This is a genomic window from Cytobacillus massiliigabonensis, assembly GCF_900199725.1.
Taxonomy (GTDB): Bacteria; Bacillota; Bacilli; order Bacillales; family Cytobacillaceae; genus Cytobacillus; species Cytobacillus massiliigabonensis.
The window spans coordinates 1,934,618-1,981,673 of sequence record NZ_LT904904.1 but is presented as its reverse complement, the minus strand read 5'-3'; the positions used below and the strand labels follow the sequence as shown (position 1 = coordinate 1,981,673).

Annotated in this window: 55 protein-coding genes (1 of these 55 only partly in view); 14 read left to right on the top strand and 41 right to left on the bottom strand. The window is 36.7% G+C overall.

Annotated elements, in window-relative coordinates; all coding sequences use genetic code 11:
* Positions 1-625: IS256 family transposase (locus tag C1726_RS20940; protein ID WP_180968101.1), on the top strand; the 625-nt coding region annotated here is incomplete at its 5' end.
* A gap of 568 nt (positions 626-1,193) precedes the next feature.
* On the opposite strand, the gene C1726_RS20935 is transcribed toward C1726_RS20940, so the two are convergent.
* From C1726_RS20935 to C1726_RS20920, 5 genes are all read right to left on the bottom strand, one after another.
* Positions 1,194-1,763 (bottom strand): TlpA disulfide reductase family protein, encoded by a 570-nt coding sequence (locus C1726_RS20935; RefSeq protein ID WP_102274923.1) that lies wholly within the window; start codon positions 1,761-1,763, stop codon positions 1,194-1,196.
* Positions 1,764-1,970: 207 nt separating this feature from the next.
* On the bottom strand, positions 1,971-2,609 hold the full coding sequence (locus C1726_RS20930; RefSeq protein WP_102274922.1) for a nuclear transport factor 2 family protein: 639 nt from the start codon (positions 2,607-2,609) through the stop codon (positions 1,971-1,973).
* Positions 2,596-2,817 carry an RNA polymerase sigma factor gene (locus C1726_RS26655; protein WP_235822815.1) on the bottom strand — a complete coding sequence of 74 codons (222 nt, stop codon included), beginning with the start codon at positions 2,815-2,817 and terminating at the stop codon, positions 2,596-2,598. The genes C1726_RS20930 and C1726_RS26655 overlap by 14 nt, the downstream gene beginning before the upstream one ends.
* Positions 2,814-3,068, bottom strand: coding sequence for an RNA polymerase sigma factor (locus C1726_RS26650; protein WP_235822814.1), 255 nt, complete (start codon positions 3,066-3,068; stop codon positions 2,814-2,816). Before C1726_RS26650 ends, C1726_RS26655 begins: the two co-directional genes overlap by 4 nt.
* A 393-nt stretch (positions 3,069-3,461) precedes the next feature.
* Positions 3,462-4,238 (bottom strand): hypothetical protein, encoded by a 777-nt coding sequence (locus tag C1726_RS20920; RefSeq protein WP_102274921.1) that lies wholly within the window; start codon positions 4,236-4,238, stop codon positions 3,462-3,464.
* 127 nt (positions 4,239-4,365) lie between these two features.
* Between C1726_RS20920 and C1726_RS20915 the strand changes: the two genes are divergently transcribed.
* Positions 4,366-4,926, top strand: a complete 561-nt coding sequence (locus tag C1726_RS20915) for a YdcF family protein (protein WP_102274920.1) — start codon at positions 4,366-4,368, stop codon at positions 4,924-4,926.
* Positions 4,927-4,986: 60 nt separating this feature from the next.
* Here the strand turns inward: C1726_RS20915 and C1726_RS20910 are convergent, their stop codons facing one another.
* From C1726_RS20910 to C1726_RS20890, 5 genes are all read right to left on the bottom strand, one after another.
* Positions 4,987-5,829 carry a patatin-like phospholipase family protein gene (locus tag C1726_RS20910; RefSeq protein ID WP_180968322.1) on the bottom strand — a complete coding sequence of 281 codons (843 nt, stop codon included), beginning with the start codon at positions 5,827-5,829 and terminating at the stop codon, positions 4,987-4,989.
* 95 nt (positions 5,830-5,924) lie between these two features.
* Positions 5,925-6,701: an ABC transporter permease gene (locus C1726_RS20905; RefSeq protein ID WP_102274918.1), complete on the bottom strand. Its 777-nt coding sequence runs from the start codon at positions 6,699-6,701 to the stop codon at positions 5,925-5,927.
* Entirely contained in the window at positions 6,698-7,606 is a 909-nt protein-coding gene (locus C1726_RS20900; RefSeq protein WP_102274917.1) for an ABC transporter ATP-binding protein, read from the bottom strand. The genes C1726_RS20905 and C1726_RS20900 overlap by 4 nt, the downstream gene beginning before the upstream one ends.
* Positions 7,606-7,815 (bottom strand): PLD nuclease N-terminal domain-containing protein, encoded by a 210-nt coding sequence (locus C1726_RS20895; RefSeq protein WP_102274916.1) that lies wholly within the window; start codon positions 7,813-7,815, stop codon positions 7,606-7,608. Before C1726_RS20895 ends, C1726_RS20900 begins: the two co-directional genes overlap by 1 nt.
* A gap of 110 nt (positions 7,816-7,925) precedes the next feature.
* Positions 7,926-8,249 carry a DUF4870 domain-containing protein gene (locus tag C1726_RS20890; RefSeq protein WP_407642050.1) on the bottom strand — a complete coding sequence of 108 codons (324 nt, stop codon included), beginning with the start codon at positions 8,247-8,249 and terminating at the stop codon, positions 7,926-7,928.
* A gap of 239 nt (positions 8,250-8,488) precedes the next feature.
* Here C1726_RS20890 and C1726_RS20885 point away from each other — a divergent pair, with 239 nt between their 5' ends.
* The 4 genes from C1726_RS20885 to C1726_RS20870 all read left to right on the top strand — a co-directional run bounded on the left by C1726_RS20885 (position 8,489) and on the right by C1726_RS20870 (position 11,952).
* A complete protein-coding gene (locus C1726_RS20885) occupies positions 8,489-9,268 on the top strand; it encodes an undecaprenyl-diphosphate phosphatase (RefSeq protein WP_102274914.1) in 780 nt (259 codons plus the stop codon).
* 25 nt (positions 9,269-9,293) lie between these two features.
* Positions 9,294-9,881 (top strand): DedA family protein, encoded by a 588-nt coding sequence (locus C1726_RS20880; protein ID WP_102274913.1) that lies wholly within the window; start codon positions 9,294-9,296, stop codon positions 9,879-9,881.
* Between the two features lie 75 nt (positions 9,882-9,956).
* Entirely contained in the window at positions 9,957-11,081 is a 1,125-nt protein-coding gene (locus C1726_RS20875) for an amidohydrolase (RefSeq protein WP_102274912.1), read from the top strand.
* 307 nt (positions 11,082-11,388) lie between these two features.
* Entirely contained in the window at positions 11,389-11,952 is a 564-nt protein-coding gene (locus C1726_RS20870; RefSeq protein WP_102274911.1) for a GNAT family N-acetyltransferase, read from the top strand.
* A gap of 79 nt (positions 11,953-12,031) precedes the next feature.
* On the opposite strand, the gene C1726_RS26320 is transcribed toward C1726_RS20870, so the two are convergent.
* The gene (locus C1726_RS26320; RefSeq protein ID WP_216629096.1) at positions 12,032-12,196 is read right to left on the bottom strand and encodes a hypothetical protein; all 165 of its coding nucleotides are present in this window, start codon (positions 12,194-12,196) and stop codon (positions 12,032-12,034) included.
* A 215-nt stretch (positions 12,197-12,411) separates the two neighbouring features.
* Between C1726_RS26320 and C1726_RS20865 the strand changes: the two genes are divergently transcribed.
* The gene (locus tag C1726_RS20865; protein ID WP_102274910.1) at positions 12,412-13,773 is read left to right on the top strand and encodes an MATE family efflux transporter; all 1,362 of its coding nucleotides are present in this window, start codon (positions 12,412-12,414) and stop codon (positions 13,771-13,773) included.
* A 51-nt stretch (positions 13,774-13,824) separates the two neighbouring features.
* Here C1726_RS20865 and C1726_RS20860 read toward each other — a convergent pair whose 3' ends face one another.
* A complete protein-coding gene (locus C1726_RS20860; protein WP_102274909.1) occupies positions 13,825-14,598 on the bottom strand; it encodes an SDR family oxidoreductase in 774 nt (257 codons plus the stop codon).
* A 186-nt stretch (positions 14,599-14,784) separates the two neighbouring features.
* On the opposite strand from C1726_RS20860, the gene C1726_RS20855 reads away from it, so the two are divergent.
* Positions 14,785-15,258, top strand: coding sequence for an Hsp20/alpha crystallin family protein (locus tag C1726_RS20855; protein ID WP_102274908.1), 474 nt, complete (start codon positions 14,785-14,787; stop codon positions 15,256-15,258).
* A 46-nt stretch (positions 15,259-15,304) separates the two neighbouring features.
* Here C1726_RS20855 and C1726_RS20850 read toward each other — a convergent pair whose 3' ends face one another.
* The 6 genes from C1726_RS20850 to C1726_RS20825 all read right to left on the bottom strand — a co-directional run bounded on the left by C1726_RS20850 (position 15,305) and on the right by C1726_RS20825 (position 20,472).
* Complete coding sequence (locus tag C1726_RS20850; RefSeq protein ID WP_102274907.1) at positions 15,305-16,078, bottom strand: CAP domain-containing protein; 774 nt, start codon at positions 16,076-16,078, stop codon at positions 15,305-15,307.
* 431 nt (positions 16,079-16,509) lie between these two features.
* A complete protein-coding gene (locus C1726_RS20845) occupies positions 16,510-16,983 on the bottom strand; it encodes a FixH family protein (RefSeq protein ID WP_102274906.1) in 474 nt (157 codons plus the stop codon).
* Between the two features lie 75 nt (positions 16,984-17,058).
* Entirely contained in the window at positions 17,059-18,456 is a 1,398-nt protein-coding gene (locus C1726_RS20840) for a sensor histidine kinase (protein ID WP_102274905.1), read from the bottom strand.
* A complete protein-coding gene (locus C1726_RS20835; protein WP_102274904.1) occupies positions 18,453-19,136 on the bottom strand; it encodes a response regulator transcription factor in 684 nt (227 codons plus the stop codon). The genes C1726_RS20840 and C1726_RS20835 overlap by 4 nt, the downstream gene beginning before the upstream one ends.
* Positions 19,136-20,116, bottom strand: coding sequence for a YncE family protein (locus C1726_RS20830; RefSeq protein ID WP_102274903.1), 981 nt, complete (start codon positions 20,114-20,116; stop codon positions 19,136-19,138). The genes C1726_RS20835 and C1726_RS20830 overlap by 1 nt, the downstream gene beginning before the upstream one ends.
* A gap of 83 nt (positions 20,117-20,199) precedes the next feature.
* Positions 20,200-20,472 (bottom strand): hypothetical protein, encoded by a 273-nt coding sequence (locus C1726_RS20825; RefSeq protein ID WP_235822813.1) that lies wholly within the window; start codon positions 20,470-20,472, stop codon positions 20,200-20,202.
* A 106-nt stretch (positions 20,473-20,578) separates the two neighbouring features.
* On the opposite strand from C1726_RS20825, the gene C1726_RS20820 reads away from it, so the two are divergent.
* Positions 20,579-20,821 carry a DNA alkylation repair protein gene (locus C1726_RS20820; RefSeq protein ID WP_102274902.1) on the top strand — a complete coding sequence of 81 codons (243 nt, stop codon included), beginning with the start codon at positions 20,579-20,581 and terminating at the stop codon, positions 20,819-20,821.
* An 11-nt stretch (positions 20,822-20,832) separates the two neighbouring features.
* Here C1726_RS20820 and C1726_RS20815 read toward each other — a convergent pair whose 3' ends face one another.
* The 6 genes from C1726_RS20815 to deoD all read right to left on the bottom strand — a co-directional run bounded on the left by C1726_RS20815 (position 20,833) and on the right by deoD (position 26,536).
* Entirely contained in the window at positions 20,833-21,687 is an 855-nt protein-coding gene (locus tag C1726_RS20815; protein ID WP_102274901.1) for a hypothetical protein, read from the bottom strand.
* Between the two features lie 125 nt (positions 21,688-21,812).
* A complete protein-coding gene (locus tag C1726_RS20810; protein WP_102274900.1) occupies positions 21,813-22,730 on the bottom strand; it encodes a CobW family GTP-binding protein in 918 nt (305 codons plus the stop codon).
* Complete coding sequence (locus C1726_RS20805; RefSeq protein ID WP_102274899.1) at positions 22,727-23,128, bottom strand: hypothetical protein; 402 nt, start codon at positions 23,126-23,128, stop codon at positions 22,727-22,729. Before C1726_RS20805 ends, C1726_RS20810 begins: the two co-directional genes overlap by 4 nt.
* A gap of 97 nt (positions 23,129-23,225) precedes the next feature.
* Complete coding sequence (locus C1726_RS20800; protein WP_102275882.1) at positions 23,226-24,635, bottom strand: lmo1851 family serine protease; 1,410 nt, start codon at positions 24,633-24,635, stop codon at positions 23,226-23,228.
* Positions 24,636-24,802: 167 nt separating this feature from the next.
* On the bottom strand, positions 24,803-25,654 hold the full coding sequence (locus tag C1726_RS20795; RefSeq protein ID WP_102274898.1) for a M15 family metallopeptidase: 852 nt from the start codon (positions 25,652-25,654) through the stop codon (positions 24,803-24,805).
* Between the two features lie 174 nt (positions 25,655-25,828).
* Positions 25,829-26,536 carry a purine-nucleoside phosphorylase gene (gene deoD / locus C1726_RS20790; RefSeq protein ID WP_102274897.1) on the bottom strand — a complete coding sequence of 236 codons (708 nt, stop codon included), beginning with the start codon at positions 26,534-26,536 and terminating at the stop codon, positions 25,829-25,831.
* Positions 26,537-26,730: 194 nt separating this feature from the next.
* Here deoD and C1726_RS26790 point away from each other — a divergent pair, with 194 nt between their 5' ends.
* Positions 26,731-26,859, top strand: a complete 129-nt coding sequence (locus tag C1726_RS26790; protein ID WP_268877033.1) for a hypothetical protein — start codon at positions 26,731-26,733, stop codon at positions 26,857-26,859.
* Positions 26,860-26,871: 12 nt separating this feature from the next.
* Entirely contained in the window at positions 26,872-27,021 is a 150-nt protein-coding gene (locus C1726_RS26315; RefSeq protein ID WP_162840486.1) for a hypothetical protein, read from the top strand.
* A 22-nt stretch (positions 27,022-27,043) separates the two neighbouring features.
* On the opposite strand, the gene C1726_RS20785 is transcribed toward C1726_RS26315, so the two are convergent.
* Positions 27,044-27,352: a YodL domain-containing protein gene (locus C1726_RS20785; RefSeq protein ID WP_102274896.1), complete on the bottom strand. Its 309-nt coding sequence runs from the start codon at positions 27,350-27,352 to the stop codon at positions 27,044-27,046.
* A gap of 205 nt (positions 27,353-27,557) precedes the next feature.
* On the opposite strand from C1726_RS20785, the gene C1726_RS20780 reads away from it, so the two are divergent.
* Entirely contained in the window at positions 27,558-28,400 is an 843-nt protein-coding gene (locus C1726_RS20780) for a glycerophosphodiester phosphodiesterase (protein WP_235822812.1), read from the top strand.
* A gap of 34 nt (positions 28,401-28,434) precedes the next feature.
* On the opposite strand, the gene C1726_RS20775 is transcribed toward C1726_RS20780, so the two are convergent.
* Together C1726_RS20775 and C1726_RS20770 are read right to left on the bottom strand one after the other, a co-directional pair.
* Positions 28,435-29,205, bottom strand: a complete 771-nt coding sequence (locus C1726_RS20775; RefSeq protein WP_102274894.1) for a sporulation protein — start codon at positions 29,203-29,205, stop codon at positions 28,435-28,437.
* Positions 29,206-29,338: 133 nt separating this feature from the next.
* Positions 29,339-29,512 (bottom strand): YozD family protein, encoded by a 174-nt coding sequence (locus tag C1726_RS20770; RefSeq protein ID WP_075209169.1) that lies wholly within the window; start codon positions 29,510-29,512, stop codon positions 29,339-29,341.
* A 175-nt stretch (positions 29,513-29,687) separates the two neighbouring features.
* Between C1726_RS20770 and C1726_RS26310 the strand changes: the two genes are divergently transcribed.
* Positions 29,688-29,858 (top strand): hypothetical protein, encoded by a 171-nt coding sequence (locus C1726_RS26310; RefSeq protein ID WP_180968256.1) that lies wholly within the window; start codon positions 29,688-29,690, stop codon positions 29,856-29,858.
* Here the strand turns inward: C1726_RS26310 and C1726_RS20765 are convergent.
* The 11 genes from C1726_RS20765 to C1726_RS20715 form a co-directional block, all read right to left on the bottom strand.
* Entirely contained in the window at positions 29,855-30,553 is a 699-nt protein-coding gene (locus tag C1726_RS20765) for a hypothetical protein (RefSeq protein ID WP_102274893.1), read from the bottom strand. The two genes, C1726_RS26310 and C1726_RS20765, sit on opposite strands and share 4 nt — an antisense overlap.
* 163 nt (positions 30,554-30,716) lie before the next feature.
* The gene (locus C1726_RS20760) at positions 30,717-30,938 is read right to left on the bottom strand and encodes a YozE family protein (protein ID WP_102274892.1); all 222 of its coding nucleotides are present in this window, start codon (positions 30,936-30,938) and stop codon (positions 30,717-30,719) included.
* Between the two features lie 149 nt (positions 30,939-31,087).
* Positions 31,088-31,279: a hypothetical protein gene (locus C1726_RS20755; protein WP_102274891.1), complete on the bottom strand. Its 192-nt coding sequence runs from the start codon at positions 31,277-31,279 to the stop codon at positions 31,088-31,090.
* Between the two features lie 148 nt (positions 31,280-31,427).
* Complete coding sequence (locus tag C1726_RS20750; RefSeq protein WP_102274890.1) at positions 31,428-31,712, bottom strand: YokU family protein; 285 nt, start codon at positions 31,710-31,712, stop codon at positions 31,428-31,430.
* A 13-nt stretch (positions 31,713-31,725) separates the two neighbouring features.
* Positions 31,726-33,150, bottom strand: coding sequence for a lysine 2,3-aminomutase (gene kamA / locus C1726_RS20745; RefSeq protein WP_102274889.1), 1,425 nt, complete (start codon positions 33,148-33,150; stop codon positions 31,726-31,728).
* 277 nt (positions 33,151-33,427) lie between these two features.
* Positions 33,428-37,180, bottom strand: coding sequence for a cobaltochelatase subunit CobN (locus C1726_RS20740; RefSeq protein ID WP_102274888.1), 3,753 nt, complete (start codon positions 37,178-37,180; stop codon positions 33,428-33,430).
* A gap of 16 nt (positions 37,181-37,196) precedes the next feature.
* Complete coding sequence (locus tag C1726_RS20735; RefSeq protein WP_102274887.1) at positions 37,197-39,044, bottom strand: AAA family ATPase; 1,848 nt, start codon at positions 39,042-39,044, stop codon at positions 37,197-37,199.
* An 11-nt stretch (positions 39,045-39,055) separates the two neighbouring features.
* Positions 39,056-40,012: an ATP-binding protein gene (locus tag C1726_RS20730; RefSeq protein ID WP_102274886.1), complete on the bottom strand. Its 957-nt coding sequence runs from the start codon at positions 40,010-40,012 to the stop codon at positions 39,056-39,058.
* A gap of 19 nt (positions 40,013-40,031) precedes the next feature.
* Positions 40,032-40,820 carry an ABC transporter ATP-binding protein gene (locus C1726_RS20725; protein WP_102274885.1) on the bottom strand — a complete coding sequence of 263 codons (789 nt, stop codon included), beginning with the start codon at positions 40,818-40,820 and terminating at the stop codon, positions 40,032-40,034.
* 12 nt (positions 40,821-40,832) lie between these two features.
* Positions 40,833-41,852 (bottom strand): ABC transporter substrate-binding protein, encoded by a 1,020-nt coding sequence (locus C1726_RS20720; RefSeq protein WP_102274884.1) that lies wholly within the window; start codon positions 41,850-41,852, stop codon positions 40,833-40,835.
* A 40-nt stretch (positions 41,853-41,892) separates the two neighbouring features.
* On the bottom strand, positions 41,893-42,927 hold the full coding sequence (locus C1726_RS20715; protein WP_102274883.1) for a FecCD family ABC transporter permease: 1,035 nt from the start codon (positions 42,925-42,927) through the stop codon (positions 41,893-41,895).
* A gap of 190 nt (positions 42,928-43,117) precedes the next feature.
* On the opposite strand from C1726_RS20715, the gene C1726_RS20710 reads away from it, so the two are divergent.
* Positions 43,118-43,825 carry a Crp/Fnr family transcriptional regulator gene (locus C1726_RS20710; protein WP_142385103.1) on the top strand — a complete coding sequence of 236 codons (708 nt, stop codon included), beginning with the start codon at positions 43,118-43,120 and terminating at the stop codon, positions 43,823-43,825.
* A 59-nt stretch (positions 43,826-43,884) separates the two neighbouring features.
* Here C1726_RS20710 and C1726_RS20705 read toward each other — a convergent pair whose 3' ends face one another.
* The 3 genes from C1726_RS20705 to C1726_RS20695 form a co-directional block, all read right to left on the bottom strand.
* Positions 43,885-45,276: a sigma-54 interaction domain-containing protein gene (locus C1726_RS20705; protein WP_322091009.1), complete on the bottom strand. Its 1,392-nt coding sequence runs from the start codon at positions 45,274-45,276 to the stop codon at positions 43,885-43,887.
* A 21-nt stretch (positions 45,277-45,297) separates the two neighbouring features.
* A complete protein-coding gene (gene ablB, locus C1726_RS20700; RefSeq protein WP_102274880.1) occupies positions 45,298-46,143 on the bottom strand; it encodes a putative beta-lysine N-acetyltransferase in 846 nt (281 codons plus the stop codon).
* Positions 46,144-46,242: 99 nt separating this feature from the next.
* On the bottom strand, positions 46,243-47,056 hold the 3' portion of the coding sequence (locus C1726_RS20695) for a peptidase (protein WP_102274879.1). The gene runs 452 nt beyond the window's last position; the window shows 814 of its 1,266 coding nt (coding positions 453-1,266); its start codon lies beyond the right edge, outside the window; it ends in the stop codon at positions 46,243-46,245.

The following is a 47,056-nucleotide window of genomic DNA, read 5'->3' as shown; positions in this document are numbered from 1 at the left end:
AACCGCCATTAATGAACAAAATGGTCGAGAAATCCTGGGTTTAAAAGTAGATCACGCTGAGAGCTATGAGGCTTGGCAAAGATTTTTTCAGTACTTACAATCTCGTGGTCTTCAATCACCTAAACTAATCATATCTGACGCACATAAGGGCTTAAAAAAGGCTATTACCGAAGAATTTGTGGGGACTACTTGGCAACGCTGCTCCGTGCATTTTAAACGTAATATCTTTAATCATTTGCCAAAAAAAGACATGGATGACGTAAAAATTGGCTTAAAGAGAATATTTGACGCTGTAACAATTGAGGATGCTAGAGAATTTAAAGAGGAATTTGTGAAGCATTTTGCAGAAAATCCAAAACTAGATAAGGCAATATCGACGTTAGAAGATGGCTTCGAAGATGCCATTCAATACTTAAACGAACCTTCGAAATATCACCTTTATATTCACTGTACAAATTCATTGGAACGATTAAATCAAGAGGTTAGGAGAAGGGAACAAGTTATAAGGATTTTTCCCAATACACAGTCAGCGTTTAGATTAATAGGGGCACTTTTAATGGATATTGCAGAACAACAAGCAAACAAAAAAATAAAGGTAGGGAATACTCCATACCAAAGAAATTAGATGATAAGTTGTTTTAGGTATGTTGGACGGCCTAATTTCGAATTGACATTGAGCCTCCGCGGGCATGATGTAAAGCCAGGAAGCCAGGAGTTTAACAACCCCTGGCTTGCCCTCCAGGCTATCATGCCCGCCACTCAATGTAAATTCGAAATAGTGTAGTCCACTTATTATAGTTTTGATTATGTCGAAGTTTATTGTTGACACTTTTTACACAAAATTCAGGACTTGACTCATGCTTTGTCCTTCATTTCCTTGATGAAGGACTTTTTTATCGTAGTCCAACCATGTTTTGTCCTTCATTCCCTTGATGAAGGACTTTTTTATCGTTTTCCAACTATGTTTCGTCCTTCATTCCCTTGATGAAGGACTTTTTTATCGTTTTCCAACTATGTTTCGTCCTTCATTCCCTTGATGAAAGACTTTTCAATCGTTTTTCAAACATGTTTTATCCTTCATTCCCTTGATGAAGGACTTTTCAGTCTTTTTTCAAACATGTTTTGTCCTTCATACCCTTGATGAAAGGGAATTCCTATTTTCACCAACTGGATATTGTAACTCATCCCCATTTTCACAGCAATTTCAGGATTTCCTTTTCTAATTCGTCTTCCTCTACTGGTCCCATTACTTTTCTTCTAATCACACCATCTGAATCTATGAAAAAGCTTGTTGGATAGCCAATAATTGCATAATCATGAAAGACAGCTCCATTTTTATCTAGGGGGATTGGAAACGTCAGTTTGTATTCATCTACAAACTGACCCACATGTTTTGGGTCTTTTTCTGAAGTTGTCACATTGACAGCAAGGATTTCAAACCCATCTTTTTTATATTTCTTATAAAGCTTCTCCATATGTGGCATTTCATCCTTACACGGCGGACACCAAGTTGCCCAGAAATTTAGAAGGACTGGCTTCCCCATAAACTCGCTTAGCTTGACTGGCTTCCCATTTAAATCAATTAGTTCGAAATCTGGTGCCCGTTTTCCTTCATTTAATCCAATTGGCAGCTCGCTAGCATTTTCTAGCTTCTCATATTTTTCTATTTTCTCAAGCTCATAATTGTTGTCGTTAAAAATAAATCGATCAGCAATGATTAACAGTACAATGACAATTGCAGCTCCCGCAATCCATTTCTTCATGCACACACCTCTTTAAGATGAATCCTATATGATCTATCATACATGACCATTCATCTAAAGACTAATATCATGCACCCGCATCTACTACTGTCCCCACTACAAATTATAAACAACCTATTTTCTACGACTGGTGAGTAGCATCAAGCCATTTCTATTAAAAAGTTACCCTTCCCAGAATAATATCTTTTTTCGAGTCATTTGAATTTATCATTCAATAATTTCTTTACTAATAAATTTTGCAATTTTCCATTCCCCATTTTCTTTGATTAGCTTATAGGTCTCAATGATTGTGTGTTCAGGATCAGAGCCCCGTGCAGGATAATGAAGCGTAGCACTTACAATCGTACCTTGTTCGGTTCCGCCGCTTTTTTCTTCAATCTTGATAACCTCCACTGGTTTCCAAGCCTTTTCAAACACTGTTATTATTTCTTCTCTGTCCCTTTTAAGGGAAGTGACCTTGTTATTTTCACTTGAATCACTATAAATTTCGACTTTTTCAAGTTTCTCTTTTTCTAGTGTGCTCAACATATCATAATAGGCATCAAAATCTTTGGTGGTATAAGCTTCAAAAAACTTTTCAACCCTTTCTTTAGCGGTGATTTCCATACTTTCTCCTGGTACATTATTCAATACTGGCAGGGTCAATATAGATATTACTAGGAGCGTGGCAATTAACACAAAATAATAGCTCCAATTTATTGGTGTTCTCCTCTTTGTTTGCCAATCATTTTCTATCTTTGTATTTATTTTATCAATCATCTGATTTTGTTCTTCTTGAGTAATGTTAATCCGATTCCCCAAAGATTTAAGTCCTTGATCATACTTGTCTGAATCAATTTGTTTCATTATTATATCCCTCCTTCTCTAACTCTTTTCTTAATGCTTTCATCCCTCTAAACAAATAAACCTTCACTTTGCTTTCTGTCCATCCTAAAATTTGTGCGGTTTCACTAATTGAAAACTCTTTAATCTTTCTAAGGATAATTACATCTTTATATTGACGTTTAATATTATTTAATGAATGATACAAGTCTTTTTCATATTCATTGGTCACCGCAATTTGCTCAGGTGTTTTTTCCTTCTTATTAAATCAATGGTTAAGTTTCTAGCTATTCTAAAAAGCCAACTCTTTACATTTTTTCCATCAAAGGAATCGTAATTATTGTATGCTCGTAAAAAAGTTTCCTGTAAAATATCTTTTGACTGTTCTCGGTCACCAATCATTAAAAAGACATACCTGAAAATGTCATTACTAAACTGGTAGTACCAATTATTAATTTCTTGCTTAATAATATTTGGGTCCAAAAACTTCCCTCCTTTCATTACACTTTAATAACGGATTGAAGTATCAGAAAGTTACAACATTTTTCATTTTCGAAAAATTCATTATCTACTTATAAAATGACTATAGAAAAATAAAGGTTTCCTATTCCTAATACAATATTTATTCACTAAACTGCATTGTAAGTTTAATTGAATCACTTCACACAGACCCTTTAATCAATATTCCTGATTCATTAATTCGCTCCACAATCTTACAGATATCAATAAGAAAGACGCATTTCCTGCTTCAGAAATGCGCCTTTTATAGAAAATCCGCTAATTATTTTGAGGAACGTTACCCATCCTCCTATTCACTTAACTTTATCTTCTTTTAACTTCCCCCTGGCTCTGAATCTTGATGAAACTACAATTTTCTTAGTGGAGAATTTTTGAGAGGATAGCAAGAATATTAATTTTTTCTTCTTCACATAAATTTTGTTCAAAGGATAGGACAGGTGTATTTGGGTCTTTTATATAATATTCCCATTCTAAAGGCATCAAGCCCTTTTGCAGCCTGCAGACCATTATTTGATTTTGGAAGAATTGATAATCCATATAAAGAAGTGTTCGTGTGACCACAATTGCTTCTCCACTGCTTGCAAATTCAAATTTCATATGTCTGTCATTACTCACATAGTGAATGATGTTAAGCAATTTTCCATCCTTATCCCTAATTTCTATCTTCCTTTTTTTATAATGAAAGATAGCGATTATATTATTTAATTCATCATAAAGACCATACCTTTTTTCAAAAAGCCTGTCCAAAAAACTAGGAAAAAACCATCTAATTAATTGAAGTTTTCTCTCTTTAAGCTCCCCTATTAATTTCCCTGTACTACTAAAAAACAGAATTCTTACAGAGGATGCGGGCAAAAAGTGAACAAGTATTTGTTCTGTATTTAAAAGTGATTGATTCATATATATAGCATCCAATGGTTTTTCAGTAAATCCCTTCGATCTCCGATCACAAACCAAATAATATTGATAACAAAAAAAGCTATACACAAGAAAGGGGAGAACAATCAAGACAAATCTTCCATCTTTGGCAATCATGATTCCATAAATGATTAAGAAAAAAGACGGAATCAGTGCAGCTAGGCTAACATTTAATGAAATGGATGCTGTTTTTCGGTAATATTGCTGTATATTCATAAGTAAAACTCCTAACTATGTAAGAAGGAAAACCCTTCCTGTTTAACTAAGAATATGCTATTAATTATTTAAATCTCTTCTATTCTATTAATAAACTTCCCCAAACATGATTTTTAGGAGGAAAAACATGAAAAAATTCATATATTTTTGCGGATTGCTGATCATCCCTCTAGTTATTATTTCAATTATTCATATCCAAATCGTTAAAACCGCGAACCAGACACCTCCTTCAAATATTCCGTACCTTATCGTTCTCGGTGCAAAAGTGAATGGGGAAGAAATGTCATTAAGTCTGCAGAATCGGGCAAAAACGGCACTTTCCTATTTAGAAGACAATCCAAACACCGTTGTTATTGTTACTGGAGGCAAAGGAAATGGAGAAGATATTACCGAGGCAGAAGCACTCCGTCGATTTTTCGCTGACCATAATATTAATGAGAAACGCATCCTGCTTGAAGATCGCTCCACTTCCACATATGAAAATTTAAAATACACAAAGGAACTTTATGATATTGATGAAGCTGTCATTGTAAGTAATGATTTTCATCTATTTCGAGCAGCCACATTCGCAAAAAAGGTGGATATCAAAGGATACCCTTTAGCTGCTGAAACCCCAAAAGTTGTGAGGGCAACACTTTATATCCGTGAATATGCAGCAGTCATTAAGATGATGCTATTTGGTTCATAAAATCCAAAAAAGCTATCGCGAAATAACGATAGCTTTACATTTTATTTTAGATATAATTGCTTACCAATTGAGGATTCTATCTTTATACTTTTTAGCATCTTCAAATCCCTGAAGATATAATTTTTCCAGCTTTCTAGGATCTCTTTCCATTCTCCCTACTTCTAAAGGTTCTTGAGGCTGAATGATTAAAACTCTTCCATTTCTTTCTTCTTCTTCAAGATAGCTAATCGTATCATTGTACTTTTGATAACGGCTAGCCAACGCTTGCTGTAATCCGTTATATTGCGGGTATTTTCTTTTAACAAGAAAATGGAATCTCGAAGGCTTCTTTCTATATCCTTTGTTTCTTGTTAATATAACTACGGAACGTTTGTAGCCATCACACTGAGCTTTTTTGATAGGGATCGGATCACTAATTCCTCCATCAAGCAAAATACGATTTTTAAAATACACTTCAGGGGCAATAAATGGCAAGGAGCTTGAAGCTCTGACAATTTTCAGCAGATCCTTTCCGTAATCCTTTCTTCCGAAATAAACCGGTTCCCCTGTTTGACAATCTGTCGTTCCTATCACAAATTCTGCATGATTATCGTAAAACTCATTAAAATGGTAGGGAACATACTTGTTAGGAATCTCATCAAAAATAAAATCCATCCCAAAAAATTGCCGGGACTTTATGAAGTTTCGCCATGAAATATAGCGAGGATCTGACACATACTCTATATTTACAATTTTGTTTCGGCCCTTTTGTTTTGATAGATAGGAAGCAGCAACACCAGCACCGGCGGATACACCGATCACATAAGGGAAATGTATTTCCTGCTCCATGAAATATTCAAGAACCCCAGCTGTATAGACACCACGCATCCCTCCTCCTTCCAAAACAAGTCCAATATTATTCATCACCGATCGTCTTCCTCTCATTCATCATTTTCGATTATTATCTTACCAAAACTTCTCAGTGAGAGGATAAGAATATGCTTAAACTTTCCGTGGACTTAAGCAAGTTCTCTTCGACGAAATATGGCAATGCTCCCCCCTATTAAAAGACACATTCCGAATGCGGATAAAATAATCGCTGACCAAGCCTCTGAAGAGATTGAACCAGTCATTATACAGGTACTTGCATAGGAAAGTAATTGAGCTGGACTCCATTCAAACCATTTCGAAAATGTCCCGCTTATCACGATTAATAAGATAACAGCTGCGAACGAAAGAAATCCGACTGCACCTGGTGATTTAAGAAATGAGTTAAAGAAAACCGTAATCGTAAGAACAAAAGAGAGCCATAATCCGTATATGAAAAACGATTGGATAAAATCTAAAAAAGGAATCGTGTCAAAAAGGATGCTAACATAATACCAGGATACAAAATACCCGATGAAATATGATATCCAAAGTAATAGCATGGCCCCAGCCCATTTTGCAGTTACAAATGCCATATAGGAAACAGGCTTTACTAATATTAACCCTGCTACACCGCTTTTTCTTTCGCCAGCAATCATCCCCATGGAGGTTAAGATAATAACAAGCAATCCTAATGTATTATATTGACTTAATGAAGCAACTAATACCTCTTCTGCAGATGGTACGGGCAATTCAATTACTGCACCTTCAGGCAAATTACCAAGAGAATCAATAATTTGCGGCATATAATAAGCAGTAATCGGTTCTGTTACTGCAATTAAAATAAATACGATGGGAACCCATACCCATTTAAAATTTCTTATCATTTCAAGCAGTTCTTTATTAAGCAAGGTCATCCATTGATTCATTTCTCCACCACCCTCATGAATACTTCTTCCAAACTGGTACGGCTAATTTCAAACTTCAAAAGCGGAAGGTTTTTTTCAGCAATAACCTTCAGAAAGCCAGTTTTAGCAAGCTCTATATCTTTGACAAAAAAACTAATTTTATTCCCCACAATGGCATGTGATTGAACGTTTACAAAAGCAGTGAGCAGTTCCGCATAACTGGCTGCATCCCCCTTAAACTCAAGGTCTATTTTTGCCTGCTGATGCTTATCACGCAGCTGTTCCATCGACCCTGCCTCTACTAATCTTCCATTATGAAGAAAAAGGATTTCATCGCATACCTCTTCGGCATCATTTAAAATATGTGTTGAAAAAAGAATCGCAGTTTCCTTTTTCAGCCTTCCCATCAATTCAAGTACTTCCCTTCGGCCAAATGGATCAAGTGCCGAGACAGGTTCATCTAGAATTACTAATTTAGGGCGGTGAATAATCGCTTGAGCAATCCCTAATCTTTGCTTCATCCCACCAGAATATTTCCCAATTCGGCGATTTTTTGCTTCTTCAATACCAACTAATTTCAATAATTCCTGTGCTCTCATTTTTGATTCTTTTTTTGATAAACCTGACAGCTTCCCAGCATATTCTAAAAACTCTCTTCCAGTCATCCATTCATAAAAAACCGGGTGTTGAGGAAGATAGCCAATTAAATGCCGAAAATCCTCTCCTTTCTGAGAACCTGAGAAGAAGATTTCCCCAGCTGTTGGTTTTATTAGTCCTGAAAGCATTTGTAATGTGGTCGTTTTACCTGCCCCATTTGCCCCTAGCAATGCAATACATTTATTATCCATTAGTTGGAAGTCCAGCCCTTTAATTACCTCATGCTTTTGAAAACTTTTCTTTAAGTTCTTTACTTGAACAACTGACATCAATTATTCCTCCTTCCTATTACAAAATAAATGATGGGACCGATAATATTTACTAACAAGATGACTAGAACCCAAATCCACTTTGGTCCATTTACTTTTTCAATACGGATTAAATCAATAATGGCAATAGCCATTAGGATTAACTGAATCAAAATAATTGGTGCAACAATTGGTATAATAACCTCCCAATTTACCTGTGAAAGTTCCATTTCAAGAATCCTCCTTTGCTTTTTTCCTGTGTAATTACCTATTAGACGCACAAGTTTCAATTTCGTTCAAAAAAAAAATCCCAGAGATAAATTCTCTAGGATTTTTCTAATTATCGAATAAGTCTGAAGACGAGAGGAAATCGATATTCCTTCCCTTCATAAGCTTTTACAGCCGCAATAATCGTAAACACAAATGCTGCCACACCAACTGCCCAGATGGTAATAAAACCGATTAGAATAAACATCAGAAATACACTAATGATGGAGTATACACTATAAGAAATAATAAAGTTAAAATACTCTTTTCCATGATAGTTAATATACTCTGACTCATCCTTCTTTAACAGCCAGATGACTAGTGGTCCAATAATGGTTGTAAAGAAACTTGTAACGTAAATAGCTGTAGCCAGCAACCTTTCATCATTTGATGGCATGTTCATTCCCCCTTTTCATTCGAAAACTTCCTTAAGTATTTCCAACATATATATGAATCTAGGATGAGTTCTCTTATGATATTATGTACGCTCTAACTTGAAGAAAGTTTCATACATTTTGGGAATTTAAAAATTCCTTTCTCTTTTTGCTTACCTAATTTCAGTTCTTGTTTAGGACAACTTGAATAAAATTGGTAAAGACAACCTATATTCAAATATGAAGAGGATGATGGAATTTGATGTCTAAATTAGAAGCTTTAATTCTTGGGATCATTCAAGGACTGACAGAATTTCTGCCAATATCAAGTACTGGCCATTTATATTTAGGCCGGCATTTATTTGGTCTGGATAATGCAGGTTTATTTCTTGATACGATGCTTCATGTTGGAACCCTGCTCGCCGTTCTTGTCGTTTATAAAAACGAACTCTTTCAAATATTAAAGAATCCTTTTGGGAAACTTTCCATGCTTCTTATTATTGGAACAATTCCAGCTGTTATTGTTGGCTTTCTATTTAGTGACCTATTCGATTCCATTTCAAAAACAGGCGTTACCATTGGGTGGGAATTTTTAATTACAGGTTTCATTTTATGGTTTGCGGACAGCATCAAAAACGGAAGAAAGAAGATGGAGACAATTAGTTATGGGGATGCTTTATTTATTGGAACCTTTCAAGCAGCAGCTATTTTTCCTGCTATTTCAAGATCGGGTCTTACAATTGCGGCAGGATTAATCCGAAAATTAGACAGAGAGACGGCAGCATATTTTTCCTTTCTGCTTTCCATCCCAGCAATCGCAGGGGGAATTATCCTCCAATTTGGAGAAATGGCAGCTGGACATATCGAGGCTATCTCAATTGGCAGCTTGTTTGTGGCAACACTTGCCTCTGCGATATTTGGCTACATAGCCGTTGTGTATATGATTAATTTTCTTAAACGGAAGTCTTTGAAAATATTTGCTGTTTATGTTTGGTTCTTAGGTTTTTCCATACTCATTTTACAGATGACAGGCATTTTTTAATTTTTATGGTAAAGGGGATAGGAAGTTGAAAGAGTTTTTCTTTTCTATATTCGAGATTTTGTCCCAGCTTGGTTACATCGGAATCGCACTTGGATTAATGATTGAGGTCATTCCTAGTGAAATTGTTCTCAGCTATGGAGGCTATTTAATCAGCTCAGGGAAAATTCACTTTTGGGGGGCACTCATCTCAGGTGTAATCGGAGGAACCATTGCCCAGCTTTTCCTTTATTGGATAGGTTTATATGGAGGGAGGCCATTTCTTGATAAATATGGTAAATTTTTATTAATCAAAAAATCACATTTAGACGCATCTGAGCAATGGTTTCAAAAATATGGAACCGGTGTCATTTTTACCGCACGCTTTGTTCCTGTCATCCGCCATGCAATTTCTATCCCAGCAGGAATTTCAAAAATGCCGCTGTCAACTTTCAGCATATATACGATGGCAGCCATGATCCCATGGACTGTATTATTCCTATTATTAGGAATTCAGCTGGGAGATCATTGGCGAGAAATTAAAGAATATGCAAAACCAGTAATCCTCCCTATTATTATCCTTGCTTTTACATCTATTGCCATTTACTTTCTTTATAAAAAAAAGACAGTAATTTAAATTTTTATTTCCTATCAATATAAGTCCTGTTAAAATAGTAAAAACAAATGATTACTGAGTAAGAAAGGGAAATCCATGACCAAAATCTTATTAAAAAATGCTTTTGTTCATCCAATAACAGCTCCAGCATTTCATGGAGATGTTTTAATAGAGACAGGGAAAATTTCGATGGTAAAGCATTTTATCAAGACTGATTCGGATGTTAAAATCATTGATTGTAATAATAGCTACCTGTTCCCTGGTTTCATTGATGTCCATACACATTTAGGCTTGTATGATGAAGGGACAGGCTGGGCTGGCAATGATGCAAATGAAACAGCCGAAGCTATGAGTCCTCATGTTCGTGCTATGGATGGCGTTTACCCTCTAGATCCTGCCTTTTCCGATGCAGTTAAGCATGGAATTACAACTGTTCATATCATGCCTGGAAGCGCCAATGTAATCGGAGGTACTACATCTGTTATAAAAACCGCTGGAAAGAATATTAAAAAAATGATTGTACAAGAAACGGCAGGATTAAAAATTGCTCTTGGCGAAAATCCAAAACGTATACATAGCCAAGGAAACAAGGATTCAATCACTCGAATGGGCATCATGGGAATGCTTAGAGAAGCTTTCTATGAGGCTAGTCAATTATATCACCCCGATTCTCTTAGAACCGCCCCCATTATGCAGGCATTAAATAGAGAAATCCCTGTACGTATCCATGCTCATCGTGCGGACGATATCATTTCAGCACTCCGTTTTGCAGAGGAATTTGATTTAGATTTGCGGATTGAGCATTGTACGGAAGGCCACCTCATAGCTGAAGAGCTCGCTGGGCTTAATTTAATGGTATCTGTCGGTCCGACATTAACAAGGCGTTCAAAAGTTGAGCTGAAAAATAAGACATGGAAAACGTATCAGGAGCTTACAAATAATGGTGTCGAAGTATCCATTACAACCGATCATCCTTATACACCTATTCAGTATTTAAATGTGTGCGCATCCATTGCAGTAAGGGAAGGGCTTTCTGAACAAAAAGCATTGGAAGGAATTACGATTCTGCCAGCAAAAAATTTGCGGATTGATCACCAGCTCGGAAGTATAGAGGAAGGAAAGGACGCGGATTTAGTCCTTTGGAGTCATCACCCGTTTCATTATCTTGCAAAACCAAAATGGACGATGATAAGCGGTATTTTTGAATATGAAAAAGCCTGAATTTTGTAGAAATTCGCTGTTGATTTTTGCCACAAAATCGCAATAAAAATAAGTAAAAAAACTATTTCCTTTTTTATTGTTTTTTAGTATTATACGATAGTGAAATCGTTTTTTAGCAAAATGAAGAAAACATAATATCGGTAACGATAGAATAGGGAAGGCAAATGGTGCGCCACCAGTCATACTGGTTCTAGTGGGTTCGATTCCCACCCCGAAATTTTTTAGCAACATACAAAAAATTTCGAGGGTGGACCGTATGCTCTATTTGGCATGGAGTAGGAACGTCCTCATAATGGAGGGATAACCTATGCTCAAGAAACGTGATTTCCAAGAATGCCATGAACTATATGATTTAATGACGCACCCTGATGTCTTTCCTTTTGTGCGCCAAAAAGCCTATTCCTATGATGAATTTGTTTTTATGACAAAACAAACGATAGAAGCAGAAGAACGTGGAGAACTTATTTCACGCACGATTCTTGATGAATGGGGATCTCCGATTGGGACGATCAATCTGTTTGATATTCAAGAAAATGCAGGCTTTTTAGGCACTTGGCTTGGAAAGCCATACCATGGAAAAGGTTATAATAAAATAGCTAAAGATGCCTTTTTTAATGAACTATTCTATGAAATTGGAATTGAAACTATTTTTATGCGGATTAGAAAAGAGAATATTCGTTCTCAAAAGGCTGCTGAAAAGCTCCCATATGTTATTTTTGCCAATGCAACAAGAAAAGCAATTTATGATCAGCTTAATGCAAATGGATCGATATATAATTTATATGAAATTCCAAAGGATTTATACACACTGGATGTTTTACGAAACGGCACTGCCGATGTTCAAGAAGCTTCACATTTATTAGAAGCATAATTTAAACATGAACCAAGCCAATTTTTTAATTAAAATTGGCTTTTTTTATTTAAAAGGCTGCACATAAATATGAGCAGCCTTAATCAGTAACATTCGATTCTAATTCATCTGCCCTATCACTAATTCCCATCTGTGACATTAAATCTTCCAGCTCTTCGTTTGTGAGTGTTTCAAAGCGCCCGTCGTGAAATAACACTTGGGTCTGGTTTGGATTAATTCTGTTTAAATGAAAGTTCATGCCCATCTCTCCTTTATTCATTCAATTTCCGGTGTTTTAAAAAGGACTATTTCGTTTATTAAATATATTTCACATATGAATATCATTTCATTCGTGATTTTTAAAAGTTCACATAATTGCAAAATTGTTTGTCTTTTCTCTGACATAATAGATAATAAAACTGATTTGAATAAAATATGCTATAATTTCATTTTGTAATGAATTAGAAAGAGGATAATAAAATGAATCAAACATTTACTAAAAAAGAAAAAATAAAGCAGCTGCTGATTATCTTGATTCCCATTCTCATTACTCAGCTTGCTATGTATTCAATGAGTTTCTTTGACACTACCATGTCTGGCCATTACAGTTCAAACGATTTAGCTGGAGTTGCCATTGGTTCTTCACTTTGGATGCCAGTGTTTACAGGTCTAAGCGGGATTCTCCTTTCCATTACTCCGATTGTTGCCCAGTTAATAGGCGGAAAAAGACGGGAGGAAGTCGCAAACTCTGTTATCCAAGGGATCTATCTTGCGGTGACAATGGCTATTATCGTCATTATTGTGGGTGGTTTTGTTCTAAAACCGGTCTTAAATGGAATGAGTCTCGAGACTAGGGTTTACGATACAGCACGTGATTATTTAATTGCATTAAGCTTTGGAATGATTCCTTTATTTATTTATAATGTTCTTCGGTCATTCATTGATGCACTTGGGAAAACACGAGTTACTATGATGATCACCCTGCTCACCTTACCGATCAATGTTATTTTTAATTATTTGCTCATCTATGGAAAGTTAGGATTTCCGGAACTAGGAGGAGTTGGTGCAGGCTATGCGACAGCAATTACATATTGGGTCATCACGGCTATTTCAATATTTATTATTCATAAGCAAATTCCGTTTTCCAGATTTGGGATATTTCAAACGTTTTATCGAATTTCTTTTACTAAATGGAAGGAAATTTTGGTCATTGGCATACCTATAGGGTTTTCTATTTTTTTTGAAACAAGCATTTTTGCTGCGGTTACATTGTTTATGAGTGAATATGACACAGCGACGATTGCTGCGCATCAGGCTGCATTAAACTTTTCATCTTTTCTTTATATGGTTCCACTAAGCATCTCTATGGCACTGACAATTGTCGTTGGGTTTGAGGTTGGTGCCAATCGATTAAAGCATGCGAAAGAATATAGCTGGATCGGCGTGTCTATCGCCGTCTTCATGGCTTTCGTCTGTGGAGTGATTCTCCTTTTCTTCCGCCCAGAAGTTGCGGGCATATACACGAAAGACCCTGTTGTCATTAAGTTGACTGCACAGTTTTTAATTTTCGCAATCTTTTTCCAGCTATCAGACGCCATTCAAGCCTCTGTTCAAGGAGCTTTACGGGGATATAAGGATGTCAACATCACTTTTATCATGTCACTGATTTCCTATTGGATTATTGGACTCCCAGTTGGCTATTATCTCGCAAACTATACAAGCTGGGGAGCATTTGGCTACTGGGTTGGATTAATTATTGGGCTGGCAGCAGGAGCTATCTGTTTATCAAGCAGGCTCATATTTATTCAGAGAAAAAGATTTAACGCAAAATCTGCTGTATAAAAAAGACTGGGGAAGAAAGAATAAATCTTTCATCCCCAGTCTTTTTTTATCTTAGTCCCTGAATACCTTCCCTAAAACATCTTTTCCTCCGGTTACAGAAATCACGCTTCCAGTTATAAAATCGGATTTTTCATCAATCAGAAATCGAATGACCCTAGCAATATCTTCACCTGTCCCTGGTCTGCCAACTGGAGAATTTGTATCAATCCCTTCAAGGGCCTTAAGAATCCCTGTTTCCTTCCATTCTCCAGTTATATCGCCAGGACAAACCATATTGGCTGTGATCCCGTTTTCAGCTTCTTCAATAGCGATTGTTTTTGTTAACGAGACAGCTCCACTTTTTGCCGCAGCAAAGGCCGAACGGTAAATCCAGCCCGGGGCTGATTCCACCCGATCAAAGCCAATCGTGATGATACGGCCCCACCGTTCTTCTCTCATCTTAGGAAGCAATAATTTGGATAAATAGAAAACAGCATTTAAGTTGCCATTAATAATGTAATTCCAATTTTCAAAAGTATAGTCGATCATCATTTTTCTTTCATGCAGGTAAGGGCCAGCATTATGTACAAGGATGTCAATCACTTCAAAAGCTGATAGTGCTTCCGCAGCAACTTTTTGGCAATCTTCTAATTCACAAATATCACCGCTTACAGCAATATTTCGTGTCCCATACCTTTCAGACAACTCACATGCGAGCGACTCAGCCCTTTCCTTGCTTTTTCGGTAATTAATCACTAAATGAATCCCGTTTTCAGCAAGGATAAAAGCTGTTTGCCTTCCGATTCCAGTAGCCCCTCCAGTTATTAATGCTGCTTTTTCTCTCACAAGCATACCCCACAATAATATAGCTTTTTATCTAATATATTATTCATAACCATTGGGATATGCAAATGAAATGTATTTACCTAATAACGTTTAACTTTCCTTAACGATTAGGTCATTATTAGCATAATATGAAAAGAATCCATCTATTTAAAAAGATTTTTCCTGTATTTGAAAGGATGATACCCCATGTTTCCTTGGAATCTCTTCCCATTTCATAAAGATGTAAAAAAAGAGATGCAGCAAATGAACCCCGAAGATATCAATAAGTATATCCAAAACATGATGGGACAAATGATCCCCGAACAAATGCAGGGGATGATGAATCCGCAAGATTTCATGAATGGCTTTAGTAAGCAGCAGCAACAGCCAGCCAGTTCTTCTACCTTGCCATCATCAGTATTTGAAACCCATGATTTTGTATATGTAAGAATTCCGCTGAAAGAAGATGAGTGGCGGAAGAACTTAAGACTGTTTCATACATCTAACCAAATGATTATTGAACACATCCCAGAATATGAAGATAAGCACGTTATTACTCTGCCAGTCCTTGTCAAAAAAAAAGGAACAACTGCACTTATTAAAGATGGCATACTTGAAGTGAAAATTCCTAAAAATATAGATATGCAGTTTTCTGAAGTCGATGTTACAGATATTTTATAAAAAAAGAACAGTCCCAATTGGAACTGCTCTTTTTGTTGTTATTTGATTATTTTCCAATAAACATTTGTGTCCAGTAATTTCCATCAGCTACATAGCCTACTCCAAGATGCGTATAGCTAGCATTTAAGATATTTTTACGGTGTCCTGCACTGTTCATCCATGCATTTACTACTTCTTCAGGAGTACGCTGACCCATGGCAATGTTTTCACCAGCTGACTTATATGTGATTCCGAATTGCTTCATCATATCAAATGGTGACCCGTAAGTTGGGCTGTTATGATCAAAATATCCTTTTGCCTTCATATCAGCTGATTTTGCACGTGCAACCTTGCTTAATTCTACATCAAGCTTTAAAGCAGGTACGCCATTTTTCGCACGTTCTTGGTTTGTTAAATCTAACACCTTTTTCTCATAAGCACTTACAGATGATGATGCAGGTGTTGATGGCTGTGTTTGTGCTGGTTTTTGAGTTTGTGTTTGTGCCGGCTTTTGTGTTTGTGTTTGTGCTGGCTTTTGTGTTTGTGTTTGTGCTGGCTTTTGTGTTTGTGTTTGTGCTGGCTGCTTTGCTGCTGGCTTTTCAGCAGGTTGTTTTACTACTACTTGTTTATTTGCTTGGTTCCAAGTAATATTGTATTCTTTCATTAATTTTTGAATTTCGCTATTAATTTGATCCTTATTAAGGATAGTAGATTGATTTAATTTAACAACTTTCACTTGTGGAGTTGGGCAATTTGATGCCGCGTCCGCCTTGTTCACTACTGGATTAGAAACTAATAATGCTGCTGCAGCTGCTACTGAAAAAATTACTTTTTTATTCATTATATAAATCCTCCCTGATGTGTTTGGTTATTTTTTGTAGTGCTGTGTAACTTGCACAATCATCATAACACACGGTTTCTAGTAATATTTTAGGAAGGAATTTACATTCGTCTATTTCGCTAGCAATTATTAGATAATTGAAAGTTTGAGAAAAAGCTAGAATAAGAGAAAACCCTTTGTTTAACTAGTTTCTAGTATAAATGCTCTGAGTATTTTTCCCTTGGTTAGAATTTACATATTTGGCGTGTTCCTTATGAGACTTCCAAATTAAAACTAGAAAAATAGTATTGACAGTTTTTTTGAGGACGTTTTACTTTTACTTATATTACGCAAATGTTACATTTGTGAATATCCGATGATGGATAGAGTGGATGAATTAGGAAAAATTTTTAACCCAAGAATAAACAAGAGCAGCCTTTAGGCTGCTCCCATTAATGATCACCGCTATGTTCTCCCTCTTCCCCCTCGTTTTCCATATCCATTTTCATATCGGAGGAATCCTTCTCTGGTTCACTAGGCTGACCGATAACAAACTCTTTTTTAGGCATACTATGCATATTCTCAGCTGTAACATGTGAATAAATATAATAAGTTCCTTCCTCAGTAAAGCTTTTTTCTAAACGATAGATACCATTTTCAGCATGCTCAACTGCCACTTTTTCATGATTTTCGTCATTTGCCCGCCAAATTTCGAATTTGACATCTTCCGCATCTGTTACTTCTTTCTCTCCATATGTAACTTTTGCTTCAAAGACAACTGGTTCATTCACTTCAGCTTTTTCAGGATTAATTGTTAGTTCCACATCAAGAATGGCTAGCTCCTCTTCTTCTTTACTCTCTGATGAACATGCTGCTGTAAAAACAGCTGCCGCTAATAATACGAGCAGTAATAACATTTTTCTCATTGTATAATCTCCTTTATCTTTTCATGCTTTCATGACATATTAACGTGAAGATGTGTGAAATATGTGAAAAAACATTTAAATATCTAGAACAGGTAAATTGATTTGTACCATTGTCCCTTTTCCTAGCTGGCTATTAATGATTAAGGTGCCACCATGAAGAGAAATGATCTTCTCAGCAATAGCAAGCCCTAACCCAGTGCCGCCATCCTTTCTTGTTCTCGCCCGATTCACTCGAAAGAACCGCTGTTTGATTTTATCCATATCATCTGCGGGGATCCCAACCCCAGTATCAGTTATTTCTATTGAGCAGCCGGCATTGGTTTTAAACATTTTCAGTGTAATCCTTCCATTATCTGTATAACGCATCGAATTGTCGAGTATATTTTGAAGCACTTGCTCTATTCTGCCAGCATCTCCATTAATGATAATGTCGGGATCTGCTTCATATATGAATTCAATCTCTTTTTCTTTCATCTTTAGAATGTATTTCTGAACAGCATCCTCAATTAACTGCCCAAGCGGAAGAGGCGTTCGTTCAATGTTAAATTCATTTGAATCGAGCTTTGACAAATCAAGAAGATCTCCAACAAGCCTCTCCATTCTTCCTGCTTCCCGATGAATTAAGCTTAAATATTTGCTTCGATCTTCTTCTTTTACTATACCAGTATGCAAAGCATCACTATACCCTTTTATGTAGCTTATCGGGGTTCTTAATTCATGAGACACATTCGCTAGAAACTCTTTCTTGCGTTCATCCTCTTTTTGAATGGATGATGCCATATGATTAAATGCCCGAGCAAGCTGCCCAATCTCATCCATCGAATCATTCGTAATTTTCACAGAATAGTCACCTATTGAGACTTTTCCGGCTGCATCCTTCATATCAATCAACGGTTTTGTCAGCTTTCTAACGAGTATCGTTCCAGTGAAAATCGCAATGACTAGAAATAAAATTGCTGCAATCATCCACAAATATGCAAAGTCTGTCGTTACCTCTGAAATCTTTGCCAATGGGATATATAGATAAATGATGCCTTCCAATCGATTTTCGTCCAAAAGAGGAATGACGACAGCCATTATTTTTCTATCAAACCGTTCTTCAAAGCCTATTTTCTGGACTGGCCTCCCTTTAAGCAGTTTTTCTCTTTCCGTTCCGCTGATTAATGTTTCATAATCGATATCAAAAGGAAGACATGCACTTAGTTCTCTTGGATTACTGACAATAAATATTTCTGTTTCAGATTTTGAACTATACCAATCAATCTTATCTTTCAGTTCATCTGTTAATGGACCCCCTTCATATTCAGCAGCAAGACGCCGACCTTCTTCAAGTAAATTTTCTTCTACATTTTCAACATAAAGCTTTTCATAAAAAAGATAAGATAAAAAGTAGGAGTAAATAATCGTGACAACGATGGCAGCTGTGATTGTCAGCCATAGCTTTTTTGCAATGCTGTCCATACTGAATGTCATTTTACGTGTACCTCAAATTTGTAGCCAATTCCCCACACAGTTTGAATATAATCTGCCATCCCAAGCTTCATTCGAAGTGTCTTGATATGTGTATCTACAGTACGCAAACTCCCTATGTAATCCATTCCCCAAATATGTTCCAAAAGCTGTTCCCTGCTTAATGCTTGTGCATAATGATCAGCAAAAAAGGCTAATAGCTCGAACTCCTTTAATGTGAGAGCAACGATTGTATCAGCTACCATCACTGTTCTGGCCATACGATCAATCATTATATCTCCTAATTGTATCCGTGTCTGAGAGTCAGCAGATGTTAACCCTGATCTTCTTAAAACTGCCTGTATTCTAGCAATCATTTCTCCTGGACTAAATGGCTTTACGATATAGTCATCCCCTCCAAGCTGTAATCCCTTAACCTTATCCCATTCTTCACCTTTTGCTGATAAAAAAATAATCGGAACGCTGTACTTCTCCCTAATTCGTGCACAAACTTGAAAGCCATTTTCATCAGGCATCATAATGTCGAGAATAATTAAATCGATCTTTTTATTTTTTAATATTTCGTATCCTTCCTGCCCACTAGCTGCAAGATAGCAATAATAACCAGAGTTTTCGAGATACATTTCTGCAAGATGCCGCATATCTTCCTCATCATCGATTATTAAGATATTTGTTTGCACCATTACTTTCTCTCCCTTATTACAATTTGAAATGGTCCATCACCGACGGAAATCGTTTTGATTATTTTTAGATTTTCAGAATCGACAATATGAACATCATTGCTATCATACCCGGCAATAATCAGCTGATTTTCAACAATGAGCATCTCAAATGGATTCGCACCAACTACAATAGAATCAATCACATTTCCCTCATCATCTAATTGATAAAGCTTACTTGTGCCATGGCTTAGGACATATACATGATTGTGATTGCCTATAAAGTTAATAGGCATAGATGGAGCTGGAATCTTTCGTTTAAACTTACCCGAAACGGAGTCGTAAACATGGATATCCTTCTCAATTTCCGCCCCCGACCCATGTCCGCCAATCCATATCTCTCCCTTTTCATCATTTAGCCACGCCCCAGCAGCAGATGGATGAATCGGGTAGCCATTCATTTTTTTCTTTTTCACTAAGTCAACAACTGTTAACTGTTCTTTATTAAAACTAAGAACAAATAGCTTCTTCTCCTTCTCCGCCTCTAAAATCGTAAGAGGATTTAACTCTGTGTTCACTTTCCATTGCTCTTCTCCATCCAGATTAAAAAATCTGATTTGGTTTAAGTCCTGATCAACTAAGGCAATCTCTGAACCCATATGCAGCAGCTTTCCATTAACAATCCCTTTGCCTGTTTTCCAGCTATCGATCTTCTGTCCTCTTTTCAGTGAATAAAGATCAACCGTTTCCATCTGCTTGCCATACAAAAGCAGAGTATCCCCATCAGGTAGAATAATTGCACCAGTATATGGTTTGTCCAATTCCCAGTCTAGCATTTTCTCCATTTTGTCCAGATCTATAAATGAAATGGATTGGTCTTTAATATTCACAGTTGCAGCGATCGAACGGTCCTCCTGGATTGGCGGATATCCTTTATTTGAACAAGATGATAGAAGAAAAACGACAGCTAGGAAAATCACAACTCTATGTATACTCCTCAACATTTTCAGGTATCTCCTTCACCAATACTATCCTTCATCTTACACATAGTTTGTGATAAAAATGTGAAATGGGTTTGTGGATATTGTTATTTTATTTTCTCCATCATTTCTAGATGGACTAGAATGAGTAATTGTTTATCGCTCTCCGCTAAATGAGAGTCCATCACTCTTTTTACAGCAAAATAAAATTTTTCATGGATAGATTTTCTCACTCTTGGGTGAGCATTTTCATCCTTTAGTTCTCTTTCTATTGCTGTTTTAAGAATTTGTTCGGCTTCCTCATCAGCCGAAAGTAAACGGTTATTCCATAATGTTCTATATTCGATCAATAAATGATTGAAATTTATTTCCTTTTTCAAAGTGGATTCCTCCTAATCATTCACTAGCTTCTCTCCCATTTTTACATAAATAAAAACTATTGTGCAAAAAATAAGTGTAAATAATTGCGAAAGGAGAGGATTTTTCATGAGTTCACCGTACTGCTGCCCCAATTGTAAAACAAATAAAAGCCGATTTAACATTATTAAACAAGTTCCGCAGTCGGTTAAAATGGATCCACGGTCTGGCGTTGTACTTGAAGAATACAGCAGTGAGAATTTAAGCCCTTTCCATATGGCATATAGAGGACCTGAATTTCGGGTTCAATGCGGTGCCTGCGGATTAGTGGAGGATGAAAGAACGTTTATCAAATTCGGTGAAAAAAATTAAAGCTTGAGAGATTATCCTCTCAAGCTTTTCTTATTATCTTTGAATAATAACTTGTTTTCCTCTAAAAATTTTATGCTGTCAACTTTCCAGGCACCATAAGGAGAAAATCTGACTAAATTAACTTTGCCTTTAAAAGACCTTCTTCCAGCGTTTTTTACGACCATATCAATCTCTACAGGAATTTCTAGACTTAATTCTTCTGTAAGATCTTCCTTTGGCATCACGAGCATGCGCGATAAATTTATGTTTTCTATATTTTGCAGAAGCTTTTTCCATTTTATTTTCTGCAAAGAGGCAGCGGTGACAATTCGAGTATCCTGCTGTTTCAATCCAGCAATATATGCACGAACCACTTCATATGGCTCAGCATGGTTTAAATATTCTTGAAGAGATCCGGCAGATTTTAAGATCATTAATTTATGCGATAAATCCATAAAATTTGTCCGATGGGTTGTGCTCCCATAAAAATGTATACAAAAATGCCCTGGAAAATTATTCTTTAGTGCACCTGCCCCATGCGGCATTCCGTGCATGGAGGCCGCTATCCATTGGTTCCCATTAATAACAATAATCGCCCTGCGCTTCCAGCTCCATTTTCCATTATATATTTTCTTCATGATTTTGGTATCTTTCGGGGTTAATGGCTGTACATCTGCATGATTACTCCCAGCACGTCTTTGTACTTGAAATTTCTCTCCAGTCTCCACATCCATAACAATAAACTTACTATATTTCGGCAGAATTTTATTTACCTTTTCCCATGTGAGCATCTCAATCCGTATGCTCACATTGTCCTTGTCTGCATATATAATTGAACCATTTAATAAAACAGCAATCACTAATATAACCGCAATACGGAACTTCATATTTCCCACTCAATTTCATTATTTATTTTCGAGAACCCTCTATTCAAAAAGTTTTCCATATAGGGAGAAATTGTATTCATTAAAAAACATGTTCAGCTTAAACTGAACACGTTTTCTCAATGAACTTATTTATTTTCTAATGAATGCAATTCTTCCTCAATTTGCTTCCAGTTAATATTTTCACCGATAAAAACCATATTAAGCGGCATATTCATATTTTCCTTCATATATAAAGGCATGCCGTAGGAATATTGAAACAGACTAGGAAACCCCGAAGACTGAAATTTTACATATCCTTTTATTCGGTATATCGTATCTGGAAGCTTTCTTAAAAAGGATTCAAATTCCATTTGATCAATGGAATTCTTAAACTGGTACACGAATGTGCTTAATTTTAAGTCCGTACTTGCATGTGTGTGGACATTATCTGTTTTCATACTTGGAGATAATTTTCTAATTTGCTGGATCGGAACTTTCGCAAAAGTTGTTAAAATGGAAAGTGCATGAGAATTAAGAGCTTGTATCTCCATCGTTAGTTTAGATTGTTCTCCGTCCGTCAGTTCATCGGTTTTATTTAGTAAAATTAAATCAGCATGCCGAATTTGTTCAATGAGAAGCTGCTGGACTTGAGGACTGAGTGATTGCCGTTCTAGCCAGCGCATTCCATCGACAACGGAGATGATCCCCTTTACATCTATTCGATCTGCAAAAAGCGGGGACAAAACAGCATCCAAAACCTCAACTGGGTGAGCCGCTCCTGTTGCTTCAATGTATATTGCATCTGGTTTATCAAGCACAAGCAGCCCTTGCAATTGCGACTCAAGTTTATCTTGAATGGTGCAGCAAATACAGCCATCTAGTAATTCTTTGAGAGGGATATCATCATCAACAGCATCCGAATCAATCGATACTTTTCCAAGCTCATTCATCATGACAGCAACTTTTCGACTTTGTTTCTTTTCCTCCATTAATAGCTGTTTCAGTAAAGTTGTTTTTCCGCTCCCCAAAAAACCCGATAAAATATATATTTCTGTTTTATTCATATAGAACCCCTTTCTTTCATATGATCTTCATGCATCTCCGTAATAATTTTGCTTAATTTCTTTTCAAGAAAATTTAAATCATCGCTCATTAATAATCCAATCGTATGAAAAATCTCTCTTTTACATTTCCAGACGGGAATATAAGCATTTGGAAAATACACATCTTCCTTTTCAACACCAACCTCAAGATAAGACTCATAGTTTTCTTCAAAGATATCATCCCTTGTTGCTGGTCTCCCTTTTACCTCGCGAATCAATTCAATGACAATATTTTCCTTTAACTCTTTAAAATCTTCTTTATTAGCTGATTGCAGCTTTTGACCTAATCGTTCACATTCCAATTCAATATTTATAATTTCCTGTTTTATTTGTTCATTAAGATGTGAAATTTGTTTCAAAGTAACACCTCATTGCTTTGCTCATTGTTAGACCTTTAATATCCGTGCATAAAAGAAAGCACTCACCAAAAATTAGGAGAGCGCTTTTTTATAAAGACTATGAACTCATTTCCTGCTTCAGAATTTCAGCGGCTTTTTTGATTTGTGTATCGTCTTTATCAAGCTTTTCTCGTAACTTTTCCATAAGTACGAGAGTGGATTGACCCGTTAGCACTCCATCTGCTTTAAGCTTTTCAGCCGATTGGAACTTTTCAACAGCCGATTTTGTGTGCTCATCGAAGAAACCATCCTCCCTGCCAGGATTATAGCCAAGAGCAATGAGCATCTGCTGAGCTGCCTTCACTTCTTTCGAAGACATTGAAAGCTTTAATTCCAAATCTGGATTAATGAAAGGCAATGTCGCATACTCAGGCAATGCTACTTCATAGTCAGGTGTAATCCCTTTCTTATGAATCCAGTTGCCTTTCGGAGTTAACCATTTTTCTGTTGTAAATTTCATGTTAGAACCATCAGAAAAGTCTTGTGCTCTTTGGACCGTTCCCTTACCAAATGACTTCTCCCCTACAAGAGGAATATTCGCAGATTCCTTCACAGCCCCGGCAAGAATCTCTGATGCACTTGCACTTCCTTTATCAATAACGACTACAAGTGGAATTTTTGGATTTTTGGATCCTCTTGATTTTTCTTCTACACGATTTCCATTGCGGTCCTCTATTTGAAAAATAATTTCACCCTCTGGGACAAATAAACTTGAGATTTCAACTGCTCGTTCTAATAACCCGCCTGGATTTTGCCTCAAATCAAGAATGAGGCCTTTCATTCCTTGACCTTGGAGTTCATTTAGTTTTGTAACTAGCTCTTTTGTCGTGTTATCTGAAAAAGAGGTAATTTGAACCTTGGCAATGCCATCTTCCAGCATCTCTCCATAGACTGTCTCAATAGGAATCGTATCGCGGACAATCGGAACGGTAATTGCATCTTCTACTCCTGGTCGCATGATGGATAGCTCCACCTTCGTTCCTTTTTCCCCTCTAATTAAAAGTACAGCCTCGGATGAACTCATGCCTTGCAGGCTTTTTCCATCTACTGAAACCACCTTGTCATTTGGCTTAAGTCCTGCTTTTTCAGCCGGTGAACCTTTTATAGGAGAAACTATGACAATTGAACCTTCCTTTTCTTGAATTTCAGCTCCAATGCCTTCAAATGATGAGGAAATACTTTGATGAAAGTTTTTTGCTTCATCTTCACTCATATAATCGGAATATGGATCTTCAAGGGCATCAACCATCCCGTTAATTGCTCCATTAATTAACTTATCCTCGTCCACTTCCTGAAAATAGGATGTTTTAAGTGAATCAAAGGCAGCATATAGCTTTTGAAATTCATTTCGCTCTCCTCCGCTGCTCGTAATTGCCTTTTGACTGCCAATCAAAAATGCAACAGTTGTAATCCCAGCAGAAATAATTACAACTAATAAAAGCATAATCACAAATTGAAACTTCTTCATTCGGATAAAGCCAGATGGTTTTTCTGGTTTATCCTGGTTTAAATCCTCTGTTTGCAAAACCTTCACCACTTTCGTATTCCATAAAGAACTCCTAAAATCCTTAATGAATAGAATACCATTTTTTTGATAGAATTAACAAAGTTAAGTAATCAAATAAATGCGATCTCTTATATTTTCTTTACCGTTCCGAAATATTCCTCTAAAGTCCAGCCATTCTTATAAATGATTGCTGCTGCTTCTTTTCCTACAAATCTGAAATGCCACGGTTCATATTTATAGCCAGTTATTCCTTCTTTACCTTTTGGATAACGCAGAATAAAGCCGTAATGATGGGCATTGGCTGCAATCCATTTCCCTTCAGCAGTCTCCCCGAATTGTTCAGAAAGTTCGAATTTCGCACTTTGACTGGATAAGTCCATTGTCAAGCCAGTTTGGTGTTCACTTGTCCCCGGAACAGCTACCGCTTTCGCAGCTTTCTCTGCACCATATTTATTTATCTCTGCGCTATATACTTGTGTTTGCCTGTCATAAGACCGGTAACCGGAAACAGCAAATAAGTGAATCCCTTGTTTTTTTGCTTCTGCAAACATTGTTTCAAGTGCCTTAGCTGCCTCTTTTCGCATATAAGCTTTTTCAATATCCTGATTCCCGAATGAAAATAACACATTTGGACGCACTAAGTCTTCTGGTGTATAGCCGTCTGGAAGACTGAATTCCTTATTAACCAAAACCATAGAGTTTGTTGGGTTTTGAATAACATTTTTCCCATTAACAACTTTCACATCATTAAAAAATGCTGCCTCAAGAGTTGGAACATTTTCTTCAGGCTGACTTTGTTCCACTGGTTGATTTTTCTCTTCTTCTATATTTTTTTCTGCTTCTTTATCAATTACATTTACAGAACTTTCAGATTCATTATTTTTATTCAATAAAGGTATTTTTTCCAAAATAGGATCTAATTGACTGCATCCAGTAAGCAGGAAGCTCAAAATTAACGTTAAAACAAATATTTTTTTCATTTTTTCCACCTATTCCCTATAAAACTAGTAAGCATATTTTATTTTAACACGAAAAAATAACATTTTCAGAGTTAAATAATATCCAAAAAACGGAACATGCTATATAGGTACCACTACCTGAATTTTTTATAAATAATAAAACTGGCTCAATGCTGAACCAGTTTACTCAACCATTTATGCTTCTTTAATTGCTGCTTCAAGTGCCACTTCAATCATTTCGTTGAAAGTCGTTTGTCTTTCTTCAGATGTTGTTTCTTCACCCGTTAAAATATGGTCACTGACTGTAAGAACAGATAGTGCCTTTCTATTGAACTTTGCAGCAAGTGTATAAAGAGCGGCTGTTTCCATTTCAATCGCTAATATTTGATATTTTGCCCATTTTTCTAATTCGGCGTTGTCATTATAAAACATATCAGCAGTAAATACATTTCCTACTTTTAGGTTTAAGCCTTTCTTTATCCCTGCATCGTAAGCATTCTTTAACAGCTCAAAATTTGCCGTTGGAGCAAAATCAACACCGCCAAATGTAAGGCGATTCATTTGTGAATCAGTAGATGCTGTCATAGCTAGAATAACGTCTCTTACTTTTACATCTTTCTGAATGGCACCGCAGGTACCAACTCGAATCAGGTTTTGTACATTATAGCTATTCATTAATTCATTAATATAAATTGAAATCGAAGGAACACCCATTCCTGTCCCTTGTACAGAGATTTTCTTTCCTTTATATGTACCCGTGTACCCAAACATATTGCGAACTTCATTATAGCAAGTCGCATTTTCTAAAAATGTTTCAGCAATATATTTGGCACGAAGCGGGTCTCCAGGTAAGAGGACCGTTTCTGCAATCTCATTTTCCTTTGCACCAATATGAACACTCATTATGTAACCTCCATTTTTCAATAAGACTTTATCGCAGATTAACAGGCTGTATGACCCCGCTGATTGAAGTTTCACTTTATCTGCCTTTTCCCACTATACCATATATAACACTGATCTATAAACGTTTAAGTTCAAGCATTAATTTAATGGATACGGGTAAGCTATCAATAGCTTTTCCAAAGGAGGTTGCAATCATGTCACAGGAAAAAATGAGCAAGAAATTAAGGCAGGCAGTTCAACACGCCAATGAGACAAATCCAACATCAAGAGCAAATACTGAACCTCATACTTCTAAAACAGTAAAGACAAAAAGCAATAAATAAAGGAGAATCATAATGGGAAAAAAACATCGAAACCGCATTAATTCACCAAAGAAAAATAACCATATTCCAAAAGAAGCCATCATCGCTGAGCAGGAAGCACATGGGAAAGAATTTTCTGCTGCCGGAGGAAGAAAGGGAAATCCAGGTTCCAACACGGAATAAGGAGAGCATCATGCTCTCCCTTTTATCTGATATGTACACGATTGATTATTTTCCATCCGCCTGGCTGCAATTGATAATAAAACTGTCCTTTACGTCCTTCATCAATAAATAAAATATCTCCAGTTGCAATAAAACGACCTGTAAAATCTTTTGGAATGAGATCTGGAACATTAAATGTCGCAAACACGGTATATAAGCACTCCTCATGATCTCCTCCCTCGATTGAGAGTCTGTACACTTGTCTATATCCTTTATTTTGCCGAAATTCAGGCGTTTGAAAAATGGTCACATCAAATAGCTTTGTTTTTACCTTCGTAAGCTCTTTTAGCAATGTGTCTCCCTCCTACATCCCTTCATTCAAGAAATCAAACCATCTGTCTTTTTATAAATTATCGTTTTCGCTTTTACTCCTGTCGTTTCCTTCAAAGAAAACATACGATTTTTGTCGATTATGCATTTTATTTTTTGATAGCGCTTTCATTATTGGTTTCCTCTCATATACTAGTACTAAACTAACTACTTTGGGGGGATGTTATTTGTGGGTTTCTACATCAGCCAGAAGACCATTTTTCTTATCTTTTCTTTTATGTTTAATTGTTTCCTTACTATCATTTATTCTTCAGCCTTTTCAGCCCTTCCAATCCATTGCTCATCGGGGGGCATCGTTCTATGCGCCAGAAAATACAATGGCAGCTTTTCAGAAAGCGGTTGATCTTGGCTTTGATTTTATTGAGTTTGATGTTCAGTTAAGCAAGGATAGCCAACTTGTTGTCATTCATGATGCCGATGTACAAAGAACAACCGATGGTGTCGGTTATATCAGGAATTTAACTATAAAGGAAATTAAATTACTTGATGCGGGATCCTGGTTTTCACCAGAATTCAGCAATGAAAGAATTCCATTACTTGAGGAGGTCTTACAGCAATTTGGCGGCAAAATTGGATTGCTCATTGAAATGAAATCTTCGAAAAATCAGCCCCAATTAACTAAATTATTATCAGATACTTTGATGAAGTATGTTGATAATGGCTTGAAGCCATCTACATTAAAAGTTCAATCCTTTAACATTAATGAAATAAAAAAATTCCATGAATTATCCCCAACTGTTTCCTCAGGAATTCTTTTAGAAAAACCGTTAAATATTCTTCACTTTGAAACCTATAGCCAGTATGCCTCATTCTTATCCGTCAATCATCAACTCCTCTCTAAATCAATTATTCACCAGGCAAAACAGTACGGCTTCGATATTTATTCATGGACAATAAAAAAACAGTACCAATTTTTAATGATGCAGCGATTAGGTGTAAATGCTATTATCTCAGATGAGGAATGTAAAGAATCAAACAGCAGACTCCTAACACTTATCTTTCAATTATAAAAAAATAAGCCCTTTTCAGGCTTATTTTTTACTCTTATGAATAACTCTGAATGATTGATTGTATTTTTTGCTGCATGTTCGGAATATCTCCTTGGTTCACTGTAAAACGAATATTTGATTCGTCCATATTTAAGGCCTCTGAAAATAAACTGCTTAAACCCCGAACCTTTCGATCCACCTGCATCAAGATTTCAATGTCATAGGCTGAAACAGGGAAAAAAGTAATTTCTAATTCATCTAACCTACCACGGAATGGACCAGATGCTGGAACGAATTCGAATTCTTGGATAAACGGAAGTCTGCGGCGTAAACGATGGGGTGCTTGTTCACACTCAGCTTCCCTTAATCTGAAGCCCAATCCATTAATTGCCTGAAACACTGAATCCATCATTTGATTAGGTACAACTCGAAGATAGTCTTTATCTGTTGGATCCACCGCATTTTTTATATCTAAGCCAGTTGCAATCCATACCTTTGTTTTCCCAATCGATAAAGGAGTGTCTGGAGGAAGAATAAATGAAAATGGAATGACTTTTCTCTCGTTTGCCATAAGCATGAACGATTCTGTTAATCGAAATCTATCAATTTGTGCAGGAACTGTATATTTTTTATCGTCTGCTTCCTTAATATACGTAGTATTTAAGGTTAAATAAATATCATCAATTCTTTGTTCTACATTCCCCCCCTGAATCTCAACGACTCCACGAATTTCTCCGCCAGGAATAACAGTATCACTTTCAAGCTTTGTATCAACCTTTGCCGAACCGATTCCAACACTCGCTAACATCTTATTGAAAAATGACATTTACAAACTCCTCCTAGTGATCACTTTTTTTCTTTATATGAATTATACGAGAGTTTTCTGTTAAAGGTTTCATAAATATTTTTATTTTTTCTTAAAAGCAAAAAATGACGAGATTTCCCCGCCATTTTGTTCCTTATTCCTCTTCAATTTCTTCATCAATAATGCATTTTTGTAATAAGTAGTCAAATGTTATATCAGCAAGCTCCTCTATTTCTCCTTCAGCAGGCACAAATCCTCTTTTAGTCAGCTCATGAAAGAAAAATTCTGCTATTTCTTCCGTGTCAATAAAAACTTCAATTTCCCTCACAGCATCGCCCCCTTTGTAGAGAATGTATGATGTCCTTTCCGTTTTCATGCAACCCATCTTTTGAAAAAGAAAAACTTTAACTTTCTACACAAACAAATCTGATTTTCTGACATTTTATAGAAGGTCAAGCATACATATGAACATAAGAAAATATTTAAATATTGGAGGACAAAAAATGACTAGTATTTCCAGAGCAATAGCAGAAGTAAAGGAAGATTTGAATAAAGAAGGGAGTATGATTCTTGTAGTGTTTAGCCGGTTTTTAAATGGCTTATTTAAGTTATCATTAGGGGTTGGTATACCTATACTCATTTATTTAGTCATGCAGCTAAGTAACCTCCGTTAAACCGTGCTTTTTCCATCATTATTAACTATTAATTTTAGTTTTCTAACGATCACACGCATGATATGCAAATAATCATCATCCTGAAACATTTCATATAAAATTCTGTAATCATTATAAATATCTAGCAATCCATCAATTAACATTCTTTTTTCTTTAATATTTGCCAGTAATTCCCTCTCTGCTTTTCTAAAAGTCGTTCCGTTCTGTGCTTTAATTTCAGGAAGTTTTTCCTTTTTGTTCATTAAATATAGAAGCCCTAATTTTTTTATAAAGACATCTGCGCTTTCCGCATCAGCAACAAGTGTTAATTCATCTTCCCCCGCTTCTAGCCATTCCCCATCACTAATTCTTGAAAGCTCATAGATGATATCTTCCCAAGCATCCTCTTTATAACGCCAAATTTCGGTTCGAAAGCCCATTATTTTGAATAAATCAGAACCGTAACCCTTCACTTGAACTAAATCACCAAAAAAATATTTATATTCTATATCAATATGTTCCTTTTCTAGTACTTCTCCCTCATAATCCGATAATAATTGAAGACTGGATTCCATATAGAGACCTTCACTTTTGTTAACTTCGTAGACATACATCCCATCAAGCCACTTTACATCCGTGATTTTCCCGACTGTGCCATACATAGTGATCACGACTGTATCACCGATATTATATTTTGGTTTTTTTCGATCGCTCATTTCCTCCATCCTCTCAAGTATTCAGCCGTGAGTAACTTCTTTGCTTACAGTATATGCATGAAACCGAAGAATCGCTCCGATAAAGGGGAAGTTTGGACCGTGAAGAAATGAAAAACACGCGATTCACATAAAGAGAATGGCGTGTTTTTGTAATCGCTTATTTTTACGCTTCACTATTTATATATAAATCCCATGCCTCATCAAAAATCGTCATATTCTCCATATAGGAGCCATTTAATTCCAAATACAAACTTAACTCATGGTAATCTGACGATGTCTTAGGGAAGCTATGATCCTTATATGCATGATTGGCAAACTTACTAATAGAGTCTTTTGGATTGGGATGCCGATATTTCATTAAATAATGATAGAAGGTTTTTGCCATATATATCACCAGCCTAAATTAAAGTACGGATATTTGCATGATTCTAATCATATTCTATCGAATACTATATACGAAAAGGTGCCGCTTCGTCTATATGAAAAAGCAATCCTAATTTGGATTGCTTTTTCATACAAGTCTCTATTAAATTTCTATTGCCAGCGATCAGCTTTTGCTAACTCTGTAATTGCCCAAATAATATTAAACATTAATAATGAAACGGTAATAGGAACAGCGATTAGCCAATTTTTTCCAAGCTTTTCCTTTATAACACCTGTGAAATAGCCGCAGAAAAACAGTACAAACATTGCAGCAGCAAGCATAATCATTAAAACAAGCTCCATTTCCTGATCCCCCAAATATAATTTCTCAAAAAAATATCCCTCTAATGTTTCCACAGAATGTAATAGATTCTAAAATTTATTATATAGAGAGAACGATTAGATTTTTCAGGAAATGTTGAATAAATTGTGAAATATGTCCTTGACTTAGTTAAGATGTAAAATCAAAGTAGTTTCTTTTTAGCAGCCTCGGCTGGGCCATTAAGTTCGAAAAGCTAGTTTCCGTGCCAATTTCATTCGTATTAATTAAAAATAATTGATCCTCAATTTCCTTTACTAATAAATCTGATTGATAAATCATTTGACAATCATGGCATATGGTGGATGGGACATCAATGATTTTGATTGCTCTCGTGCCATCAGGAAGCTCCCAGTAAACATTATCCGTACCTTTTGAAATGTTTTGGCTTTCACACCATGCACATTGATCACACATGTTCATTGCCTCCCTACTCTCTTGTAACTGCCTTTTCTTCTTGATCGTATTTTTTATCTTTTTGCTCTTGTGCCATAAATTTCTTTTCTTTTAATTCATCACGTTTTTCACGTTTATTTTTCAATGTTGCATGTGTTGGATCATGCTCATACTGTTCCCTTCGATTAAGCCGCGCCAAGTCTTCAGGAACAAGATTAAATTTCTCATCATTCATTAAAGCGGCAATCCCAACATTAGACTTTTTCTCGTCTATATCCGGGTATATTTCCTTGAAATATCCTTCCGCCCTTCCTGGTACATAGCTTTCTGGTTCTGGATAAGTGGTAATGACCCCTTCAAAGTTTCGAAGAACAACTTTATCAGCACTTTGGGAAATTAAATAATTGGGCTGAAGCGAGATTTTCCCTCCTCCCCCCGGAGCATCTACAACAAAGGTCGGAACCGCATATCCTGAAGTATGTCCCCGGAGTCCTTCAATTATTTCTAACCCTTTTGACACTGGTGCACGGAAATGACCAATCCCTTCTGATAAATCACATTGGTAAATATAATACGGACGCACTCTAATTTTTACTAGGTCATGCATAAGCCTTTTCATAATAGGAACGCTGTCATTAATGCCTGCGAGGATTACTGACTGGTTCCCAACTGGAACACCTGCATTTGCGAGCATTTCACACGCCTTTTTCGATTCCTCAGTAATTTCAATGGATGTATTAAAATGCGTGTTTAACCAGATTGGATGGTACTTTTTTAATATACTGCAGAGGTTTTCCGTAATTCTTTGGGGGAATACTACCGGTGCTCTTGTTCCAATGCGAATAATTTCAACATGATCAATTTCTCTTAGATTTTTTAAAATATACTCTAATATATTGTCATTGATTAATAGACCATCTCCTCCTGAAATGAGTACATCCCTGACTTGCGGGGTATTTCGTATATAATCAATTGCTGCATCCAGCTGCTTCTTTGGAACCCCCATGCCAATCTGACCCGAAAATCTCCTTCTAGTACAATAACGGCAATACATGGAACATTGATTTGTGACAAGGAATAACACACGGTCGGGATATCGATGGGTAAGACCAGGAACAGGCGAATCTTCGTCTTCATGAAGTGGATCCTCTAGGTCGTATTTGGTTTTATATATTTCTTTTGAAATAGGGACTGACTGCATTCTGATCGGACACCGAGGATCATCAGGATTCATGAGTGAAGCATAATAGGGAGTGATATTTAAAGGAATTGTTTTTGTGGATATTCGTACACCTTCCTCTTCTTCAAGTGTTAGATTAATCACTTTCTTTAAATCTTTGACTGTGCGTATGGTGTTTGTTAGCTGCCAGAGCCAATCGTTCCACTGTTCTTCAGTCACATCTTTCCAAAGTTCTATATCTTGCCAATGGCGGCTAGGCTTGTATAAGAATGATTTCATCTCAATTCCTCCTAAAAATTCTCTTTATATCAGTTATGCAATTTCCGTGCCAACATTCTGAATTTTCATTATATAATATGCCTCGACCGCTCTATGTGACTATAATAAATATATTCTCACTTAGATTTTTCAAAAGAAACTCTTGGAAAAATAAGCAAAGAGCGCCAATTTCTCGGCACTCTTTGCTTAAAATTCGTTCCATTCTATTTTATTTTAGCATTCATGCCTCTGCCAGAAAATTGTCATTATCATGCCAGAAATTTAGCACATTTACACCCTACACCTTTTCTTCTATCGAACCTTCAAGCTGTAAATAGGCTTCTTTTAGCTGCTTGAGCTCTTCTTCATTTGCATCCCAATAGCCTCGTGTATGACTTTCAAACAATCGTTCCATCATGCTATGGAGTGCAAAGCGATTATTCTTTATTAGCTCTTCTCTACGTTTTTCATCGGCTATATACGTAGAATTCAGTTCACTAAAAATCCAGCTATCCACCTTATTTGTTGTTGCAGCTAACCCAATAAGGTTTTCAAACCTTTCGAGGATCTGTTGAGTACCATGCTGTTCATGGGCTAATAAACCATCAATCCATTTCGGATTTAGTACTCTTGTTCGTACACCCCGTTCAATGGATTTTTTCACATCTTCAGTTTGGATCAATTCTCCTGTAGTATCAGAAATATAGACTGGTGTCTTCCTTCCTCTTTCAACCTCAACCGCCTTTGAAAAACCGCCAAAATATTCAAAGTAATGGTCTAGATCAACTACTTCAAGCTCTAAATTACTTCTAATTTGTGATACTAAATCTACTGCTTCCAGATGGAGCTTTAACAGCTGTGAGGACGGTTTGCCGCGAGAGCCAATTCCATATACATATTGAATGTCTTCTACATATCCTTTAGCTAAATCCGATTCCTCTTGCCAATTTCTCTCCCCAATAAGGCTTGTTACCCTAGTGCTATAAGCCCCTTCGGATGGGCCAAATATTCTCGCAGCTGCCAAATGAAATGCTTCCTCTTCTTCATAACCTTGATTGCTTAACTTTTCAAATATCCGATTCGTATTTGCTTTTAAATAGTTATCATTTTCAGATTCATCTAATCTAGCTATCTTTAGAAATAGACCGCTTAAGTCCTCTATTACATTTGGAAAAATGTCTCGAAAAAAGCCAGTCATATGAATGACAACATCTATTCTCGGTCTTCCAAGCTCCTTAATTGGAATAATTTCATAGTTTGGTTTAAAGCTTCCCTTTGAGACTTGGACACGGACACCTAAATAGTGCAAAATTTGCCCAATGGTTTCACCTTGTGTGCGAGAAGTTTCAAATCCCCAAAGAACAATCCCGGTTGAAGCTGGATAGTTGCCAAATTCCTCATAATATTGAGTGATTGTATTTTCTGCAATGATTTTTCCTCTTTTAGCAGCTGTTTTTTCAGGGATTAGACGTGGATCAAATTGGTAGAGATTAAGCCCAGATGGAAGAATTTCTGGATTTTTCACAATATCCCCGGCTAATTTTACTGGAAGATATCTCCCTGATAATGCTTGAAGCAAGCCTTGTTCCTCATAGGATCTTATACTGTTCATATACGCATGAAATCCAAATTTCAGTGATTCATAGCAGTTCTTGCGTGATTCCTCTGATACAAGTAAATGATTATCGAAATGGCATGTATCAATAAATTGATTAACAATTAGGTTCTCCACTTCATCTAGTCGTTCCATTTCTTCTTGCAAACAATTCTTCAGTATCCTATCGTAATTCTTTCCATTATCTTCTGAAATGATTCTTTTGATAGATTTTAACGTTCCACGATCATACCGCAGTACTTGCTTCATATAATTCCTTGCCTCTTCATCATTATAGCCATTGCCAAAGATATGCAGCCCTTTTGGGATAAGAGATCGTTTCATTTGATATAATTCAATTTCAATTTCGTGAATAGTAGTTGCTGTGAAATGAAGGGCATGAACCCTTTTCTTTATTTCTGTATATAAGTTAGCACATCGATTTGGGTCCAGCTTCTCAGCTTCAGAATAATTAGCTAGAAGCTCTTCAAGCTCTACATATTCCCCATATAAATCACTAGTCACATAGGGAGGAGTTTGATAACTTACTAAGACAGCATGTGTACGCCGTTTAGCAATCATTGCCTCTGATGGGTTTCCAATATAATAGATATATACATGAGGGACATCCCCAATTAGCTCATCTGGTGTACAATCACCGGACACAGCAACCTCTTTTCCCTTTAAGAATTCAAGTGTTCCGTGCGTACCAACATGGACCATCGCATCCGCCTGAAAGGCATCCTTTAACCAGCAATAGAAAGCAGCATACTGATGGTGCGGATGTAATGATTTATCATGGTAAGAATTAGCTAGCATATCTTCTGTACTTCTAGCTGGCTGCAATCCAATAAATACATTGCCAAGAATCATTCCAGGGATAAGAAAATCTGTACCATCAACCATAATTGACCCAGGTGAATGTCCCCAATCTTGCGTAAGTTCCTTATAAATTTGCTTTTCTCCCATATAGCCTTCGTATGCTTCAGACTCATATCGCAAAAAACCGCTGTACGTTGTCTCTGTTCCCCATTTTCCTGAATTGACTAGCTTTCCGGCAGTAAACTGATCCAATAGCTGCTCTTTTGTTACTTCAGGTACTTTATAGCCCTCTTTTCGCAATGTATTTAAAACATTTATGACAGAAGCAAAGGTATCAATATACGAAGCTGAGAATAGACTGTCCTCACCAGGAGGATAGTTATAGCAAATAATAGCAACCTTTTTGTCCCGATTTTCTTTCTTCTGTAACACTAAAGTTTTCTCTACGCGATTTAGAAGACTTTGAACACGCTCTTCAATCAATACGAGTTCTTGATGATTAAATTCGAAGACTAGAGTGTCATTCACATCCATAAGCCCTCCAACCGGAAAAGTACCAATCGAGCCATCTAATTCTGGCAGCATAACAGATGTTAAGTACTCAGATGAATCAATGCCTTGAATGGATTCCTTCCATTGTTCAACCGTACGTCTAGTGATAAAAAATGGGTGAAAGATCGGCACACCAAGCTCCTCTAAAAAAGGAACAACCTCATGCGAATTCCCTCCCATTGGACCAGCACCTATGCGGAATGGCACAAAATTAACCAGTACGTTTACCTTAAATTTATCATTGCCTAGTAAATCACGAAAACGATTGACATCAATACTTGCTATGCCAGGTGCTAAAATCGGGATGATATTAGCCATCGGCTTAAGTCTTTCAATTATCTGCTGTACACATTTCACATTATTGGCTCGAAAATGATAGCCCAAAAACAAAACACCTATTACAGGCTTTTCTTGATTAAAAGGAAATTCTCTCTCATACTCGCTGAAAGATTCATATACCTTTTTTTGATTGTCATCATAAATATAAAGATCATCCTTAATGAGCGGCTTATACGGTTCTGGTAAATGCTGTTTATTTCCATCCCCATATTCCTTAGCAAGAAAAATAAGCAGCTGATTTATATACTCCTCATTTGCATACATCCAGTATTCAACAATTGCTGCAAGGTGATGAAAATGATTCTGCTTTTCTTCTGGCAATTGAAAAGCGTACTTATTTATCTTTTCTTTATTATCTAGGACGAATAATGAAGGCGGCTGCCCATCGCTGACAAGCAGCCTAACTAGATCCTCACCAAGTAAATTCCCTAATTTAAACTGTTTTTTCATCTGTTCTTCCTGAATGGAGAAGTATATCTTTTCGGCATCTGGACGTGCGTATTGAAGGTATGCTTTAATATTCGTGACCCACTCTACTGGACAGAGCCGTAAATCAACTATAATCAGGTCAGATTTCTTTATTGCTTCTACTAATATATGACCCTTTTCTTTATCTTCAACAGAGCTTTTTGCATCGAATAAACTCATTGTTAACATACTCGGATAGCATTTATTAAATTTTTTATAGGCAGTGACTGAATCCACTAATATACCGGTTGCTGAAGTGATAAATGTAATATGCATAAATTCCCCTCCACTCTTATCTACTAGAAGTGATTGCCTTTACAATGCCTTCCGAATGAATATCCCCCATTTTGCAATATGATGCGTCTAATTCCATAGCTAATTCTTTCGCAAGTCCCAGTTGAATAAATCCTGCTTCCGTATCAATCACCATGGTTTTAATTTGTTGAGAACGTATTTCTCTACATATTGATAATGCGTCCTCCCATTGATTCTCATCAGATTTCGCCGAATTAGCTCGGCCGTCAGTGATTAAAACTAGGAACGGTGCATAATCAGGATCCTTATAGCTGATAAAATTTATTTTATTCAACGCGGTTTCTAGCCCTAATGCTAAAGGTGTATTTCCCCCTGTCGGAATTTCAGCTAACTCTTTATTCGCAAGCTCTATACTTCTAGTCGGTTCGAGCAAAATCTTGCTATCATTATTTGAAAAGGTAATTAAACCTACCTTATCTCTTTTTTGATAGGCCTCCTGTAACAAGGATAAAATCGCGGACTTAACAATACTCATCCGTCTTTTAACTCCCATCGACCCGCTTGCATCTACTAAAAATAAAATTAAGTTTCCAGTCCGCATTTCCCTAACCTTTTGCCGAAGGTCTGAAGAGTGTATGACAATAAAATTGCCATTTGATTTTCTCACTTTCTGATATCTGGCTGCCACTCTAAGTGTGGCATCAAAAGCGATATCATGTTGCTTTCCTTTAGGGAGTTTGCTTTTAATATAGCGGCCCATTAACTTTGTAGCTTTTGTACGCGTCCTCTTTCCATTGCCTTCTTTCTTTATTGGATTTTTCTTCACAAATGGCTCAATTAGAGATAAATCAATTATTCCTTGTGGAGCTTCAACACTTTCCTTAATTAGGCTTTCTTTCTCATTTTCAGGATCCTTGTTCATCTGATTATTATGAAATGGTTCCTCCATTTTTTCCATTTCTATCTGATTGTTTTCTAGATCAGGTTGAGGAGGTTCCTGTTTATCCGTTTCCATTGGCTGTTGATTATTCATATCACGCATACGGTGTGGAAGCACATATTCAGCTGCCTCCCTTACATGTTTGATAGATAATGTGTCCTCTTGATTGAGGGCAGCAACTGCCTTTGCAGTTTCAATCAGTAGCCAATCGGCACGATGCCCTTCACAGCATGCTTGTAAAGCAATTTCTGCTGCAAATCTCTTTATCTCTTCCAGCACTAAGAACTGCCCTACTAATTTTTTGGCTTCTTGAATTTTGGCTTTCAATTCATAAAGCGGCTGCTGCTGCTGTTTGCAAAAGCCTTCTTTATCACGTTCATATGCCAATCTGCACCCAATAATTTGCTTTCTTAGCTGAATATCTGTTTCTCCCTTTACATGTACAAACAGACCAAACCGATCTCTAAATTTAGATGAAAGCGTTCCTTCTTCCGGATTCATCGTTCCAATTAACAAGAAATCCGAATCATATTTTGATGAGATCCCCTCCCTTTCCAGCTTAATTACTTTTGTTTCTTTTACATTCATCAGTATATTTGCAACACCATTGGATAATAGGTTAACTTCATCTATATATAAAATTTTCTCATGCGCCCTAGCCAGTAACCCTTGCTGCACTTTTCTCTTTCCAGTTTTTAACATATGTTCAAAATCTATTCCGCCAAGGATTTGCTCTTCCGTTGCATTTAATGGAAACTCTATTAACGAGGATTGATCTTCAATTAAAGGCAAAATTCCTCTAACTAAAGTAGACTTGGCTGTCCCTTTATCCCCTTCTATTAAAACACCGCCAATTTTGGGATTTATTAAAGCAAGGAGTATAGCCTTTTTGGCTCTTTCCTGCCCATATATCGCAGTAAAAGGATACATCCATTTATGATTCATATATGACACCTCTATTGCAGCACTTGATAACTATTTATTATCGATTCAATAATAGCTTTATCAAATGAGCGGTTTTCAAAAGGCTTTCTTTTTAAACGATGTGGGACAACAAGGGCTGCTGCTCTCGAAATATCCTCAACAATAACCTCTGTTCGATTTTCAAATGCAGCAATTGTAATCGCGGTTTTTATCATCGTTATATCACAACGGTGCCCTTCCACTTCATTCATGATTGCAATCTTCACGGCTATTTCAATCAGCTGATCAGGGACTTTCACATCTTTAAGTAGTTTTCTCGCCGATAAAATCGCGTTTCTTAACTGCTGCTGATCGTCGTGGAACCTTTCAATAAATGCATCTGGATTATCTTCAAATTGTAATCTCCGCTGAATAACTTCCATTCGTTTACTTAGTTCTTTCTCCCCATGCACCTCTACTGAAAGTGCAAATCGATCGAGGAGCTGTGGTCTTAAGTCTCCCTCTTCAGGATTCATTGTTCCTACCAAAATAAAATTGGCTGGGTGGGAATGCGAGATGCCTTCACGCTCAATCACATTGACGCCCATTGCGGCTGCATCTAGAAGGACATCGACAATGTGATCTTCTAAAAGATTTACTTCATCCACATACAAAATCTGATTATGTGCCTCTGCTAGAATGCCAGGTTCGAATTTCTTTTCACCGGTTTTAATGGCATATTCCACATCAATTGTTCCCACTACCCGATCCTCTGTTGCACTAATTGGCAGATCAATGACTTTTAAAGAGGCGATCGAATTCTCTTCATTCGTTGCCCAGGAAGGAATAATTTCTGCTAAAGCTCTTACGGCGGTAGATTTCGCTGTTCCTTTTTCTCCGCGAATCAACACTCCGCCAAGGGATGGATTAATCACATTTAAGATTAGTGCTAGCTTCATATTGTCCTGACCAACGATTGCTGTTAAAGGATACAATTTTTGTTTAACCATTATTATTCTCCTTATATCACTATTTTCTGTTTAGTAGACTTATTGGTGTGAAAAATGGGGCTCCATCTTCTTCACTTATTTTTGCATCTATTGAAAAAACGGATCTGAAAAGATTTTGATTAATGACATCAGACGGTGTGCCAGAAGTATAGATTTCCCCATTTTTCATGACAACGATGTGATCACTATATTTAGAGGCTTGATTAATATCATGAAGCACCATCATAATGGTCATATGTAATTCTTTATTTAAATATTTTACAAGCTCCATTATTTCTAACTGATGAGCAATATCTAAATAAGTTGTCGGCTCATCGAGCAGCAGAATCTTTGGTGATTGAACGACAGCCATTGCAATCCATGCACGCTGCCGCTCACCGCCAGAAAGTCTTTTAAGCGATTGATGCTGCAAATGGGTAAGATTAGTAATAGTGATGGCCCAGTTTATCATTTCCTCATCATTTGCTGATAAATTTTCATACCATTTACGATGGGGGAGCCTGCCGTGTGAGACAAGATCCCTAACTGTTAATTCAAGCTCATAATTCTGAGTTTGTGTAAGCATCGTAATTGTTTTCGCAAGCTCACGTGAATGAATGATAGAAACTTTTGTTCCATCAATCGAAACGACCCCTTCATTTGGATGAATCAAATTCGTCATTATTCGCAGCAATGTAGACTTACCAGATCCATTAGGACCGATAATGCTCGTAATTTTTTCTGATTGAACGTGTAAAGATAAATTATGAATGGAAAAAGTTGATGACTGCTTATAGCTGACATGCTCAGCTGCTAGTGAGATTGACATCAAAATCCTCCTTTATTTCTCCTGTAAAATCTTCTGAAGCTCTTTATTTAAGTAATCTAACGATTCAATGACGCGGGGTCCTGGGTTCGATCCGAATAAATTGTTTGGCAATAATATAAAATGTTCATTCTTAACGGCATAAACATTTTTCCATGATGGATTTTTTTCCATTTCCTTTATAAAGCTAACCTTTGCTGCTTCCGCTGAGCCTGGTGAAATTAAGAAAATAGCTTCAGGATCCGCCTCAATAATCCTTTCAATATTTAACTGTGCATATTGAGGGAATTTTTCTAATTTCGGATAGTCTCTAGCAATATTATAGCCGCCAATAGCTTCAAGAAAATTGCCTGATAATGAATTAGGCAATGCAACCATCCAATTGCCTGGAACGCCAAAGATAATCATTGAGCGAAGCTGTTCTTTATTGGCATCCTTAAATTCTGTTATTTTCGTATTGATTTCAGTCATTAATTTCGAAGCTTCTTCCTCTCTGTCCATCACTGTTCCCAGCATTTCAATAGATTGAATAATTTCTTCAATTGATTGTGCACCAGTTAACAACACGTTAATTCCAAGCTGCTTTAGTGCAGGGATATCCTTTGCATTTAATTGTTTATGTGCAATAACTAAATCAGGGCTTAGCTCAGCGACCTTTTCAATATTAATGCTGTTTGTCGAACCGATTTCCGGCACATCCTTTGCCTCTTCCACTTGAATTTCTCCTTCAATTATTGGCCGGCCGACAACCTCTCCTCCTAAAGCATAAATCGTTTCCATATCCCCCGAACTAAAGGCAATGATTCGCTTAGGAACATCTTCAAACTTCACTTCATTATTTGCAAGATCTGTAACAGTAATAGGTGTAGATTGTTCTGTTTTCACCTCTTCAGAAACTTCCTTCTTCTCTTCAGAAACCTGTTCCCTATCAGTCTTTTCCTTTGATAACGAAGCTTCATCGTTGCCGCAGCCAGAAACGGTAAGTAATAAAATTAAAAGTATTGCGAATAAAATTAAGCTTTTTCTTTTTTTCATCTTCGGTATCCCTCATCTTTTCTCTATAGTCTAGTCTCTTTTATCTTTTTCCAATAATGCTGCCTTTTTTTAATAAAAATAAGAAGAATGGTCCTCCCACACTTGCTAATAAAATCCCTACAGGCAGTTCAATCGGATCAAACCAGCTTCGAGCAGCCGTATCTGCAAAAACAACAAGCATTCCTCCAAATAACGCGGATATTGGCAATAGGTACCGATAATCATCGCCAATAAGAATACGGATGATATGCGGAACAACAAGTCCTACAAAGCCTAGTAGGCCAGCAACACTAACTGCTGCACCTGCAAGAAAAGTACTCAATAATATTAATAAAAACCTGCTTTTTTCAACATGATGGCCCAATAATTTCGCCGTATCGTCACCAAGCCTTAAAATATTTGCTGTTCTCGATGCAAATAAGGTGAGAATTAATCCGATTGAAGCATAAGGGAATATCATCCAAAAATGCGGCCAGCTTCTTTCGCTTAATCCGCCCATTAGCCATGGCAGAACAGCTTGAACCTTATCACTGTAGATAATCATAATTGCAGATGTAATCGCTCCCAATAATGTATTGATTGCAACCCCCGCTAATATAAGCTTTAATGGTGAAACTCCCCCATCCCAAGCAAGCAAATACACAAATGCCGCTGCAATGAAAGCCCCAAGAAATGCCCCGAAAGGCAGTAAACTTGTATACTGCGGGAAAATAAGCATGGTAATAATCGCTACAAGTCCTGCACCAGAGGAAATTCCGATAATTCCTGGATCTGCAAGTGGATTCCGCATAATTCCTTGCAGCAAACCTCCAGCAACAGCCAGGCACATCCCTACTAACATCCCCGTTAATATTCTGGGCAGACGTAAATTCCATACAATTTGGTGTTCTAACGATTGATCTTTCACTGTTAATCCAGCCCATATCTCATTAATCGAAAGCTGAACAGATCCAGTTGCAAGTCCGTACAATATTGAAGCAATGACTAGGAAAAAACAAATCAAGTAAAGCAGCATTCTTTTTTTTTGCAGAATATGTTGTCTGTTTATTTGTACTTGTTCATTTAATTGATTCATAGCTTGATCCCTTCAATTTTATAAAGTCTATTATTTTTTGACTATTTATTCCTATCATCACCTTTTTAATTGAAAATGATTATCAATATTAGCTAATATGTGTATAATTGTAGATGATAATCTTTCTCATTACATGTGATTACAATCACATATTTTCAATATTTCATTAATTCAAACAGGAGTGATTTTGTTGGCAGCCGCAACAGAGGTTTTGAATCAATTAAAGACATTTCAGATTTTCGAAGAAGTACATAGCCATCAACTAGAGGAAATCTTACTTGATACTCAAAGTAAAACGTTTGCTAGAAAGACACACCTATTTGCACAGTTTGAACAAATAGAACATCTTTATTTTTTACTGGAGGGACAGGTCAAGCTTTATCGAATGGACCATAGAGGAAATGAACAAATTGTGAATATTGCTTGCGAAGGGGAGATGTTTCCGCATATTGGATTTTTCCGGCCGCAAACTTACCCAGCTTATGCAGAAGCAATGAAAACAACAACTGTTTTAGCTGTTTCTTTACAGCCCTTCAAACGATTCATTCATAATCATCCTGTTGTTTGCGAAAAATTAATAAATATAATGGAGGATAAAATGATTGATTTACAATCGCGATTAGAAGAAAAAATGCTCTATCCGCTATGTGAACAAGTTATATTATTATTAATTAGACTTCGTGACCAATACGGGCAAGAACTTAATAATGAGTGGATTATTATTCGAAATCATTTTTCCAATCGTGAACTAGCCAGCTTAATTGGTTCAACAAGGGAAACGATTAATCGGTATTTGAATGATTTAAGAAAACAAGGAATCGTTAAATTTTCGGATGAGGGAAATATTTTAATTCATAAAAAGAAGTTAAGTAAGATAATTGATTTTAATGTGAGATAAGGACAAAAAAAGGATGAATCCTTCTCTTAAAATTGCTGAAAAGGCTCACCCTCTTTCCTTTATTCTATTTGCAGTTTCTGAATTTTATATTGTAATGTCTGCCTAGGGATTTCAAGAATTTTTGCTGCTTGTTTAATATTTCCGTCAGTTTGCTTCAAGGCACTTGAAATAAGATCCAATTCTAGCTGCAGCAAACTTGATCTTAAAGATAAACACTTATGATTTGTTTTCTCAGTTGTTGACTGAAAATGGTGCTTCAGCATAACTGGAAGATCATCTTCAGTAAGAAGCTCTTGCTCACATACATTCATCATATATTCAATCGTATGTTTGAGCTCTCTCACATTCCCAGGCCAGCTGTAAGTATGAAAAAGGGACATTAGTTCGTCACTTGCACCTTTTATTCCTTTTTTAAATATTTCGTTAAATAATTGCACAAAATGTTTAGTTAAATAACTTAGATCCTCCTTTCTTTCTCGTAAAGGAGGAAGTTTGAAAGTGAGGACATTCAGACGATAAAAAAGATCTGCCCGAATTTGCTGTGTTTCGAGTGCCTTTTTCGGATGTATGTTCATTGCTGCAATGATACGGACATTTACAAAGCTGCTTTCTGTGCTGCCGATCCTTCTTACATGCCCATCTTCTAGCACCCTAAGCAGCTTGGCCTGCAATTCAATTGGCATCATATGAATTTCATCTAGAAAAAGCGTCCCTCCATCGGCAAGTTCAAATAGGCCAGGACGTTCAACAGCCCCTGTATAACTTCCTTTTGATGTCCCAAATAATATACTTTCTAATAAAGATTCGGGAATGGCTGCACAATTTTGTGCAATAAATGGACCATTCTGCCGTAAAGACGCATGATGAATTCCTTGAACTAAAAGTTCCTTTCCACAGCCGCTTTCTCCAAAAACCATTATCGGCGAATCTGACTTTGCAAGCTTCTTTGCATCCTTTTTTACTTCTATAAGTTCAGGATTTACTGTTAGCAAACTATCAAGTGTATACTGAGTACCGCTCGGATTTTTCCTTCTCTTCTTTGTTGGCCCATTCATTTTTTTCTGTAAATCTAGTAAGCTCTCAGAAAGATTTTTTATTCGCGAGTAGTCTTTTGCAATTTCAACCGCCCCCGCAATTTCTCCTTCAACCCGAATAGGCAAAGTTGTATTTATTGTCTCAATTTGTTCCCCATGAACATTAACATAGACTTGGGTTTGATTATATATCGGTTTACTTGTCCTCATTACCTTTAATAAGGTGCTTGATTGTTCTGATAAGGATGGAAATACGGATAACAAGGGTCTTCCCAATACTTCTTTCACTGTCATTCCATCATGTTTTGCTGCAATCTCATTATAGTAAATGGTTTTCCCATGCAAATCTACAACATGAATTCCTTCATCAATTGCATTTAATATCGCTGATAGCACTTCACTTGAATTCACTTTCATTTCAGTGATTCCAATCTCCCCCTATCCTTTCGAAAGGTTTTTCACCCATACATTCATATCTTCTAGCTTGTCAAAAATGTAGCAATTGTTCATTAAACGGCCCCTATAGGTATAACCTAACTGATGTAATGCCGCATTCATCCCGAAAGATAGAGACCTTGCGATAGAATACACACAGTAGATGCCAGACGACTTCAGTTCTTCCTCTAGCTTTTCTAATAAAAATTTCATTAATCCATGCTTTCTGTGCTCCGGTAATGTCGCACAATCGGTTAATTCAGCATTTTTGTATATGGAGTTTACTTCAGCGGAAGCGGCACTTATGATTTCTCCATTTGAAAAGAAGCCAAAATAGATCGTTCCTTCATCAAGAGTTTTTCTAATATATTGCGGATCATTGAGGGGAGTCGGATAGATTTGAAACACTTTTCTATAAAGGGATGCAAGCGCATCGGCATCTTTATAACTGCATTTTTTCAATTGGCAATCGGTTGGAGGCATTATTTGTTTCTGTCCTTTAGTTGCAAGAACCTGTTTGACAATTTGATCCTCTTGGATCCATTGATTGCTTGTCCTTCTTTCATTCGTAAAATATTTACAAAAGAAAAATAAATTGGAGCCAAGAAAATAGCTGTCTATCACTGCCTCACATTGAAACCCATGCTCAACTAATATTTCATATTGCTCAAGTCTTCCTTTAACAATTAGTTTTTCAGCTTGATAAGCCTGTACTAATTCTTCGGCTTTTTCGATAGCTTCAACAATGTTTCCTCTCATATCATCCACACGGAGCCGTTTATTAAAAACATCAATATATATTTCTGATGTGCAGTTTTCAGTCGTTATTAGACCGTTATCAGCAACCATTCATTCTCACTCCTTTTTTCTAACAATACCCGGCTGAATTTGGCCGGGCATTAGTAATTCTATTGTTATCATACTTGCTAGCTTTAATACTACTATAAACTAGGAATCTATTTCACACCAATCTAGAATGGCTAAGGCAATGATTTCTGCTGCTTCAAACACATCATCAATTAAAATATATTCATTTGCATCATGTGCGACCTCTGTCACACCTGGTCCGAATACGACTACTGGGGTGTCGCCAACCCGTGATAGTATTCCTCCATCTGTTCCCCATGGTGATGCTTCAATGATTGGTCTTGAATCTTTAACTTTTTCAAAGCTATTCGTTATCGTATCAAGTAATGGATGATTAGCATCTAGATTCCCAGGCTGCCATCTGCCGCCATACCATTCGACAGTCGGTAGATTTTTACTAAGCCATTCATCTGTATGTGCTAGTTCTTGCAGACAGTTTTCTAATTCCTTTTCAACATCTTCCATCTGCTCATTCGGCGCGACCCCAATCCTTCCTTCAATAACTGCTAGATCAGGAACGGATGAAGGCCATTCCCCACTATACATTTTTCCTATGTTGATTGGAACAGGAATTGGCGTGTTTAGATACAGAGGTTCTGTAATTTTTTCATTACGCTTCCTTTCCAGCTCTTGCAGCTTTGTTATAACAAGCATCGCTTTTTCAATGGCATTAATTCCTTCATATCGCGTCCCGCCATGTGCCGAGCGTCCTTTTACTGTGATTCGAAACCACATGGAGCCTTGCTGCTTTGGGAAGAGCTTCATATTAGTCGGCTCCGGTATAATCGCACCATCTGCTGTATAGCCTCTTAATACAGCTGCTAAGGTTCCTGCACCTCCGCTTTCTTCTTCTATTACACTTTGAAAAATAATATCACCTTTTAATTGTATATCA

What these genes read in the sequence shown, in the direction of transcription:
- C1726_RS20915 (WP_102274920.1), top strand. Translation starts at nt 4,366, where the DNA reads ATGAAAAAATTCATATATTTTTGCGGATTGCTGATCATCCCTCTAGTT.
- C1726_RS20815 (WP_102274901.1), bottom strand. Translation starts at nt 21,687, where the DNA reads ATGAAGTTCCGTATTGCGGTTATATTAGTGATTGCTGTTTTATTAAAT.
- deoD (WP_102274897.1), bottom strand. Translation starts at nt 26,536, where the DNA reads ATGAGTGTTCATATTGGTGCAAAGGAAAATGAGATTGCAGAAACGGTC.
- C1726_RS26310 (WP_180968256.1), top strand. Translation starts at nt 29,688, where the DNA reads ATGACTAGTATTTCCAGAGCAATAGCAGAAGTAAAGGAAGATTTGAAT.
- C1726_RS20795 (WP_102274898.1), bottom strand. Translation starts at nt 25,654, where the DNA reads ATGAAAAAAATATTTGTTTTAACGTTAATTTTGAGCTTCCTGCTTACT.
- C1726_RS20870 (WP_102274911.1), top strand. Translation starts at nt 11,389, where the DNA reads ATGCTCAAGAAACGTGATTTCCAAGAATGCCATGAACTATATGATTTA.
- C1726_RS20775 (WP_102274894.1), bottom strand. Translation starts at nt 29,205, where the DNA reads ATGTCATTTTTCAATAAGATGTTAGCGAGTGTTGGAATCGGTTCGGCA.
- C1726_RS20855 (WP_102274908.1), top strand. Translation starts at nt 14,785, where the DNA reads ATGTTTCCTTGGAATCTCTTCCCATTTCATAAAGATGTAAAAAAAGAG.
- C1726_RS20840 (WP_102274905.1), bottom strand. Translation starts at nt 18,456, where the DNA reads ATGACATTCAGTATGGACAGCATTGCAAAAAAGCTATGGCTGACAATC.
- C1726_RS20725 (WP_102274885.1), bottom strand. Translation starts at nt 40,820, where the DNA reads ATGTCAATCTCACTAGCAGCTGAGCATGTCAGCTATAAGCAGTCATCA.
- C1726_RS20910 (WP_180968322.1), bottom strand. Translation starts at nt 5,829, where the DNA reads ATGAATAATATTGGACTTGTTTTGGAAGGAGGAGGGATGCGTGGTGTC.
- C1726_RS20905 (WP_102274918.1), bottom strand. Translation starts at nt 6,701, where the DNA reads ATGAATCAATGGATGACCTTGCTTAATAAAGAACTGCTTGAAATGATA.
- C1726_RS20755 (WP_102274891.1), bottom strand. Translation starts at nt 31,279, where the DNA reads ATGGAGCTTGTTTTAATGATTATGCTTGCTGCTGCAATGTTTGTACTG.
- ablB (WP_102274880.1), bottom strand. Translation starts at nt 46,143, where the DNA reads ATGGTTGCTGATAACGGTCTAATAACGACTGAAAACTGCACATCAGAA.
- C1726_RS26790 (WP_268877033.1), top strand. Translation starts at nt 26,731, where the DNA reads ATGTCACAGGAAAAAATGAGCAAGAAATTAAGGCAGGCAGTTCAACAC.
- C1726_RS26320 (WP_216629096.1), bottom strand. Translation starts at nt 12,196, where the DNA reads ATGGGCATGAACTTTCATTTAAACAGAATTAATCCAAACCAGACCCAA.
- C1726_RS26315 (WP_162840486.1), top strand. Translation starts at nt 26,872, where the DNA reads ATGGGAAAAAAACATCGAAACCGCATTAATTCACCAAAGAAAAATAAC.
- C1726_RS20875 (WP_102274912.1), top strand. Translation starts at nt 9,957, where the DNA reads ATGACCAAAATCTTATTAAAAAATGCTTTTGTTCATCCAATAACAGCT.
- C1726_RS20930 (WP_102274922.1), bottom strand. Translation starts at nt 2,609, where the DNA reads ATGAAACAAATTGATTCAGACAAGTATGATCAAGGACTTAAATCTTTG.
- C1726_RS20715 (WP_102274883.1), bottom strand. Translation starts at nt 42,927, where the DNA reads ATGAATCAATTAAATGAACAAGTACAAATAAACAGACAACATATTCTG.
- C1726_RS20820 (WP_102274902.1), top strand. Translation starts at nt 20,579, where the DNA reads ATGAGTTCACCGTACTGCTGCCCCAATTGTAAAACAAATAAAAGCCGA.
- C1726_RS20760 (WP_102274892.1), bottom strand. Translation starts at nt 30,938, where the DNA reads ATGGCAAAAACCTTCTATCATTATTTAATGAAATATCGGCATCCCAAT.
- C1726_RS20735 (WP_102274887.1), bottom strand. Translation starts at nt 39,044, where the DNA reads ATGAATCATAAATGGATGTATCCTTTTACTGCGATATATGGGCAGGAA.
- C1726_RS20845 (WP_102274906.1), bottom strand. Translation starts at nt 16,983, where the DNA reads ATGAGAAAAATGTTATTACTGCTCGTATTATTAGCGGCAGCTGTTTTT.
- kamA (WP_102274889.1), bottom strand. Translation starts at nt 33,150, where the DNA reads ATGAAATCATTCTTATACAAGCCTAGCCGCCATTGGCAAGATATAGAA.
- C1726_RS20890 (WP_407642050.1), bottom strand. Translation starts at nt 8,249, where the DNA reads ATGCCATCAAATGATGAAAGGTTGCTGGCTACAGCTATTTACGTTACA.
- C1726_RS20895 (WP_102274916.1), bottom strand. Translation starts at nt 7,815, where the DNA reads ATGGAACTTTCACAGGTAAATTGGGAGGTTATTATACCAATTGTTGCA.
- C1726_RS20835 (WP_102274904.1), bottom strand. Translation starts at nt 19,136, where the DNA reads ATGGTGCAAACAAATATCTTAATAATCGATGATGAGGAAGATATGCGG.
- C1726_RS20885 (WP_102274914.1), top strand. Translation starts at nt 8,489, where the DNA reads ATGTCTAAATTAGAAGCTTTAATTCTTGGGATCATTCAAGGACTGACA.
- C1726_RS20900 (WP_102274917.1), bottom strand. Translation starts at nt 7,606, where the DNA reads ATGTCAGTTGTTCAAGTAAAGAACTTAAAGAAAAGTTTTCAAAAGCAT.
- C1726_RS20800 (WP_102275882.1), bottom strand. Translation starts at nt 24,635, where the DNA reads ATGAAGAAGTTTCAATTTGTGATTATGCTTTTATTAGTTGTAATTATT.
- C1726_RS20935 (WP_102274923.1), bottom strand. Translation starts at nt 1,763, where the DNA reads ATGAAGAAATGGATTGCGGGAGCTGCAATTGTCATTGTACTGTTAATC.
- C1726_RS20850 (WP_102274907.1), bottom strand. Translation starts at nt 16,078, where the DNA reads ATGAATAAAAAAGTAATTTTTTCAGTAGCAGCTGCAGCAGCATTATTA.
- C1726_RS20705 (WP_322091009.1), bottom strand. Translation starts at nt 45,276, where the DNA reads ATGAAAGTGAATTCAAGTGAAGTGCTATCAGCGATATTAAATGCAATT.
- C1726_RS20730 (WP_102274886.1), bottom strand. Translation starts at nt 40,012, where the DNA reads ATGGTTAAACAAAAATTGTATCCTTTAACAGCAATCGTTGGTCAGGAC.
- C1726_RS20765 (WP_102274893.1), bottom strand. Translation starts at nt 30,553, where the DNA reads ATGAGCGATCGAAAAAAACCAAAATATAATATCGGTGATACAGTCGTG.
- C1726_RS20750 (WP_102274890.1), bottom strand. Translation starts at nt 31,712, where the DNA reads ATGTGTGATCAATGTGCATGGTGTGAAAGCCAAAACATTTCAAAAGGT.
- C1726_RS20920 (WP_102274921.1), bottom strand. Translation starts at nt 4,238, where the DNA reads ATGAATATACAGCAATATTACCGAAAAACAGCATCCATTTCATTAAAT.
- C1726_RS20865 (WP_102274910.1), top strand. Translation starts at nt 12,412, where the DNA reads ATGAATCAAACATTTACTAAAAAAGAAAAAATAAAGCAGCTGCTGATT.
- C1726_RS20720 (WP_102274884.1), bottom strand. Translation starts at nt 41,852, where the DNA reads ATGAAAAAAAGAAAAAGCTTAATTTTATTCGCAATACTTTTAATTTTA.
- C1726_RS20810 (WP_102274900.1), bottom strand. Translation starts at nt 22,730, where the DNA reads ATGAATAAAACAGAAATATATATTTTATCGGGTTTTTTGGGGAGCGGA.
- C1726_RS20740 (WP_102274888.1), bottom strand. Translation starts at nt 37,180, where the DNA reads ATGCATATTACATTTATCACTTCAGCAACCGGTATATTAGTGGATTCA.
- C1726_RS20830 (WP_102274903.1), bottom strand. Translation starts at nt 20,116, where the DNA reads ATGTTGAGGAGTATACATAGAGTTGTGATTTTCCTAGCTGTCGTTTTT.